This window comes from Clostridium sp. C105KSO13, from assembly GCF_001517425.1.
In the GTDB taxonomy this organism is placed as follows: Bacteria; Bacillota; Clostridia; order Lachnospirales; family Lachnospiraceae; genus Muricomes.
Genome location: NZ_FBWL01000160.1, coordinates 57,672 through 99,011 on the forward strand (window position 1 = coordinate 57,672; position 41,340 = coordinate 99,011).

The 41,340-nt window shown below is 42.7% G+C and carries 40 protein-coding genes (1 of these 40 cut by a window edge); 9 read left to right on the forward strand and 31 right to left on the reverse strand.

The window, feature by feature from the left end; all coding sequences use genetic code 11:
- The 3 genes from BN3456_RS06780 to BN3456_RS06790 form a co-directional block, all read right to left on the reverse strand.
- A protein-coding gene (locus BN3456_RS06780) for a ketopantoate reductase family protein (protein ID WP_089983382.1) crosses the window boundary here: on the reverse strand, positions 1 to 410 show its start. 508 nt of this gene lie to the left of the window's left edge; only the first 410 of its 918 coding nucleotides appear in the window; its start codon is at positions 408 to 410; the stop codon falls past the left edge of the window.
- Positions 411 to 439: 29 nt separating this feature from the next.
- Positions 440 to 1,258 carry an aldo/keto reductase gene (locus BN3456_RS06785; RefSeq protein WP_089983383.1) on the reverse strand — a complete coding sequence of 273 codons (819 nt, stop codon included), beginning with the start codon at positions 1,256 to 1,258 and terminating at the stop codon, positions 440 to 442.
- An 87-nt stretch (positions 1,259 to 1,345) separates the two neighbouring features.
- Positions 1,346 to 2,230 (reverse strand): AraC family transcriptional regulator, encoded by an 885-nt coding sequence (locus BN3456_RS06790; protein ID WP_089983384.1) that lies wholly within the window; start codon positions 2,228 to 2,230, stop codon positions 1,346 to 1,348.
- A 281-nt stretch (positions 2,231 to 2,511) separates the two neighbouring features.
- Between BN3456_RS06790 and BN3456_RS06795 the strand changes: the two genes are divergently transcribed.
- Entirely contained in the window at positions 2,512 to 2,763 is a 252-nt protein-coding gene (locus BN3456_RS06795) for a hypothetical protein (protein WP_089983385.1), read from the forward strand.
- An 18-nt stretch (positions 2,764 to 2,781) separates the two neighbouring features.
- Positions 2,782 to 3,849 carry a M24 family metallopeptidase gene (locus BN3456_RS06800; protein WP_089983386.1) on the forward strand — a complete coding sequence of 356 codons (1,068 nt, stop codon included), beginning with the start codon at positions 2,782 to 2,784 and terminating at the stop codon, positions 3,847 to 3,849.
- Between the two features lie 38 nt (positions 3,850 to 3,887).
- Here BN3456_RS06800 and BN3456_RS06805 read toward each other — a convergent pair whose 3' ends face one another.
- The 14 genes from BN3456_RS06805 to BN3456_RS06870 all read right to left on the reverse strand — a co-directional run bounded on the left by BN3456_RS06805 (position 3,888) and on the right by BN3456_RS06870 (position 14,881).
- Positions 3,888 to 5,252 (reverse strand): TIGR04283 family arsenosugar biosynthesis glycosyltransferase, encoded by a 1,365-nt coding sequence (locus BN3456_RS06805; protein ID WP_089983387.1) that lies wholly within the window; start codon positions 5,250 to 5,252, stop codon positions 3,888 to 3,890.
- Positions 5,253 to 5,273: 21 nt separating this feature from the next.
- Complete coding sequence (gene arsS / locus BN3456_RS06810) at positions 5,274 to 6,251, reverse strand: arsenosugar biosynthesis radical SAM (seleno)protein ArsS (protein ID WP_089983388.1); 978 nt, start codon at positions 6,249 to 6,251, stop codon at positions 5,274 to 5,276.
- 2 nt (positions 6,252 to 6,253) lie between these two features.
- Positions 6,254 to 6,586 (reverse strand): arsenosugar biosynthesis-associated peroxidase-like protein, encoded by a 333-nt coding sequence (locus tag BN3456_RS06815; protein WP_089983389.1) that lies wholly within the window; start codon positions 6,584 to 6,586, stop codon positions 6,254 to 6,256.
- 31 nt (positions 6,587 to 6,617) lie between these two features.
- On the reverse strand, positions 6,618 to 7,604 hold the full coding sequence (locus tag BN3456_RS06820; RefSeq protein WP_089983390.1) for a (Fe-S)-binding protein: 987 nt from the start codon (positions 7,602 to 7,604) through the stop codon (positions 6,618 to 6,620).
- Between the two features lies 1 nt (position 7,605).
- Positions 7,606 to 8,295: a TVP38/TMEM64 family protein gene (locus tag BN3456_RS06825; protein ID WP_089983391.1), complete on the reverse strand. Its 690-nt coding sequence runs from the start codon at positions 8,293 to 8,295 to the stop codon at positions 7,606 to 7,608.
- Positions 8,276 to 8,734, reverse strand: a complete 459-nt coding sequence (locus BN3456_RS06830) for a hypothetical protein (RefSeq protein WP_089983392.1) — start codon at positions 8,732 to 8,734, stop codon at positions 8,276 to 8,278. Before BN3456_RS06830 ends, BN3456_RS06825 begins: the two co-directional genes overlap by 20 nt.
- A gap of 26 nt (positions 8,735 to 8,760) precedes the next feature.
- Complete coding sequence (locus BN3456_RS06835) at positions 8,761 to 9,843, reverse strand: sulfurtransferase (protein ID WP_089983393.1); 1,083 nt, start codon at positions 9,841 to 9,843, stop codon at positions 8,761 to 8,763.
- Positions 9,840 to 10,106 (reverse strand): hypothetical protein, encoded by a 267-nt coding sequence (locus BN3456_RS06840; RefSeq protein WP_089983394.1) that lies wholly within the window; start codon positions 10,104 to 10,106, stop codon positions 9,840 to 9,842. Before BN3456_RS06840 ends, BN3456_RS06835 begins: the two co-directional genes overlap by 4 nt.
- Positions 10,107 to 10,118: 12 nt before the next feature.
- Positions 10,119 to 10,298, reverse strand: a complete 180-nt coding sequence (locus BN3456_RS06845; RefSeq protein WP_089983395.1) for a hypothetical protein — start codon at positions 10,296 to 10,298, stop codon at positions 10,119 to 10,121.
- 146 nt (positions 10,299 to 10,444) lie between these two features.
- The gene (locus BN3456_RS06850) at positions 10,445 to 11,161 is read right to left on the reverse strand and encodes a TVP38/TMEM64 family protein (protein ID WP_089983396.1); all 717 of its coding nucleotides are present in this window, start codon (positions 11,159 to 11,161) and stop codon (positions 10,445 to 10,447) included.
- A 115-nt stretch (positions 11,162 to 11,276) separates the two neighbouring features.
- A complete protein-coding gene (locus BN3456_RS06855) occupies positions 11,277 to 11,480 on the reverse strand; it encodes a sulfurtransferase TusA family protein (RefSeq protein WP_089983397.1) in 204 nt (67 codons plus the stop codon).
- Entirely contained in the window at positions 11,477 to 12,577 is a 1,101-nt protein-coding gene (gene yedE / locus BN3456_RS06860) for a YedE family putative selenium transporter (RefSeq protein WP_089983398.1), read from the reverse strand. Before yedE ends, BN3456_RS06855 begins: the two co-directional genes overlap by 4 nt.
- A 179-nt stretch (positions 12,578 to 12,756) precedes the next feature.
- The gene (locus tag BN3456_RS06865) at positions 12,757 to 13,359 is read right to left on the reverse strand and encodes a C39 family peptidase (protein ID WP_089983399.1); all 603 of its coding nucleotides are present in this window, start codon (positions 13,357 to 13,359) and stop codon (positions 12,757 to 12,759) included.
- The gene (locus BN3456_RS06870; protein WP_089983400.1) at positions 13,352 to 14,881 is read right to left on the reverse strand and encodes a Na+/H+ antiporter NhaC family protein; all 1,530 of its coding nucleotides are present in this window, start codon (positions 14,879 to 14,881) and stop codon (positions 13,352 to 13,354) included. Before BN3456_RS06870 ends, BN3456_RS06865 begins: the two co-directional genes overlap by 8 nt.
- A 310-nt stretch (positions 14,882 to 15,191) precedes the next feature.
- On the opposite strand from BN3456_RS06870, the gene BN3456_RS06875 reads away from it, so the two are divergent.
- From BN3456_RS06875 to BN3456_RS06890, 4 genes are read left to right on the forward strand one after another with little or no spacing between them, the layout of a single operon-like run.
- Positions 15,192 to 15,872, forward strand: a complete 681-nt coding sequence (locus BN3456_RS06875; RefSeq protein WP_089983401.1) for an amino acid ABC transporter permease — start codon at positions 15,192 to 15,194, stop codon at positions 15,870 to 15,872.
- Positions 15,832 to 16,509, forward strand: coding sequence for an amino acid ABC transporter permease (locus BN3456_RS06880; RefSeq protein ID WP_089983402.1), 678 nt, complete (start codon positions 15,832 to 15,834; stop codon positions 16,507 to 16,509). Before BN3456_RS06875 ends, BN3456_RS06880 begins: the two co-directional genes overlap by 41 nt.
- A 4-nt stretch (positions 16,510 to 16,513) precedes the next feature.
- On the forward strand, positions 16,514 to 17,275 hold the full coding sequence (locus tag BN3456_RS06885) for an amino acid ABC transporter ATP-binding protein (RefSeq protein ID WP_089983403.1): 762 nt from the start codon (positions 16,514 to 16,516) through the stop codon (positions 17,273 to 17,275).
- 35 nt (positions 17,276 to 17,310) lie between these two features.
- Entirely contained in the window at positions 17,311 to 18,228 is a 918-nt protein-coding gene (locus BN3456_RS06890) for a cysteine ABC transporter substrate-binding protein (RefSeq protein ID WP_089983404.1), read from the forward strand.
- 106 nt (positions 18,229 to 18,334) lie between these two features.
- On the opposite strand, the gene BN3456_RS06895 is transcribed toward BN3456_RS06890, so the two are convergent.
- The 11 genes from BN3456_RS06895 to BN3456_RS06950 form a co-directional block, all read right to left on the reverse strand.
- Positions 18,335 to 18,955: a manganese catalase family protein gene (locus tag BN3456_RS06895; protein WP_089983405.1), complete on the reverse strand. Its 621-nt coding sequence runs from the start codon at positions 18,953 to 18,955 to the stop codon at positions 18,335 to 18,337.
- Positions 18,955 to 19,410: a spore coat protein CotJB gene (locus BN3456_RS16260; protein WP_242862824.1), complete on the reverse strand. Its 456-nt coding sequence runs from the start codon at positions 19,408 to 19,410 to the stop codon at positions 18,955 to 18,957. The genes BN3456_RS06895 and BN3456_RS16260 overlap by 1 nt, the downstream gene beginning before the upstream one ends.
- A gap of 274 nt (positions 19,411 to 19,684) precedes the next feature.
- Positions 19,685 to 22,372 carry an ABC transporter permease gene (locus BN3456_RS06910; protein WP_242862825.1) on the reverse strand — a complete coding sequence of 896 codons (2,688 nt, stop codon included), beginning with the start codon at positions 22,370 to 22,372 and terminating at the stop codon, positions 19,685 to 19,687.
- Positions 22,369 to 23,049 carry an ABC transporter ATP-binding protein gene (locus BN3456_RS06915; protein WP_089983406.1) on the reverse strand — a complete coding sequence of 227 codons (681 nt, stop codon included), beginning with the start codon at positions 23,047 to 23,049 and terminating at the stop codon, positions 22,369 to 22,371. Before BN3456_RS06915 ends, BN3456_RS06910 begins: the two co-directional genes overlap by 4 nt.
- Before the next feature lie 193 nt (positions 23,050 to 23,242).
- A complete protein-coding gene (locus BN3456_RS06920) occupies positions 23,243 to 24,214 on the reverse strand; it encodes a sensor histidine kinase (RefSeq protein WP_089983407.1) in 972 nt (323 codons plus the stop codon).
- The gene (locus tag BN3456_RS06925) at positions 24,207 to 24,905 is read right to left on the reverse strand and encodes a response regulator transcription factor (protein ID WP_089983408.1); all 699 of its coding nucleotides are present in this window, start codon (positions 24,903 to 24,905) and stop codon (positions 24,207 to 24,209) included. The genes BN3456_RS06920 and BN3456_RS06925 overlap by 8 nt, the downstream gene beginning before the upstream one ends.
- A 157-nt stretch (positions 24,906 to 25,062) precedes the next feature.
- Positions 25,063 to 27,618 (reverse strand): ABC transporter permease, encoded by a 2,556-nt coding sequence (locus BN3456_RS06930; RefSeq protein ID WP_089983409.1) that lies wholly within the window; start codon positions 27,616 to 27,618, stop codon positions 25,063 to 25,065.
- Positions 27,615 to 28,298 (reverse strand): ABC transporter ATP-binding protein, encoded by a 684-nt coding sequence (locus tag BN3456_RS06935; RefSeq protein WP_089983410.1) that lies wholly within the window; start codon positions 28,296 to 28,298, stop codon positions 27,615 to 27,617. Before BN3456_RS06935 ends, BN3456_RS06930 begins: the two co-directional genes overlap by 4 nt.
- A 152-nt stretch (positions 28,299 to 28,450) precedes the next feature.
- Entirely contained in the window at positions 28,451 to 29,443 is a 993-nt protein-coding gene (locus BN3456_RS06940) for a sensor histidine kinase (RefSeq protein WP_089983411.1), read from the reverse strand.
- Positions 29,433 to 30,113 carry a response regulator transcription factor gene (locus BN3456_RS06945; protein ID WP_089983412.1) on the reverse strand — a complete coding sequence of 227 codons (681 nt, stop codon included), beginning with the start codon at positions 30,111 to 30,113 and terminating at the stop codon, positions 29,433 to 29,435. Before BN3456_RS06945 ends, BN3456_RS06940 begins: the two co-directional genes overlap by 11 nt.
- A gap of 70 nt (positions 30,114 to 30,183) precedes the next feature.
- Positions 30,184 to 31,491 carry an MATE family efflux transporter gene (locus tag BN3456_RS06950; protein WP_089983413.1) on the reverse strand — a complete coding sequence of 436 codons (1,308 nt, stop codon included), beginning with the start codon at positions 31,489 to 31,491 and terminating at the stop codon, positions 30,184 to 30,186.
- Positions 31,492 to 31,820: 329 nt separating this feature from the next.
- Between BN3456_RS06950 and BN3456_RS06955 the strand changes: the two genes are divergently transcribed.
- The 3 genes from BN3456_RS06955 to BN3456_RS06965 are packed head-to-tail and all read left to right on the forward strand — an operon-like array spanning position 31,821 to position 35,545.
- A complete protein-coding gene (locus BN3456_RS06955) occupies positions 31,821 to 32,450 on the forward strand; it encodes a TrkA C-terminal domain-containing protein (RefSeq protein WP_089983414.1) in 630 nt (209 codons plus the stop codon).
- A gap of 30 nt (positions 32,451 to 32,480) precedes the next feature.
- The gene (locus BN3456_RS06960) at positions 32,481 to 34,349 is read left to right on the forward strand and encodes a glycine betaine ABC transporter substrate-binding protein (RefSeq protein WP_207644090.1); all 1,869 of its coding nucleotides are present in this window, start codon (positions 32,481 to 32,483) and stop codon (positions 34,347 to 34,349) included.
- Positions 34,350 to 34,363: 14 nt separating this feature from the next.
- Entirely contained in the window at positions 34,364 to 35,545 is a 1,182-nt protein-coding gene (locus BN3456_RS06965) for a quaternary amine ABC transporter ATP-binding protein (RefSeq protein WP_089983416.1), read from the forward strand.
- A gap of 73 nt (positions 35,546 to 35,618) precedes the next feature.
- Here the strand turns inward: BN3456_RS06965 and BN3456_RS06970 are convergent, their stop codons facing one another.
- The 3 genes from BN3456_RS06970 to BN3456_RS06980 are packed head-to-tail and all read right to left on the reverse strand — an operon-like array spanning position 35,619 to position 39,672.
- Positions 35,619 to 37,451 carry an ABC transporter ATP-binding protein gene (locus BN3456_RS06970; RefSeq protein ID WP_089983417.1) on the reverse strand — a complete coding sequence of 611 codons (1,833 nt, stop codon included), beginning with the start codon at positions 37,449 to 37,451 and terminating at the stop codon, positions 35,619 to 35,621.
- A 1-nt stretch (position 37,452) separates the two neighbouring features.
- Positions 37,453 to 39,219, reverse strand: a complete 1,767-nt coding sequence (locus BN3456_RS06975) for an ABC transporter ATP-binding protein (RefSeq protein WP_089983418.1) — start codon at positions 39,217 to 39,219, stop codon at positions 37,453 to 37,455.
- Between the two features lie 45 nt (positions 39,220 to 39,264).
- Positions 39,265 to 39,672, reverse strand: a complete 408-nt coding sequence (locus BN3456_RS06980) for a Fic family protein (protein WP_089983419.1) — start codon at positions 39,670 to 39,672, stop codon at positions 39,265 to 39,267.
- Between the last annotated feature and the right edge of the window lie 1,668 nt (positions 39,673 to 41,340).

Below are 41,340 nucleotides of genomic sequence, written 5' to 3' on the forward strand. Positions count from 1 at the left end.
AAATCAGCCTTATTTCCCCGCATAACGATAGACATTCTCATATAAGAATATAGAACACGCTCCCACCCGTAAACCGCTGCTACTCTCTTTTCACTCTCTACACCGTTCATTACACACAGTATCTGTGTATTCTCTCCCACAAACAGCCGAATATCCTCAATTGCCGGGTCCAATGCCATGTCTTTTACTGCCATAATAATCAGATCCACCGGTGTGCCATTTTGAGGTGTACATATTGGGAAACGGTAATTCACACCGTTTACAGTTACCCCTTGTGTTTCAAGTCTCTTTTTTCGTTCACCCTGCGCGATTACACAAAAATTCCCTTTTCCTAAGTGCTCACCCATTCTCGGTGCAAAGAAAACTCCCATTGCTCCCAGTCCAATCAAAGCTACGCTCTTTATCTCCAACCAGACCACCTCCGTTTCCTTAATCGATGTTAAAAGTTAAAATTATCTGGGTCCGGGCCTACGCGTAGATTCTTATTCAGCTGATTGATTACCTTCATGTCCTCATCTGCCAGTTCAAAGTCAAAAACATCAAGATTCGAAACAATCCTATCCTTATGGGTAGACTTCGGAATTACGATGACGCCTCTCTGAATATCCCAGCGCAGCACAATCTGTGCAGGTGTTTTCCCGTATTTTTCCGCAAGTTTGTTTAAGGTCTCGTCCTGCAGCACATTGCCACCTGTCCCTCCAAGTGGACTCCAAACTTCCACTTCAATTCCCATAGATTGATTCAAATCGATTAACTCCTGATTATTCATATACGGATGAGATTCTATCTGATCCACAACCGGTTTCACATGGGCAATTTCATGAATCTTCTGCAGGTGACTCTTATGGAAATTGCTCAGACCGATGGCCTTGATTTTCCCTTCCTGATACAGTTCCTCCATAGCCAGCCATGCTTCTTCAAACTTTTCTACCGGCCAGTGTATCAGGTACAAGTCTATATAATCCGTTTTCAGCGCTTTCAGGCTCTCTTCAAAAACTTCTTTTGTCCTCTCTGCACGTATATCATCATTCCACAACTTTGTGGTGAGAAATATTTCTTCTCTGGGAACTTTACTCTCCAGTATTCCCTGACCTACGTCCGCTTCATTTCCATATGCCTTTGCAGTATCAATGTGCCGATAACCTGCCTCCAGCGCCCATTTTACAGCATTCACTGTATCTTCGCCTTTGGGGGTCTGAAAAACTCCAAGTCCTAACTGCGGGATTTCGATGCCATTATTAAGTTTAATATTTTTCATAGACTTTCACCGTATCCTTTCCTTGCTCATGTGTTTTCGATAACAGTTATTGCTAACTGACTCAATTGTATCATTACTTGCTTTGCTTTACAATTCTTCTCGTGAATTTTTTCTATACGAACCCGGCGTTCTTCCGCACATATTTTTAAAGACTTTTCCAAAATAAGCCCCATCCGTAAAACCTGTCTGAAATGCAACATCCATAACCGGTATATCTGTATCCCGGAGCAACTTCTTTGCTGCCTCGATTCTGTACTCCTGTAAATACTCATAAGGTGTTTTGTGTATACAGCTTTGGAAACAACGAAGACATTCCCGTCTGCTCACAGAGGCTGATAAAGCGATGTCCTCCAAGGATATCTTTTCTTTATAATTTTGCTGGATAAAAGCCATCATCGTCTGAATTCGCTCCTGATTCACTCTCTTCACCGGAAGCCCTTTATTTCCCTCATTTTTCATCTGCTGCATCACAAGAATCCACATTTCCGACAAAAGGTTCCTTGTCTGAAATTCTGTATTCTCTTTCCTCTGCAGGTCGGACAACTGTGTTAATTTCCTCAGCATTTCCTCCTGTTCTGTATTTCCTCGACGAAATCCCATAATTTCCAACTTCTTATTATGCAAAACCGGGTTCAGGTATTTTGTTTCAAAAACACTCTTAAAATGCCCTCCCAGAAGTACAGCATGAAACAAATGCGATTCCATGTATCCAGGTCTTTCTCCTTTCACGCTTTCCATAGTCGACAATACATTTGTATTTATAAAAAAGCCTTCTCCTATACGAAAAACATAGCTGTCGTTTGGCGTAACCACCCTCACAGTACCCTTCACCACATAGTCAAACTCCAGTTCCTCATGCCAATGCCAGGGCACTTTCGTGTCCCTTAAATCAGCAATATGAAAAACATACGGATAATCCGCAAATAACCCCTCAATCTCTTCATTTTGATTTCCCTTAACTCTAATCTTCATGTCTCCTCCTCTGATTAACCTGTAAAGATTCCGAGAGACCGGCTCAATTCCACTTCGCTCTTTCCGAACAATTTTACCACATATTTATATAAAAGTCCCCTATTAGTCCATATAGTTATGCTATTTGTCCGTTATATCTATACCATATTCAAATTATTTTCACTATAATCATATTAAGATAAAGGAGTCAAAAGGTGTTTTGACGCCTGATACGTATGGATTGTTACGCACTACACGTTCTCACAATTATAAAACAATTTCAAAGTAAAGGAGACTTGTTTATGTATTTCGAAACGTATGAGAGACTGAAACAGTATGCTGCATTGTATCCTGACCGTATAGAGTCTCTTACACAAAAAACTCTGGATAAAATGGAATTCGAAAACGAAGCTTTCACTGTTGAAAAAGCAACTGCAAATAGTTTGACTTGCCTTTCAATTAGGAATATACTGAAAGCTAAAGGGACGCTGGCGAAGCCTCGCTCCCCAAGAATCTACAGTGCTAAACTGGAGACAAAAATATTTAAAAAATAGAAACGGAGATGTCTGATTATGAACGAGAAAAAATTACTCACCTACATGAAAGAACACAGCATTGATGCATTTTACGTGGCAAAAAAGGAAAATGTCCGCTTTATCAGCGGTTATACCGGAGACGACAGTTCACTGCTGATTACGGAAAATGCATACTTTTTTCTGACAGACCCCAGATACACAGAGCAGGCCGGCTTAGAATGTCCTGAATATGTCATTAAAAACTGGCGTACCCCAGGCAAGACAAAGGGTGATATGGTAGGTACACTGGTCACCGAAAAGAAGTTATCTAAAGTTGCTTTCGAATCCGATTTCTTAAGCTACGCAGATTTCTTAACCTTCCAGGAAAAGGTTCCTGCAACCCTTGTCCCCTGTTCAGGCGTTATTGAGGAGATGCGTCAAGTAAAAACAGAAGAAGAAATCCAGTATATGAGAGATGCCTGCGAAATTTCCTGCCGGGCACTGGACAGACTGCTGCCTCTCATTAAACCGGGAATTACAGAAAAAGAACTTGCGGCAACCCTTTCTCTTTACATGGTACAGGAAGGGGCAGACACGATGCCCTACGGGAATATTCTGATATCAGGTGCAAAGACCTCTCTTCTCCACGGCATCCCTTCTGAGAAGGCTATCGAATATGGTGATTTTGTGCTGATGGATTTCGGCTGTCAGGTAAACGGATATATGTCAGACATGACACGTACCGTTGTGGTTGGCAAAGCTACCGAAAAGCAAAAAGAAGTCTATTCTCTTTGTAAACAAATGACGGAAGAATCCACAGAAATCACAAAGGCGGGGATTACCGGAAAAGAAATTTATCTGAAATCTCTGGAAGCCATTCAGGATACTCCTTACATGGGATATCAGTACAACAATATCGGCCATGGGATTGGGCTTTTTGTTCATGAGGGACCCTTTGATTCCATAACAGATACCACTCCAATTCCTGCTGGAAACGTTCGGACAATCGAACCTGGTATCTACATACCACAGTGGGGGGGCATAAGAATTGAAGACCAGCTCCTGGTGAAAGAAGACGGATATGAAAACATGGTACGCTTTACACACGATTTAATTGAATTATAGAAAAACACGAGACGGCGTTTTTATTTCGCCGTCTCTTCTTACCTGATATCTCTGTATTCTTCCGCTATTTTCTCTACAGACTCCCCTTTGCGGTACCTTCTCCTGAGGCTATACATTTTCCCCATGAGTCTCAATTTGGGGATTGTCCCCTTTGGATATCTCCGGTCAGAGGTGTAAATACGATTTGTTGTCATACCGATTTTTTCTCTTCTTTTCTTTAAATCCAGTGAAAACTGGTAATCTTCCATAAGCGGTATTTCTGGAAACATCTCCATTTCTAAAAAGAGTTTTCGTTCTATAAACATGCCCTGATCTCCAAATATAATGCCGCGCACTTTCATGCGGTAATTGGAAATTATTCTGCATGTTAACATGAAGAAATTGGGGGATGCAAAAGCGACTCCAAAACCGCCCACCCGGTACTTTTTCGTCACATACCGAATCTGCTCCAGTGTATTTGGCGGCAGGCAGCTGTCGCAGTGCAGGAAAAACAGAATGTCGCCATGACTTGCTTTTGCCCCCGCATTCATCTGACAGCCTCTTCCCTTTTTCGTTCTTATGATTTTAAACTCTTTTTTTATCTTTTCCAGGGTTTTATCTGTGCTTCCACCATCCGCAAAAATAATTTCACACTTGTCTTTTATTGGTTCCAGCTGTTTTTGAATATGTGTAATTGTTTTTTCTTCATTGTATGTAGGGATGATAATGGATATCTTCCGGTGACTTAATATAAATTTTCTGGTATTTTCACTGTATGTTTCTCCTTGCCGGTTCAGAAATCTTTTACGACAGCTCACACTGTTTCTGTATCTCTCAGTGAACTCCTGCAAATCCCCCGGTCGGTCCAGATCCGATAGCTGAGGGACATAATCAATAGAAATGTTTTTATCTTTAAGGGCCTCCACTGTATTCTCAAATACTGTTTCATGCCCATAAGTCTGATTCTCAAAGGCCGCTGTATACAGTTGTTTCATCCCTATCAGGTAATATCCTCCGTCCGACGTAGCACCCAGCACAACGTCCCTGGTTCTCAGCTTCTCAAAAGCATTTTCCAGATAAGATGCTCTCAGTTCGGGGATATCTGTCCCAATTAAAATACATGCCCTGTAACCTTCACGAAAAACCGCCTCAAGGGCATTTTTCATTCTCTCCCCCAGGCAGCCTCCTTTTTGTTCTCTGTATTTCACCGTTCTTCCAAAAATGGGAAACAGAATATTCTGTTTCCCTTCCGGTGTGAAAAACACATATAAGTCTCTGCCGGTCTTTTGGCATTCTCTTTCTATATCCTTCAAAAAACATATATGCAGCTGTGCACATTCCTTCTCTGATAAATATGGCATCATTCTGGTTTTTGTGTGCCCCGGAACGGGTATCCTTGTAAATATAAGTATTGCTTCTTTCATGGTATTGCTTCCCCCGTTGTTTTAATTTTCCGTGGCCCCGCCGCAGCTGGATCCCTGTCCGGCAGTACAGGCATAGCAGTGTCTGCCGAAACACACTTGTCTCGGGGTATAATTATTATGTATTATATCAAATATATTATCTCCTGTCGAGATTGGAATGCCGGCTGCCTGGTTAAAGTCACAGTCATAGAGTGCTCCATCATAGCCCACCGACAGCTGAAAACGGCACATCATACCTGGCAGCGTCGACGGATTAAAGGAATCATACAGCTTATACATATAACCATTGAGGTTCCCACTATTTATCAGAAAAGTACCAAACCTTCCGGTTGGATTATTCGTGATTGTAAATAACTGGTTAAATGTAATTCCATATTTATCACCAAGCTTTTTCTTATACTCTTGCTCCATGGCACCCTGCTCAGGCGGGAAAAATGCGCCTGCCGGATTGTATACCATGTTCAGCACCAGATGGGGATCTTTTCCGTACCCCAGTTTATTCAGCTCCTTGATCACCTTAATCGCTTTGTCAAATGTGCCGCTGCCCCGCACTTTGTCCATTCTTCCAGCTTCATAGTAGGGCAGGGAACATACCAGTTCTACTTCATTTTCTGCATATAGCTGCAGCAGATGGCTGTACTTTTTCTCCAGCAAGATAACTAAATTAGTGCGCACAATGACATGCCCGGTTATTTTACAGGCTTCTTTTAAAAACCATTCAAAATCAGGGTTCATCTCCGGAGCACCCCCGGTAATATCAATGGTTGAAAATCCCTGCTTTTCATATACTGCAAGGCAGGCTTCCATGACTTTCTTTGACATTACCTCTGTCCGCCCGGGTCCAGCTTCTACATGACAGTGCTTACAGGCAAGATTACACATCTTTCCCAGATTAACCTGCAGAACTTCCATTTTGTCAGCCGTATTTTTCACTTCATCATCAGATATCATTTCAGGAAAATCCGGGATATCTGTTAATTTCTCCAGTTGTTTCAACATTTTTATAACTCCAGTTTCTTAACAATATTTTTCATCTGTACTCCATGGACCAGTGTCGCGCCGCCTCTTATGGCAGCCGCCACATGAACCGCCTCTGTCATCTGCTCCTCGCTGACGCCCTTATTCAAACAGTCATTCGTATAGGAATCAATGCAGTACGGACACTGCACAGCATGGGCCACAGCCAGAGCAATAAGAGACTTTTCCCTTGCTGTCAGAGCCCCTTCCTCAAAAACGGCACCATAATAGCCAAAAAACTTTTCCGCCAATTCAGGTGCTTTCTCGCCTATTGTTCCAAATTTTCCCAGGTCCTCTGGGTTGTAATAAGTATCCATGTTTTTTCTCCTTTCGCATCCCCACTATGTTCTATTTGAATTTTATTTTTGCACGGTTTAGGAGTGACTTTTTTGTGTCAGCCTCCTCCTTGCTTCCTGTAATATCTGCAACCAGGTGGTGAACATTTCTGCACCCTGCTCTTGTCATATTTCCTCCGCAGGTTCCACAGTAAGTGTATATATTTTTATATCCTTTCTCTTTTATGCTACGGGGCAGTTCCCTTGCCAGTTCAGGCTCCCTTACTCCGGCACAGCCTCCCATGCCACAGCACTGTACATCCTCAATATAGTGCACCTTTTCCGGCAAAAAGTGGGCCATATGCTGTATCCATTCCCCTGCTGCTCTGTCAGGGCAGGGCTGAAAAATATGTATTTCCTCTTTCTCCAGGCTTTTTCCCATACCCAGTTCCTGGAACTTCTCATAAATACTGACCACCTTCACTTCCAATTTGTCTCTCAGGAAATAGTAGCAATTGGGACAGATCATAATAGCCTCGGTTACGCCTGCCTCCAGAAATCTGGAATTTATCCTTTTTATAGTTGCTTCAGCCTCCGGGCTTTTTCCAATCTCCTCTATGGGCTTCCCACAGCAGTCAAAGACAAGTCCTGTCTCCTGTTTTTCATTCAGCATTTCATAGACTAACTGTGTTGTTTTTGGATAAAAAGAAGAGAAATTACATCCCGGAAACAGCACTGTACCTTTCTGAACATGGCGATAATTTTGAAATATATATTTTTCTTTTTCTTTGATGAGAAGTTCATATCCTTTCTCATCCATTTTGCCTCGGTTCTTTCTTACCCTTTCTTTACGAATGTCTAGAATAATCTCTCTTCCATCAATCTTCTCCGGGCATACTCTGCTGCATTTTCCGCATAAGAAGCAGTGATATGCCAGTTCCTTCAACTTTTTTGTATTTCCGATATCAATATGATATTTTTTTAAAAAAACACAGTTTTCGGTACACCTGCCACAGTGAATACACTTAGATGCGTCCAACGTCATATTCTGATCATCCATTTTACTTTTCCCCTTCATCCGACGTAACATATTTCCTCTGGAAGAACTTTCCTGATCCAATGACCACTATTGCGAGCAACGCTGCCATACCTATGTACAGCCAGCGGTTTTCCTTATCGACCAATCCGGCCGTTCCTAAAGTGTACATGGCAGTCCCGGGAATCATGAAAAGGAACGAGAACAAAAAGTACGTACCAAAGCTGAAGTCTGTTATGCCATAAGCAAAATTTTGCAAATTAAAGGGAAACAGCGGAACCAATCTTGTAATCATAAGTACAAATATTTCATTTTTGCCGGTTTCATCGAACAGCAGCTTTTTCAAATATTTGTTTTTCTTTGCCACCGGCCTGATGCTGTCCTGCAGAAAAAACCTTCCTGCCAGAAATGCAAGGCCGGCACCAATTGTTGTTGCAAGGGAACAGCACACTGTACCGAGCCAGGGTCCAAACAAAACTCCGGCGAGAATGGCAAATGTTACGCCCGGAAGGGCCAGCACCACACATCCAACTATTGTGATTACTGTGTAAATCCCCGCCGCAAGCCAGATATTGTCCTTCACCAGCGTCTCCAAAAACGTTAGATTCTGCGGATTACTCAAATAGTAAGACCATCCGTAAATATGATTTAGAACTAAAATAAGTATAACTATTCCGGCAAAAATTACTACTTTTTTATTTAACACTTTTTTCATTTCGTCTCCTGATCAGGACTGTTCCCGCTTTTACAATCTGCAAGACTGCAGCAATACCATATAACGCACTCACAAAATAATAGGAACGCTGGGTTTCTTTGGAGCAGGCAAGAGTAAAACAGACATAAAGTAGCGTCAGCAGTATCATGATTCCAACCATGATGTACTCCCGCCTATCTGTCCTCTGACTTTTTTTCAGAAATATTACACGCAAAAACAGTATGACCACTGCTACTGTTAAAATACTCAGAGCGATAATCACGATATAAGACAATGTCACCATAGGATATTTTTCTTCCCATGCATAATTTTTATAAATTACAAACCGTGCCATTCCCATTTTCTTTCTTGTAAAATAGTCTACAATATAGGAACCTGCTAAAAACAGCACTTCCAATATTGTGACTGCAATATACAGTCTCTTACCTGCTTTTATCATAATATCTTAACCTCGTACTTTGTTACCTATTTTTTAGCTTTATCGTTTGACAACTCTTCTACTGTTGTGTATTCAACATCATCATTTGCCGGATCACCTATCTGAACCGGGTTGGAATCGTCTTTCTGCCATACAAACCATCCGCCGTCATACATGCTCATATTTGTATAGCCTTCCTGATACATAATCAGAAACGGAATGGCAGCTCTCCAGCCTGTCCCACAGTAGAATGCAAGATCATCATCCAGAGATGCGTCGGACTCAAAAAGGTAACTTTTCAGGACATCTGTTCCCACTGTATTGCCATCCTTGTCCAAGTAAGAGCCGTCATCGGTATCATGTCCCCAGATAGCTCCCTTTGGCTCCCCAGCCTTTTCTATATAGCTGTATCCGCTGGTTTTTCCCAAAAATTCATCTTTACTGCGTATACTTACCAGCCTGAATTTGTCATCACTTTCCTGTTTCTCTTTCACCTGGTCTATGGTAAGAATGTATTCCGGATGAGCTGGTACCTCTATGCCAAAGGCTTCTTTTGCAGCTTTCGGCTCATTGCTTCCTTCCTCCGTATCATAGCCCGCTTTTGTCCAGGCTTCCATGCCGCCGTCCAGACATTTCACATTCTCCACACCGGCCCACAATGCTGTGAATGCTACCCGGTCATCTGCTGAATTTACTCCGGTATCTCCGTAGCATATAACTGTCGTGTCTTTTGTAATGCCGAAATCGGTTAAAACTTTTTCGATTTCTCCTCCTGAACGTATATTCCAATTCTGATCTTCTTCAATATTATCGGTATTCATATGATATGCTCCCGGAATATGTGCCTCTCCATAAACAGGTGAATCCTTCTTTGTGCCCCAGGAGCATTCCAGAATTACATAATTGTCAGACTCATCCTGATTCCCGTCAATCACACTCTGTACCCATTCAGGGGTTACGTAAACTTGCTTTATATCCACAGCTTCCGCCTCCACTTTCGAGGTCTCCTCTGTGGCAGACTTTGTGTTCTGGTTTTTTGTATCCTCCTTCTCTGTTTTTGAGCTGCAGCCTAATACCGTAGAAGCTGCCAGCATAGCGCAAAAAAGTATGGATAGAACTTTCTTTTTCATAGTGATGTTCCTCTCTGTTTTCTTTTTTCTCTTATATCTTTCAATGCAATAAGAAGCATTCCTTCACGCAGTATACTTGCCGGTACCACCTGCAAACGCTTCCCTCCGTACAAGGTATAGCTGTACACCATGCAGAAGATTATGTTTACAATTGAGAAGATTGTTCCGATTTCTCGCTTTTTGATCGCGAGATAAAATAATGATGTCAGAGCAATTACCATGGCCCACATGGAGCAGTTATAAAACGCCTTAAAACATTTCATTTTATTCTTCGCTTATTCTGCCGGGCGGACAGTTATAGTAACTGTAGTTCCATCATTCGGAAGAATTTCCTCCTTTGCAATAAACTGTGTTCCGCCTTTAGCCGTAGTCCCCACCGGTAGAGTGTGGACAGCAATTCCGGCCGCACAGCTGTCCAGACAGAGGAAACATCCGGCCTGTGTAGACTCTGCCACGTCTCTATTGCCTGCAAACACAACATGCCAGTCAAAATCCTTGTCTGCTTTTATAACATCTTTGAAGGGAAGATGCTAAGGAATACAATAATTTTCTTCATCTTCTTTTTCCCTCCTGATTAAGATGTTTTGTTTTATATAATAAATCAGCTTTGCTGGTTTATATCGTGATTCTTCGTCTTTTGACGCTCCGTATAAATCCGGCGCAGCAGCACCACAAGTGCTGATAATGCAAAGAGAATAAATAAAGCTGTCGCAAATAACTTTGCTCCGCCAGTAAGCATTCCCCCCACATAAGAATATACAATCGTTGCCGGCAGCTGCCCGATTCCTGTTGCAATAAAAAAGCTGCCAAAAGCCATGGACGTCAGGCCCGACGCATAGCTTACCACATCAAAAGATATAAAAGGCAACAATCGGCAGATTAAGATGGTATTTTTCCCATACTTTTTAAAAAATGTATCGATCTGTTCCAGTCCACCCTTACTTGTGAGCTTGATTACGGCATCCCGGCCAAGAATCCTTGCGATAAAAAAGCACAAGGCCGCACCTGCCATGGCACTAGTCCATGAAAGTATTGCTCCCTTCCACCAGCCAAAAAGATTTGCATTTGCAAATGTAATCAAAAATGCCGGCAGTGGAGCTGCCACTGACTGTAGTATCATAAGCAAAAACGATATGATTGCCGCATAAGCCCCATAAGAGGCTACAAATTCGCTGACCACGGTAAAATCACCTGTAGCAAACATAGATACAATGTTATTTAATTGTTTTTTAACCGAAGGGACCGTAAAGTAGACCAGTACCGCCATAACAATTATCCCAAGAATTAACAGTTTCCCATATGTCTTTTTCTTCTCCATAACACACCTCACAAAGGGGTCTGACCCTTTTGCGGACCATTTTCTTAATTGTTTCAAACAATTAAGAATTCGGCAGTCAAAAGGGTCAGACCCCCTTTTTTACATTTCTCTTTAATCAAGAAATGGTAATTTCAAATCCGTCTTCTGTTTCACTGGACACCGCTGTCTTGCCGCGACTTTTTGCAAATTTTTCAACATTTGTTTTCTGATGGGGTTCGGTAACAAGCACTTTAATGGGTTCTTTTGTATTCTTCAGCGCTTCACCCGTGAGCATCAAAGGCTCCGGGCAGGAAAGCCCTCTGGCATCTACTTCTTTCATGATTTAGCACCTTCTCTCTTATTTGTAAATGCAATGACAAAACATATAATAATGCAGATTATCAACGCTATCTTTCCATTGGTCGTCACAGCGCCTGCAACTACCTTCTGTGTTTCTGGATTTAATGCGGTCCCGCTGGAAGCAAGTCCAAAATTGTGGCTGACTGCTGCTCCCGCAAACATTCCCAGCACTGTTACAGCAGAATCAGAAGAACCCTGTCCCGCTAAAATCAGCTGACGCAGAGGGCATCCGCCTAATAGCACTGCTGCAAATCCAACTGCATACATTCCCAGAATATTCCACCAATGTTGTGAGTGAGCAATAATTCCCGGTGTATTGAATCCAAACACAAATCTTCCGCTTGCAATGTTAAAAATCAGCATTACAACAAAGAGACCGCCAATCACTGCCATCAGGTCAAAATTTCTCATCAGCATTACGTCACGGACGGCACCTGCGAAGCACATCCTGGACTTCTGAGCCAGTGCTCCAAAAATCAGTCCTCCCATTAGTGACATAATTAACGGAGCGTGCATACTTCCCGGGCCATTCTCACTTGCTTTCAGAAGAGATGTAAACAGGGCGAGCAGTAAAATGCCAATCATCAATGCCGGAAGTACAACGCCGTTGGTTTTGTGTGTGACATAGGCGCGCCCCAGACTGAAGCCCTTTTTCAACGCAATGACTCCTGTCCCTACGCCGAGGACAAATCCGATTAAAGCCACCCAGGCGTTTAAATCTCCCGCGGACATGCGGATCACCATACGCAGCGGACAGCCTAGGAATACTAAACTCCCGATCACAAGCACCATCCCAAGTACAAATCGTATCATTGGCGCAGAGCCTGCTGTTGAACTATACTCCTTCGTTGCCACGGAAATAATAAATGCTCCCAGTACCAGTCCGATAATCTCCGGACGTGCATACTGTACTGCTTCTGCCTGGTGCAGTCCCAGAGCCCCTGCAGTATCACGGACAAAGCAGGCAATACAAAATGCCATGTTTGCAGGATTTCCAAAAATAGCCAGACATACGGCTACCAGACCGCACAGCACACCTGCAAGTGCCAGTTTCTTCTTTGAATCAAATAAATTCATGAAAGTTTCCCCCACTTCATAATATTTATGTAATTTTGACAGAAGGGCAGAAAAATCTAGAAATCGACTATGCAAGCTCGTCCCCCCCCTGAGCAATTACATTCTCTCTTCTTATTATAATAGTTCTTCTGTTTCCAGTCCAATAGTACGTTGCAATAAAAGAAAGTGACCTATAGAAATTATCTATCTGTCACTCCCACTGCCATCTGATGCTGTGCTCTGTGCCTGTCCTCCACAAGTTCTTTTGAATATCTAATGACCCCATTGTTCTCATGTGGATCATTGAAATAGTATCCTTCCTCATCATATCCCACAAGCAGCATACAGTGTTCATTGGAAATCCACGTAAAAACCTCTCCGCTGTCTGACAGTACCCATTTAGGTCCTACAATCGGCTCCCGCATATTGATGCATGCCCAGAATACAACCGGCATTCCCTTATCAATATATTTTGTCAAAAGCTGCTCTTCAGGTGTATTTGTCTCATCCACAAATTTATAATGTTCCCCCGCTGCCCTCTCCAGTGCTTTTTGTATCACCAGGGCATAGCATCCGAAGGAGTCTTCCTCATAGGGGCTGCCGCAGAAATACTCGTTGGGGTCCGGGCCGAAGAGCCGGCCGTCACGTGTTTCCATTTCCCGGCACTCCAGGTAGTTCGTAATAAATTCATCTACAGTCAGCTCATAGCCTAAATATTTGAGCAGCATTACAGCTGACACACTCTCACAGCCTGTAGGGTACTTCACGCTTTGGTCAATGTAGGGTACATCTATTTTAATCATCCGATTCCACCTTCTTTGTTTTTCCTTCTCCGTATTTTCTCATAAACGTTAGAACAACTAGCAGAATCGCCAGACTCAGCCCCAGCGCAATCCACCATATCTGTACCAATCCTGCTATAATATATCCCAAAATACATATGAAGGCAACTATAGCCGCATACTGCATCTGTGTTGTCACATGGTTGATATGATTACTCTGTGCTCCCGCTGAAGACATAACCGTGGTATCGGAAATCGGTGAAATGTGGTCGCCGCACACAGCCCCTGCCAGTACGGCAGCTACTGATATAATCATCATTTCCAGATTGTTCCCGCCCGGAAACATTGCTGTGGCAATCGGCACCAGAATAGCAAATGTTCCCCAGCTTGTTCCTGTAGAAAAAGAGAGAAATACTGCAATCACATACATAATTGCCGGAATAATCACACTTGCAGAAGTATCACTTTTCACCAGGTTTCCTACAAAGTCACCAATTTGCAGTGCATCTCCCATTCCCTTTAAAGTCCAGGCAAATACCAAAATCGTCACCGCCGGAATCATCATTTTAAATCCATCCACGAGACTGTCCATATAAGATTTGAAAGTAATAATCCTTCGGGGTACATATAAGACCAACATAAAAAATACCGTAAGCAGTGTAGCAAATATCAGGCTTGTTTCCGCATCGCAATTTGCAAATGCAGTAATAATATCTGTCGCCCCACCGAGAAATCCTGTATAGATCATGGCACCGATTGCAGAGAAAATCAGTACCAGAACCGGTAGAATCAAATCTGTAACCCGTCCTCTGGATGAAATTTCTTCCTTTTTGACCTGTTCAAACTCTTCTGCCCCGGAAGTAAATAAGTCCCCCTTTGCCGCATTTTCTTCATGTTTCTTCATAAGACCAAAATCAAAGCCCGTGATGCTGATATAAAGTACCATAACTATCGTCAGGATTGCATACAAATTGTAAGGTATCATTCTCAGAAACAGTTGAAATCCGCTTATTCCGGCATCTGCCGGAACATAGGAATTGACGGCTGCCGCCCAGCTTGATACAGGTGCGATAATGCAGACAGGTGCCGCTGTGGCATCAATAATGTAAGCTAACTTTGCGCGGGATACCTTAAAGCGGTCTGTCACCGGACGCATTACGGAGCCTACTGTTAGGCAGTTAAAATAGTCATCTACAAAAATCAAGATTCCCAGACCTGTTGTTGCCAGGAGTGCACTTCTTTTAGATTTAATCTTTTTCCCGGCCCAATCCCCGTATGCCGCAGAGCCTCCTGATTTTGACAACAGTACAATAATCATTCCCAGCAGAACATCAAATATCAAGATGTTCAAATTTATGCTGTTTTTCATAATATCAAAAAACGCTACAAATGAATCCCAGGGGCGAAAGCCTGCATACAGCAGCGCCCCGGCTGCAACTCCAATGAAAAGTGAACTGTATACCTCTTTTGTTACAAGAGCCAGAATAATGGCCAAAAGCGGCGGCACAAGAGCCCACCATGTTCCGATAAACATTGTCTCCATAAAATTTCCTCTCGTCTTCTGTATACTATTCATTTATAATAATGTATTTTGCAGTGATATACAAGGGGGTCAGACCCTTTTGCTGGCCGAATTCTTAATTGTTTCAAACAATTAAGAATTCGGCGGTCAAAAGGGTCTGACCCCTTTTTTCACAAAAAAGTATTGACAAATGGAATCATCCTGAATATACTATCCTTATAAAACATATATGACTAGTATGCTTCGCTCTTTATTGCACAGACTCCCGACGTTTTATTTTTATCAAGCGCTACACAACAGGGTGCAGAATAACTAGAAGGAGACACAAAACATGGATATGGAGTTTATTCGTAATTACTTTCCACTATATGTGGAAGCTGCAAAGATGACAATAACGATTGCACTAATCGGAATTATTTTGTCGCTGCTTATAGGGCTCCTCTGCAGTATGATTAAAAAATTGGAAATACCGATTCTTAAAACAATTGTAAATATCTATATCGAGCTTTCCAGGAATACGCCGCTTTTGATTCAGCTTTTCTTTTTATATTTCGGGCTGCCGAAGCTGGGGATTGTACTTAGTTCCGAGACCTGTGCTATAGTCGGCCTGACATTTTTAGGAGGCAGTTATATGGCGGAGGCTTTCCGCACCGGAATCGACAGTGTGTCAGACATTCAGCTGGAATCAGGACTCAGCCTTGGGTTCACCCGGTGGCAGACATTTTTACATATTGTGCTGCCCCAGGCGATTGCCACTTCCATTCCTGTGTTGTGTGCAAATGTTATATTTCTGATTAAAGAAACATCTGTGTTCAGTGCCGTGGCGCTGGCGGACTTGATGTTCGTAGCGAAGGATTTGATAGGAATTTATTACAAAACAGACGAGGCGCTTCTGATGCTGGTATTATCCTATCTTGTTCTGTTGCTTCCGGTATCATTGATCTGTACATGGATAGAAAGGAGGGTCCGCTATGCAGGATTCGGGAATACTGGTACTGTTTCAGGGAACTAACTTTCTACGGCTGTGGGAAGGCTTATGGGTTTCACTGAGAATTGCTGTTATATCCATGGGGCTGTCTCTGGCGCTTGGAATTCTTATGGGAATGATTATGACAAGCAAAAATAAAATCGTCCGGTTCTTATGCCGTGTATACTTGGAAATTGTGCGGATCATGCCGCAGCTGGTGCTTTTGTTTCTTGTCTATTTCGGGGCCGCCAAACATCTAGGTATAAATCTCTCGGGAGATGTTGCGGCAATCATCGTGTTTACTTTCTGGGGCACAGCAGAGCTGGGGGATTTAGTGCGCAGTGCCCTGATATCGATTCCTGCTCATCAATATGAAAGCGGGTATGGGCTTGGACTGACAAAGCTACAGGTAAATCTTTATATTATCATTCCTCAGACCGTGCGCCGTCTGCTCCCCTCCCTGATTAACCTGCTGACCAGAATGATCAAGACAACATCACTGGTGGTTTTAATCGGTGTTATAGAAGTAGTAAAGGTAGGAAAGCAGATTATAGATGCATCCAGATATACAACTCCAGGTGCGGCTTTGTGGGTATACGGTGCCATCTTTATCATGTATTTTCTGATATGTTATCCATTTTCCAGGATGTCAGCCGTTTTAGAAAAAAAGATAAAGGATTGAGAATATGAAAAACGAAGAAGAAATCTTAAAAGTAGAACATTTAGTAAAATCTTATGATAAGCATCAGCCCGTCTTGAGGGATTTTTCATTTGCCCTTAATAAAGGGGAAGTGGTTGTAATCGTCGGTCCCTCCGGCTGTGGGAAAAGTACGTTCCTGCGATGTATAAATATGCTGGAACCTATCGATGCAGGCAAGATCTTGTTCAAAAGCCGGCCCATCAGCAGGGAAAAGAAAAATGCCCATGAAATCAGGCAGAAAATCGGCATGGTTTTCCAAAGTTACGACTTGTTCCCCCACAAGACCATCATGGGAAATATACTTCTGGCCCCGCTTAAAGTGCAGAAAAGGGATAAAAAGGATGCCGCACAGGAAGCAGAACAGCTCCTGGACCGTGTCGGGCTTCTGGACAAGAAAGATGCATATCCAAGACAATTATCCGGCGGACAGAAGCAGCGTGTAGCAATTGTAAGAGCATTAATGATGCATCCCGAAATACTTTTGCTGGATGAAATCACTGCTGCCCTGGACCCGGAGATGGTAAGAGAAGTTCTCCAGGTAGTTCTGGAACTGGCAAAGGACGGCATGACAATGCTTATTGTAACCCATGAAATGGAATTTGCACGGGCTGTTGCAGACAGAGTGCTTTTTCTGGATCAGGGAGAAATCATAGAAGAAGGAAAGCCGACAGACTTCTTTGACAAACCCAGGACAGAACGTGCAAAACAATTCCTAAACACCTTCCATTATGAAGCTATAGATGCATAAAACAAATCATTTTTAAATTTAAGAGGAGAATCATTATGAAGAAATCAATACTAGGCACATTACTGGCAGTTACCCTTACAGTAGGACTTCTTGTAGGATGCGGCAGCAACGGAAATGACATGGCAGGTTCAAGTTCCGAAACAACAGGAACCTCAGCCGGCGAAACTTCTGACTATGGAGCCACAGCCAAGGCCCGCTCCCTGGATGAGATTAAAAAAGACGGAACTATAAAAATAGGGGTATTCAGTGATAAGAACCCCTTTGGATATGTGGACGAAAACGGGGATATTCAGGGTTACGATGTCTTATTTGCTAAAAGGATTGCTAAAGATCTGCTTGGAAGCGAGGATGCCGTAGAATTTGTTTATCTGGATGCTGCCAGCCGTGTGGAATATCTAAAATCTGCAAAGGTAGATATCACAATGGCCAACTTCACCGTAACAGATGAGAGAAAAGAACAGGTTGACTTTGCACTGCCCTATATGAAAGTTGCTTTAGGCGTCGTATCACCAGAGAACTCTCTGATAACAGATGTAGATCAGCTGAAAGGCAAAACATTGATCGTAGTAAAAGGAACTACAGCCGAAACTTATTTTTCCGAAACTTACCCGGACATCAAGCTTCTGAAATTTGATGAGTATCAGGAAGCTTATGATGCATTGCTGGATGGCAGAGGCGACGCATTTTCCACAGACAACACGGAAGTACTTGCCTGGGCACTGCAGAATAAAGGTTTTAAGGTTGGTATAGAATCCATCGGAAACATAGATACTATTGCAGCAGCAGTTCAAAAAGGAAATACTGAATTGCTGGACTGGATTAATGATGAGATTAAATCACTTGCAGACGAACAATTCTTCCACAAGGACTTTGAAGAAACGCTGGAGCCTGTATATGGGGACAGCATTGCTCCTGATGAGATTGTAGTGGAAGGCGGAGTTGTCCAAGAATAAAGGGTGTCTGACCCTTTATGAAAATTGATTTATTTTACAAAGGACAGAACCCTGATAGTTCTGTCCTTTCTTGATTTTTAGTACATATTAGAATGCCTTTTAAGCTTTACATCGTTTTTCTGAACCCGGAAGGCATATCAAATTCCGGATTGTAGTAATAGAAGTTCTTAGAATCCAGTGTACTCTTTATTTTTTCCAGGGCTTCTCCAAATCTCTGGAAGTGAACAATCTCTCTTGTTCTAAGGAATTTCAAAGGTTCTCTGACTTCCGGATCTGGTATCATCCTCAGCAGATTATCATACACTGTTCTTGCCTTCTGCTCTGCCGCCAGGTCTTCCATTAAATCTGTAATAGCATCTCCCTTTGACTGGAATTCCATTGCGGAAAATGGCAGTCCGGCTGCCGCCTGGGGCCACAATGCTTTAGTATGATCCACATAGTAAGCATCAAATCCTGCTGTTTTTGCTTCCTCAATTGTCAGATCTCTGGTCAGCTGGTATACCATGGCACAAATCATTTCCATGTGTGCCAATTCTTCCGTACCTATATCCGTCAATAGCCCTCCAACCTCTTTTACTGGCATGGTATACCGTTGGGACAGGTATCTCATGGAAGCGCTGAGCTCTCCGTCCGGGCCTCCATACTGGCTGATAATCAGCTGAGCCGTCTTTGGGCAGGTTTTTGTGATTTTTACCGGGAATTGAAGTCTTTTTTCATAATTCCACATTAGATGCACGCTCCTTCCCACGGAGCCGGTCCGTTTGCCCATAAGTTTTCTTCCCCGGCTTTGCTGCACTTGGCAATACAGTCACAGGTAAGGGGGTAATATTTCTCAGCAAACTCGTCCAATAAAGTTACTCTTTCTTTTCCTTTATCTGACAATACCTTTAATGCCTCTTTATCATCGCCATGGGTATCTAGATATAATGTCAAATCATTTACAAAGAAAGAAACCTGATTGATTTTATTCATCAACTGTTCCCTCTCCATCTGTTTGGGATCCAATGACGTAGACGCCTTCCCCATAGTAACCGGACTGTCCACCAGAGTATCCGTAACATAAAAAGGCTTATTCAAATCGGGAAATACGGTTCCATTTGTCAAAGCCGTATCTTCTTCATACAACTGTCCCCATTGCTGACAAGGGACAGTTGCGATTGCCAATGCTTCATTTGCCTCCATATTCATTCTCCACCTTTCTAAATAATTGTCAAAACTTTAACTGAGCGAGCCGGCAAGCTCAATTCCACGCCGCTTCATCACATTCAAGCTAAACGCCGAATAATTTTTAAACATTTTGACAATAATAGTATTTGTATAAATGAAAAAATTACTTAGGTAAATATTTTACAAAAATTGCAAAAAGGAATCCAAAAGGGTCAGTCCCTTTTGAACGCCGAATTCTCAATTGTTTGAAACAATTAAGAAAATGGAGCGCAAAAGGGACTGACCCCTTTTATGTTTCCGTGTCTCTCAGCCGCTCTACGATTGTGTGTTTGGCAGCCGAATGGTATGTCAGCAGTGGAATTACAAGTCCAAGTATGGCAAATACAGGTACTATCAGCAAAATTGGAAGCTCTGTCTGGCGGAAGGTGAAGAACCAGAACATATTTGTGAGCATACTGCCGATTAGTGGGCTTAATATCAGGCTGAAAATCAGTGATACAAGAATTGCTGCCAATGTATATATAAGGCCTTCTATCATCAGCATCTGCTTCAGCTGACGACCGGTCATTCCGATGGACTGCAATACTGCAAATTCCCGCTTTCTTGTAATAATCCCGGTCAAAATTGCATTAAAGAAATTCAGAATTCCCACAAGAGCTACAATCCCGCTCAGTACGCCTCCCATAATTGAGAACATATTCTGGAATCCGTCAAACTCCTTCACATAGCTCATTTTTGATTCATAATCATATGAAGTTTGTACTTTATTTGTATAATGCTCCAGGAATTTTGACATTCCGGCTGTAGATGTTTGACTGTCCATATTGAATAAATAAGTCATAACATCACTGGTGCCGCTGTCCCGCCGAAATGCATCTGCACCCATCACATACTCCTGTCTCCCATAGTAGCGGTAACTTTCTGTATTTGGAACGGTCACGGTAGCAGCCACTCTATATTCTTCTTCATGATATTTTGCCGCCCGTATATTATAGTTTCCGGAATAATTGTCTGTTTCTTTCTCCGATAAAATCTTTCCAGTATCCGTATCATAGTATTCATACTCATCCACATATCGGATTTTGACTATGTCACCTGTTTTTGCCCAGTGCGAATCCTTTTCCACCTTGCCATAGTCATCCGCCATATATACCGCTGCGATGGAATGGCTGTCCGAATCGCTGAGACTGGAAAGATCTCCGTCAATCACTCCAAGGCAGCCAAGTGGCAGGGATTCCATTCCATAAAACTGCGCTCCTTCATAAATTCTGCCGTCCTCTGATTTGTCGGCCCACTGCACTCTTTTGTCCACTGTCTTCTTATTTTCTCCCCATCTCCGATAGATCTTCCGATATTCTGTTTCCGTCATCAGCTGCTCAACAGAGGAAGTCTGACCATAAATACGGCCGGATTCTTTCATACCTTTTCGACTGTTGATATCCAAAATCACATCCTCCGTGATGGCCTGGCCTGAATCTCTAAATCCGGCATTGGTCGTATTAAAATAATCGGCACTTCCTACAACAAAATCTGTAACTACTTTACTCTGGAGATATTTGTCCATATCAAATCCATTGGTGAACATAACTGCAATATTCAGCAGCACGACTGCCAGAGACAGAGAAACTATGACCAGCACAGTCTTTTTTCGATTTCTTCCAAGATTTGCCCAGGCCATGGAAAACAGAGAGGGTTTTTCCCGGCCTTTTTTTCGAACCTTTCTCCTCTTTTCTCTGCCGCCTTCTGCATAGCGGACTGCTTCAATGGGAGATACCCGGGCCGCAATTTTTCCTGGCCGTCTGCAGGATAAGAGTACCGTAATCACCGCAAATATAATTGCTCCTAAAAATATAAGCGGATTATAGCTGACAAGTGCTACCTTATATGAGAGCTGCTCCATAATGACCGGGGTAAGCTTTGTCCCTATCAGAAATCCCAGTAATAGACCAACCGGAATCCCCAACCCGGCTAAGGCCAACGCCTGGAAACGGATCATCCGGCTGATCTGCCTCCCAGTCGTCCCAATGGTTTTCAAAAGGCCATAAAACTGAATATCATTGGCAACCGATATTTGAAATACATTATAGATAATCAGATACCCAGTAAAAATAATCAACACTAGCAGAGCCACAATTGCAAAAACAGTTACTGGATCTGCCTTTTGGGAAAACTGCGCTCCTGTGTATCCCCAGTTTACACCAATGTCAATGAAATTATCCTTGCTTCCATCATCACACTGATACCCATTATCTTTGAGTACCTGTCTCATATTTTCTTCGATATGCCTTGCATTCTTAAAGAACACATCCAGCGTCCATTTTCCGGTCTGATTGCTTTTATCCTGGGGCTGATAATTAGAAAGCTCTTTTTTGGCGCAGCTCAAGGGAACTAACACATGGCTCGCAGTTGCAGCCTCATCGTATTCCCACCACCCAGAAAGTTCGAAAGCCTTGGTAACAGGTGTCTCTTCTCCTGTTCCGCTTCCCAGATTGTATGTCATTGTAAATTTGGTACCGACCTCAGGTTTTACACCAAGCAGTTCAAGCACTCTTGTATCGGTTGCCGCCTGATTTGTTCCCTCTTTTGGCAGCTTTCCTTCCTTCGGTTCGCAGAAATAATGAGGGACTTCCCCCGGTTCTATATAGCTTACCTCCACATGGGCTTTCTGGAAAGGCTCCCCTTCTGTCATACCAAGAAACAATCGTCCCCCGGATTCCTTAATGAGAGGATCCTGCCTCAGCTTTTCCATCTGTTCCTCGCTTATATCCTTAAAGCTGCCATGTCCGTCCCCGCCGACCATTCGGAAATTTTCCTGCTGAAAAGAGTAATTGATGGAAGCCGCAATAGTAAATAATGCAGTAAACATAATCGTAGTCAGCACAATTGCCAGAATTGCAATCAGATTTCTTGTCTTCGATGCCTTCAGACTGCGTGCCGACAGATTTCGGATACATTTGCGGTTAGAAACCTTTATCATAGCGATTCCTCCCTTTTCACGATCCTTCCATCTTCAATCCTGACAATCCGCTCAGCAAGCTGTGCTATCTCTTCATTGTGCGTAATCATCACAATGGTCTGCGCAAATCTCCGGCTCATAATCTTCATCAGCCCCAGCACATCCTGAGATGTACTGCTGTCCAGATTCCCTGTCGGCTCATCGGCAAGGATAATAGCTGGTTTAGATGCCAGAGCCCTTGCAATTGCCACACGCTGCTGCTGTCCTCCTGAAAGCTGATTGGGAAAACTATGTAGTTTTTCCTTCAGACCCAATGATTTTATCACCTGCTGCATATATTGCTTATCCACAGTCCCCCCGTCTAATTGTATCGGCAAAACAATATTTTCATATACAGACAAAACGGGAACCAGATTATAAGCCTGAAACACAAAGCCGATTTTTCTCCGGCGGAAAATCGTCAGTTCCTCATCCTTCAAAGAAAAAATATCCTTTTCATCCACCATGACTCTTCCCGATGTGGGGCGGTCCAAACCTCCCAGCATGTGAAGCAGCGTAGATTTTCCGGAACCCGAGGTACCTACAACAGCAACAAATTCCCCATTCTCAACAGAAAAATTCACACCATCCAGTGCATGAATCTCACTCTCCCCCTTTCCATATATTTTGCTCAGATCATTTGTTTCCAAAATCGTCATGTACCAAACACTCCCTTCATTAAAGGGGACTGTTCCTTTTGCGCTCCATTTTCTCAATTATTTCAATCAATTAAGACTTCAGCGATCAAAAGGGACAGTCCCCTTTTCAAGACTATATATAGCCTAGCACATTATTCTTTCCACAATCTTTCCCATCTCAAAAAGATTCTAACAGTTCTGAAAGATTTAAAAACTATTTTAAATCATCTGTACCGGAATATTTGCCATCCGAACTTCGGTCTCCGCCTGCTGCGGAGGCTGAACCCGAACGTGGAAAATAGGCAGAGAAAACTGAACCTTTGCCGGGCTTTGACACCAGTTTCAGGTATCCTCCTTCTTCTGCCAAAATCTCTCTGGTCAGATATAGCCCAATCCCGACCCCTTCCCGGGTAGCTGTTTTTGCAGACCGGTAGAACCGGGAAAATACTTTTGCCTGCTCTTCTTCCGGGATACCGATCCCAGTGTCCGCAACATCAACACATACAAACAGTTCATAGGGTTTCACACTAACAGTAATCTCTCCGCTGTCTGTATATTTTACTGCATTGTCCAACAGGTTGCATAGCGCCTCCACAGACCATTTGTAATCAAAGACTGCGTCCGCATACACATAATTTTCCACCAATTCCAATCCCTTTTCCGATACCTTCGCTCGATACTGACCCACGGCCTGCCTCACTGACTCAGAGATATCGCCCTCTTCCAGCTTTAGCACGATGATTCCAGTTTCCAATCTGGAAAGCTTCACTAAAGCTGCAATCAAAAACTCCAGCTTTTCCACCTGCCGGTGTAGAGAAGCCACATACTTTGCATCTTCCTGCTTCAACTCCCTCTCCTGAAGCATTTCTGTATAGAGAAGAATGTTGGTAATAGGAGTTTTGGTCTGATGAGAAATGTCCGAAATTAGTGTTTTAATCTTATTCTTTTCCCCGGCAATATTCCGGACCGACAATTCGGAAGCTGTAAGATACTGCGCCAGACGGTTTTCCAGTGCAGACCGCCTTGTCTCGTTAAATGCGCTTTCCGTAAATGTCCCGTTCATTGCCTGTTCCAGCATCTCCCCGAGACCTTCCATGACCCGCATCTGTCTATATCGTGCATAAAGCACTGTCCCCACAGCAGCCAGTATACTGACAACAGTTAGTACAATCAATACTTTATTCATATTCCTTTACCCAAGTGTATCCTACACCATAGATTGTTTTAATACTGTCCTGTGCACCTAACTTATCCCGCAGACGTTTTACGGTAACAGAAAGTGCATTTTCATCCACAAATTCTGCCTCTCCTGTCCAGATCCTGTCCAGTAATTCAGAGCGGCTCATAATAATCCCCTGATTCTCTGTCAAAAGAAACAGTAACTTCTGTTCGGTTTTACTGAGTTCCACACTTTTCCCTTGTACAGAAAATTCCATGCGCAGAAAATCAAAGTGATACTTTCCGGATTGAAAAACTCTTACCTCCCTATTGTTCTGCTGCTTCTTATGAAGCTGTTTCCGCAGCTGTGTGTTCACCCTCGCCCTCAGTACCGCCAGACTGAAGGGCTTTGTAATATAATCATCCGCCCCCAGCTCCAGGCCGTTGACAATATCTGTTTCCAGATCATTCGCAGTCAGGAGAATTACAGGGATAACCGATTCCTTTCGTATCTGAGCAAGCAGATCCAGCCCGCTTCCCTCGGGCAGGTTAACATCCAGGAGAACCAGATCCCATGTGCTCTTTTTCAACCTCAGCTTCGCTTCTTTTAGAGTGGCACAACTGTCAGTCTCCACGTTTTCTGCGACAAGTGCCCTCTTTAGTCCCTCAGCCAAAGAAGCATCATCTTCCACAATCAATATTTTACTTTTCTCTTTCATTGATATAAGTCTCCTCCTGCGCCTCCTAGTATGCTTTTATAGTAACACCGTTTCTCCAACACTTCAAACAATAAAGAGAGATCAGCCCTTTTCGAACGCCGAATTCTCAATTGTTTCAAACAATTAAGAAAACGGACCTCAAAAGGGACTGACCCCTTTATAAAATTTCCTCTTTTAATGTCTCCACGATTGTGTCGTGTTTTAATTTAGATACGGAGTACTGCATCGACATTAATATAATTAGGAATACGACAATGATGACTGCCAGATACAGCCCCCAGTTCACTTCGAAAGGTTGTGCCTCTCCCGTCGCACGGTTAAGTCCATAGCTTAACAGCAAGCTGAGCGGTATCCCAAAAATCAATGCTTTCAAACCGTAAAACAGGCTTTCCAGGCGAATCATTTTCCGGAATCCTTGCGGGGTCATCCCAACAGACTTGAGCATGGCAAATTCTTTTTTTCTCAATGCAATTCCAGTGGAAACTGTATTGATGATATTGGCAATGGTAATCAATGTGATCAGTGCCACAAATCCGTATACAAACACTTCTATCACAAACCCAACTGTATTCATTGTCTGGAACATCTTTACCACATCTGAACAATAGGTATGCGTATACCCCTGTTCGTCCAAAAGTGCCAATACCTTCTCAGTTACTTCTGCATGTCTCTTTGTCTCAATTCCGAATAAGTATCTTAAATCACTGGAGTCCACACCCTGATAAGCAGTCTTAAAATAATAGCTTTGGGGCACATATACAGCAATTGCTCCAGGATCTGACAATTTGCAGACATAATTTTCTTTATCATAATTGATAAGTCCTGCAATTTCCACCTTGCTGTTTTCTGGTGTTTCTTTTTGATAGACCTGCTCTCCAAGCACCTTTTCTGTAAAGATTTTCTTACCTCCCTCTTTATGGGAAATATTATTCATCAGCAGGCCCTTTATAGTTCCGCTGTAAAAGTCACGGTAACCCAGCCCATTTTCCTCGCAGAGAGCATTAAATGCTTCGTCATCTATACTGTTTACATATAGCTTTACTTTCTGTCGGAACAGATCCTTATATGCATCTGTCAGGTTCTTCTTGTCCGTGATGCCTGGCTCCATATTATACAGTGACTTCTCTCCATATTCAAAATACGTGCTGTTTACACAATAAAAATCGTCGATATCGGAAATATTCTCCAACTCTTTTGCCAGCTTATCCTTCTCGTCGTAAGTAACCATGACCTGCACCTGATAAGGAAGGTTTACGCTCATATCAGCCGCCTGCATAAACAACTGACAAAAATAATTTACGCATAGAAACAGTACAACGGACAGAGTTATGGAAAATGTGATCACTCTTGTCTTTCTGGAATTTCGTTTCAGACTCTTATGTGCCAGCTCTCCCTCGTAGCCAAATATTTTCCTAATGTAGCAGGGAGATTTGAGTTTACGGGTCTTCAATTTCCATTCACTTTGCTGCCGGATTGCATCAATAGGCGTAATTGCCGAAGCTTTTCTCGCCGGAATGAACGAAGAGATGAATATCGTCAAAGTGCTTACTATAACAATCCCTATTATGCACCAGATGGGAACTACCGTACCCATGGACATTTCTGAGTCAGTTACACCCTGCATCATACCGGAATCTATGATTTTCCTGCCGACTATTTGGAAAGTCACCGAGATTCCTGCTATGCCGGCAATAATCCCGACTATAATACCAACCAAGCCGAGAAGAAATCCTTCAAAATAGACGGAATTTCTCTTTTGCCTTTTCGTCGCGCCCACACTGGCCAGCATCCCGAGATAGCGCACTCTCTCAGAAAGTGACATTCCAAAGGCATTGTATATCAAAACCACCGATGCCAGCACAATAATCACCAGCATGACAGCGGTCATGGGAATAATCACTGTGATAACCTTGCTGTTCTCGTCAATTGCAAGTTTTGTCTCCAGATAGTCCGTGTTAATTTCAACCGTCTGAATCTGATATTTTTTAACCATAGACTTAATAGTATCTAATGATTTATGATTCACTTCTTTCAGTAGAATTGCTGCATTTACATTTTCTTGCTTTTCTTCGTCACTCATGCCCCTTAATATCTGCGCCATGCGTGTTGGAGTGTTTGTGTGCAAGATGGCAGTAATTTTGTATTCTTTTGTACCTGCCTGGGTGAATTTCTCATCTGATAAATAGTTGCCATAATATAACTGCTTCTCCCCGTCCTGTTCAAGAAAACGGCTGCCCACATCCAGAGTAACCTGGTCTCCTACCTTCCATTTCAGATGGTTCTTTTCTATAAATTCCTCTTCCACCGCTATCTCGTGTTGGTTCTCAGGAAGCTCTCCATCATACCTGCTTGTAACCATCTGCCTTAAGTACTGTAAGTCACCTGCAAGTATCTGCCCGCTGCCGACCCTGTAGGAGCTGCTTCCCTCCAGATAGAAACCGTTCTCCTGAAGCAATGTCGTAATACCGACATCTTTTATCCGGCTGTCCTGCTCAATTGCCTTAAGCTGTTCCTGCGTGATATCCTGAAAAAGAGCATGACTGTTTCCCCCGGATAAAATAGTAATTCTTCCCATAAAATCCAGAAACGATGCAATAGAAACAAAAACGGCCGTAATCATTGCAACTGAAACTGTAATCCCCAGTATCGTTACTATCGTCCTGCCTTTATTTGTCTTCAGATGCCGCAGGGTCAGTTTGTTTACAATATTCATGACCGATTCACCTCATCTCTGACGATGTGCCCGTCTTCGATGGCGATCATACGGTCTGCCGACAGCGCAATCTGCTCATCGTGTGTAATGATAATTACCGTTTGATTAAATTCATGATTGAACTGACGGAGCATTGCAATGATTCCCTTACTGTTTTCGCTATCCAGATTTCCGGTAGGCTCATCTGCCAGAAGCAGCGCGGGGTTGTTGACCAGTGCTCTTCCGATTGAAACTCTCTGCTGCTGACCTCCGGAGAGTTGATTGGGAAGATGCTTCAGTCTGTCGGTAAGTCGAAGTTTCCCAATCAGCTTCTCAATCTGCCTTTTATCGGGCTTCTTTCCATCCAAAAGCAGAGGCAGTGTTAGATTTTCCTCTACCGTAAGTATAGGAATCAGATTATAGAACTGATAAATCAAACCAATCTGTCTGCGCCGAAAAATGGCAAGAGCAGTCTCATCCAGGGAAGAAAGCTCCGTCTTATCTATCACGACTTTCCCCAAGGTCGCCTGGTCCACACCCCCAAGTATGTGAAGCAGCGTAGATTTTCCCGAACCGGAGGGTCCGACGATTGCGACAAATTCCCCGTGATCTACAGAAAAAGAAACATCATCCAGCGCCTTCACCATGGTGTCCCCTTTACCATAAACCTTAGAAAGATTTTCAACCTCTAATATTTTCATTTCAAATTCTCCCTTCTAATATATGGTATCATCTTATCAGACTAACCTTACACCTCAGTGAATCGAAAGTGACAATTCTGTCACTTGTCCGCCCGGCCCCAAATCATGCTTTTTCATGCAAACATGAAACACATGGCCTTTTAACCCTGGTATCATATGATTACTTTATAAAAATAGATTTCAAATTCCGTCCCTTTCCCTTCCCGGCTCTTGACACTGATTTTCCCATTCTCCTTATCTAATATAGCTTTCGCCAGAGCAAGTCCGATTCCGACACTCTCGGCAGATGCATTTTCCCCATGGTAAAACCGCTCAAAAATATGGGGAAGATCCTTCTGTGAAATTCCGCTCCCATTGTCCCGGATTATAACCGAGTTATAGATGCCTGCTGTCTTTATTTCTATCTGCAGCCTGCCGCCCTGTTCCATATGCTCTATGCAGTTCTTCAAAATATTAGAAACAGCTTCTTCCGTCCATTTCCTGTCTCCAGTTATTACTGCATCTTCTCCACTCATGTTCCAGGAAATATTGCCCAGATCCATTAAAATCAAAAATGGCTGAACACAGTCCCAGATTATGTCTTTTAATGGAATTTGCTCCTGTTTAAACACAACGGTCCCTGTGTCAAGTTTTGATATTTTCAGAAGATTAGAAATCAGCCATTTCATTTTGCTCAGCTGTGTATCAATAATAGAAAGGAATTCTTTTCTTTTTCCTAAATCCTCCTCTTCCTCCAAGAGCTCTGTCATAACCATCATAGATGTCAGTGGTGTTTTTAACTGGTGGGAAATATCGGCAAGAGAATCTGCCAGATAAGTTTTATCCTTTTTCAGCATCTCATTCTGGGAACGCAAAAGGACGGTTACCTTATAAAGATTGTTTTTCAGTATAGACAGCTCTCCTTCACTGTTATCTGCAAGAGCCAGATCGTATTCCCCAGAACATATGAGGGAGAGGTATGCGTTCAATTCCTGCAGCTTCTGATATCGCTTATACGTTTCATACAGATAAATTGCAGTCACTGCCGTTCCAAGAAATAAGACAGCCGCCCAACAGACAGAATTTAAGAACAGGCAGAAAATGGTGCATAGCACTGTCAGCCCCATCCCTGCAGCGGCAATTCTTCGGGTTCCTTTATGATTCATGTTCTACGATATACCCCTTTCCTCTAACTGTTTTTATATAGACCGGATTCATCGGATCCTCCTCGATCTTGTTTCTAAGCCTTTTCACATACACCGTCAGCGTATTATCATTTACAAAGTTTCCGTCCACGTCCCAGATGTTCTCCAGCAGATTATTGCGTGAAAGGACGATACCTTTATTATTCAGCAAAATAAGAAGCAGACGGTATTCCATAGCTGTCAGCTCTACCTCTTCTTTTCTTTTGTATACTTTTGCCGTGTTGGTATTCACTTCCAGCTCTTTATAACGGATAATCCCGTCCACTGTCTCTTTACTGTATCTTCGCAGAACACTCTTCATCCGCGCAAGCAGTTCTTTCACCCGAAATGGCTTCGTAATATAATCGTCAGCTCCAAGGTCCAGCCCCATAACCACATTGACCTCATCGTCCAGAACGGTCAGAAAGATGACCGGGTAATCTCCCATGGATTTAACTTTCTTGCACACATCATACCCGCTGCCATCCGGAAGGGACAAGTCCAGAATGTAGAATGAAAACGCATTTTCAGAGATTTGCTGCATGGCATCCTTCACAGTTCGTGCCACTGTAACCTGATAGCCCTCATTTTCCAGAGAATATTTTAATCCAATAGCTATTGCATCATCATCTTCCAGTAAAAATATACGCATAACATATCCCACCCTTTCAAGCTTCACTCGAGATAATACAAGTATAGCAATTTTAAGTGGAAAAATAAAGTTATTGATTTTTATGAAGGGCAAATAATATAGTCCCTACAATTGCCACCAGCAATTCTGTGCCCGGGAATGCAAACCACACGCCCCTCATTTTTGCCACTGAAGATAAGATGAAAGCCATAGGAATAATTAGAATAACACCACGCAGTATGGAAATAATACTTGCCGGCAGTGGATAATCCGTGGACGTATAGTACATGGAGATAATTATATTGAATCCGGCAAACGGGCAGGCAATAAAATACAATCTAAGACCTTCCACCGCAATATTTTGCAGCACTGCATTTTGTTCACTATTAAATATGCCGGCAACATGTTCTGCTCCCAAAAATATTCCCGTATAGATAGCCACAGATACAATCAACATTGTAATCATTGCGTATCGCAAAATTGCCCTAACATTGCTGGGATTTCTTCTACCATAGTTTGCACTCACAATCGGCTGAATTCCCTGGGCAATCCCTGTATAAATCGAAATGATGACGAGTGACAGATTGGCAATGATCCCGTATGCTGCCACACCCACATTACCCTGAAGTCTCAGGATAATGAAATTGAATACAATCATGACAATACCGGAGGATACCTCCGTAACCAGAGATGGCATTCCGCTGGAAAACACGCTCACAGCAAGATTTCTCCTCAGTCTGCACTTTGTGAAATGAAATTGGTTTCTCTTTTTAATAAAATGCGGTGATAATATCAACATACTGATAACGGGGGCAAGCCCGGTGGCAAATACTGCACCAAAAATCCCCATTCCAAATGGGAAGATGAAAACATAATCTAATACAATGTTGGATAAACTTCCACCTATCATCGCTGCCATAGACAGTTGTGGGGCCCCGTCATTTCGAACAAAGCAAAGAAGAACATTGTTCAGGAGAAAAGCCGGGGCAAATAACAATATGACCTGCAAATAGGTCTTTGTCATTCTAAATACACTCTCATCCGCTCCCAAAAGTGTCACAATGCCGTTAGAAAGAAAAATTCCGGCTAATACAAAAATAACAGCAAAGACGGCTGCAATATATACTACATTAGTGAAAATACTGTTTGCCTCATAACCCTTTCCCTGACTTTTCCAGATAGAATATCTGGTGCCTCCTCCCATACCAATCATTAATCCGCTTCCATGAATAAAACTATATATGGGAATAGCAAGATTTAATGCCGTAAGTCCATTTGTGCCCAGACCTTTGGCCACAAAAAAAGTATCCGCCAGTATGTAACAGGATAACCCAAGCATTCCCAATACATTTAAAGAGGAATATTTGACAAAATCTCGAAAACAACTCTCTTTCTTCATATAAATTACTTTTCCTTTCATTCTACGCCGCACAACATATACAAAAGCAGAATAAAAGCGCTGATCTCGTATCTTCTATGGCCTAACGATACGAACTTCAACGCTTATAATCTACCCGGCGGCAGTTGATAACTATGTTCTATTAATTATTGTTCCATAACACCAATATTACCATACAGACGCAATGTGGAACGGACTTAGTATATCATATCTTTTATCTTTTTTCAAAGTTATTATCTTTCAGCATCCAGACTTTCTTCTTGACTTCTGACAACCCATGCTCTAGAATTAAGTTGTCACCAGTACAATAAAGGAGTGGACCACAGCATATGAAATATTCTAAAAATACACCTGTCTACAGCCGGGTTGCCTATGACATTGCTTCTCAGATTACAAATGGAAAGTTGAAAGAAGGACAGCGTTTCTCCGGGCGTTCATTAATGGGCTCCCAGTACGGTGTATCTTCTGAGACAATCCGAAGAGCTATGAACCTTTTAGCAAATATGAACGTCATTGAGGTACAGCAAAATGTAGGGGCAACAGTTATCTCACGGGAGAATGCCATAGATTATGTCGAACATTATAAATCTGACAATGACAGACGGGCTTTAAAGGCAAAGCTTAAAGATCTGACACAACAGAGAGATCAGCTTAATAATGAGATTAACAGTACATTTGAAAAAATTATGGATTTGGAAGAACGTTTTCAGAACAGCGATCAGCTGAAAACATATGAATTCCCCATACAGGACAAGAGCAAAGCATCCGGCAGGACCCTCGGTGAGCTTCAGTTTCGCCAGAATACAGGAGGCACAGTCATCGCCATCAGGAAAGGGGAAGAGCTTATACTCTCTCCCGACTCCCAGACTGTACTTCAGGAAGGGGATGTACTTGTCATTGCATGTAATGTCGCCAACTTAACCCATGTTTCGGAACTTGTCAGTTATTTTTCAGGGTAATCTTATAATACACAGGGAGGGATGTTCAAAATGAAAAAACTTTTATCACTTTTGTCAGTAGTGCTCATCGGTACTCTGTCATTTACTCAGCCGGCTCTTGCCGCAGACACTAAAGAGAAACAGGAAATTGTTTTTGCAGATGTAGGATGGGACTCCATCAAGCTGAACAATGCAATTGCCGGTCTGATTGCCGAAGAAATATTCGGCTATACGTGGACCGAAATTCCCAGTTCCACGCCAATCGCCCACGAGGCACTTATGAACAGCGAACTTGATGTGCATATGGAGGAATGGACTGACAATATTCCTTCCTACCAGCCTGATCTGGATGCGGGAAAGTTTAAAGAACTCGGGATAAACTTTAACGATAATTACCAGGGATTCTATATTCCCAAATATGTAGCAGAAGAATACCCGGATTTGAAAACTGTCAAAGATCTCGGAAAACATCCGGAGCTGTTCCCAGATCCGGAAGCCGCACAAAAAGGGGTAATATACGGAGGTATCCCCGGATGGAGTGTCACGGAAATCATGGAGAAAAAGATAGCTGTCTACGGTCTGGATAATCAGTATAATTACGTAACCCCAGGAAGTCAGGCAGCAATGGATGCTACGATTACTTCAGCCTGGGATAAAAAAGAACCTTTTGTAGCTTATTATTGGGAGCCAACGTGGCTGATGGGCAAATATGACCTTGTGCTTCTGGAGGATTCTCCTTATAATGAAGAAACTTTTGCGGACGGCATCGGGGCCTGCCCGGCAGTTACCGTAACCGTTGCGGTAAATAACGACTTTGCGGTTTCTAACCCTGAATACTGTGAGTTTCTCTCTAAATACCACACAAGTTCCAAATTAATCAGTGAAGGGCTTGCTTATATGCAGGACAACAATGCCGACCATAGTGCAGCCGGAAAATGGCTCCTGTCACAGCATCCTGAACTGCTTGAAGAATGGCTTACCCCTGAGCAGGCAGAGACATTAAATGCAAGTCTTGAGGGCGGGACACACAGTACAGACAAATTCAGCTGGCTGTCAAGTTTTCCTTTGATTGCTAAGCCAAATACAAATGCTATTGATAATGCTGTGCGGAAATTCGCCGTTTCTGCCGCATCTGTGCTTGATAAAATCCAGTCGGTGCTGGGCGGACTGGTGAATGGATTCAAATGGCTGCTTGCGCATATTCCGTGGTTTCTTTTGCTTCTCGCCATATTCTTTCTCGGCTGGCATGTACGCAAAAAATTCAGAAGCGGGATACTGTATGCTATACTCGTCTTTCTGGTGGGTGTTGTAGGATACTGGGATGATATGATTCTCACCCTTTCTATTGTGTTGGCAAGTGTGGTGATGTCACTGCTTCTTGGTCTTCCTATAGGTATATTAATCTCTAATTCGCCAAAAGCCAACCGCATTATACGCCCGGTTCTGGATACTATGCAGACAATGCCTGTATTCGTTTACCTAATTCCTGCTCTGCTCCTGTTTGGCATGGGAAATGCTTCCGCAGTGATTGCTACTGTTATCTACGCGATTGTCCCGGTAATCCGTCTGACCAGTCTTGGAATCAGACAGGTTGACAAAGAAGTGGTAGAAGCTGCGCTTTCCTTCGGTTCTACCCGCTGGCAGACTTTATTCAAGGTGCAGATCCCGCAGGCAATGCCTACAATCATGACGGGTGTAAACCAGACACTTATGATGGCTATGTCCATGGTAGTGACCTGCTCTATGATAGGTGCAAGAGGTCTTGGTATGGAGGTTCTGGAAGCCGTGAACCGTATTGAAATCGGCCGGGGCCTGATTGCAGGGGGCTGTGTTGTTATAATGGCAATCATACTCGACCGCCTGACACAGGGATGGTTTGGAAAAAGTGAGACACAGACAGAATCAAACACGGAGAAATAAATGGAGGGATGGACATGGAAGGCAAAAAAAATGTGATTGAAGTACAGAATATAAGTAAGTTGTACGGTCTAAATAAATCGGAAGCATCCAAAATGATGAGAGAAGGCAGTGAAAAAAAAGCTGTACAGAAGAAAACCGGTGTCTCCGTCGCTCTATGGGATATCAACATGAAAATCCCCCAGGGTCAGATTTTTGTAATCATCGGTTTGTCCGGTTCCGGAAAATCTACATTGGTCCGCTGTTTTAACAGACTCAACAAGCCCACTTCAGGCACTATATTATTTGAAGGAAAAGACCTGGCCACACTTTCGAAAAAGGAACTCCTGGAGTTTCGCCGCAATAAAATCTCCATGGTATTTCAGTCCTTCGGTCTGATGAACCACCGTGATGTACTCGGAAATGTCGCTTATGGGTTGGAAATCAAGGGTGTTCCAAAGGAGGAGCGAGAGAAAAAGGCAATGGAAGTCATCTCCATGGTAGGACTAAACGGCTGGGAACATCAGTCCTGTGACAGTCTCTCCGGAGGCATGCGTCAGCGAGTCGGAATCGCCCGAGCTCTTGCAAACGATCCCGATGTGCTCCTTATGGATGAGCCATTTTCTGCCCTTGATCCTCTGGTACGGCAGGATATGCAGTTTGAACTGCTGCAGATTCAACGAAAGCTCAGGAAGACAGTTGTCTTTATTACTCACGATATTGACGAGGCTTTTAACCTGGGAGACGTTGTGGCAATTATGAAGGATGGAAAAGTAATACAGACAGACACACCCGAACAAATGAGTGAACATCCAGCAAATGAATATGTGGAGGCATTCATCAATAATGCAGACAAATCCCGTGTTCTCTCCGTATATAACATTATGATCACCCCGAAAACACTGGTCCGGGTAAACGATGGTATAGAACAGGCAATCCGTGTAATGAATAAAAATGAACTCTCCACTGTATATATTGTGGATGATAACCTGCATCTGGTAGGCATTCTGACTATCAGTGATGCTGTGCATGCAAGAAAGAATCACCTGCAAATTACCGATGTTGTCCAGAAAGACATACCGGTTGTAGATCCGGATACACTTGTAGCAGATATCATGACACTGGCTGCAGAAGCTCCATATCCGATTGCTGCGGTAGGAAAAGATGGGCAGTTAAAAGGAATTGTGACAAAGGCCAAGGTACTTTCATCACTTGCATAGTTACTTCAATTTGTAACTGTTCAGAACCAGGCAGAAATATTTAAAATCAAGCCTGGTTCTGGATATATTGCATTTATTTCGGCAAAAGAACCTGCATCGCAGCTTCTTCTTCAAACTGTTTGGAATACAGGTCGTAATAGTGCCCCTTTTCCCGCAGCAGCTCTTTGTGGGTTCCCCGTTCAATAATCTTCCCATCCTTCACAACCAGAATTAAATCTGCTTTACGGATGGTGGACAGCCTGTGAGCAATGACAAAAGATGTCCTTCCTTTCAACAGATGATCTATGGCACCCTGAATCAGCTGTTCAGTCTGGGTATCAATCGAAGAGGTGGCCTCATCAAGTACGAAAATGCTTGGATCGGCAAGAATAGCTCTTGCAAAGGAAATCAGCTGTTTTTCTCCCGTAGAAAGCCTTCCCCCGCTCTCCCCAACATCACTTTGATAGCCCTTCTCCAGTTTCTTTACCACCACATCTGCCGAAACCTGTCTTGCTGCTTCTTCTATTTCCTCATTGGTAGCATCCAGCCTCCCATAGCGAATATTATCATAGACTGTTCCCGAAAAAAGATGAGGCGTCTGAAGTACATAGCCGATCTGGCTGTGAAGCCAAAGCTGAGAGCGTTCCTTATAATCTTTCCCATCTATCAGAATACGTCCTTTTGTAGGCTCAAAAAATCTTCCCACCAGATTCACAAGGGTTGATTTCCCTGCCCCTGTCTCTCCCACAATAGCCACATTGGTACCTGCAGGAATTTCCAGCTGGAAATGCTCCAGGACGTATTCTTTTCCGTCAGGATACATAAAGGATACATCTTCAAAAGTAATATCTCCCCTAATCTTCTCCCAATTTTCCTTCCTGGGAAAGAACATATCTCCGTACTTTTCTTCCACCTCTTTTGTGTCTGTCACATTTGGCTCCTGCTCCAGCAAATCCACGACGCGCTCTATATTAGCCTGACAGGATACCAGATCTGCCAGCAATCGTGCAAGCTGCTGAATAGGTTCAAAAATGACCACCGCATAGGAGATAAATGCTGAAAGGGTTCCCAACTTTATCAGATTTTCCTGTACCATATAGCCTCCCCTTGACAGCACAATAGCTGCGGCAGCCGTACTGAAGAATAAAATAGAGGGAATGTAGACTGCATTTAATTTTGCCGAACGGGTGGCTGCCCGGTGCATATCCCTTGTAATATGACAGAACTTCTCTTGATTGTCCTCTTCTATTACCATACTCTTTGAAGTTCTTACCCCGGTAATCCCTTCATTATAGGCGCTTGTAATCTGAGAATTTATTTTACGGACTTTCCGGTTCCAGTACAAAATTTTATTCTGGAAATACACAGTCAAAAGTGCAATGCACGGCACGATACCAAGAATGATCAAGGCCAGTTTTGCATTTAGCGTAAACATGATAAAAAATACACCAACTACATAAATTAAAGCCCAAAACATATCAATCAGACCCCATGCAGTCATACCGGCGATCCGCAGGGTATCACTCATAACCCTTGCATGAATATAACCCACCGGCGTGGTATTATAATAGGAGAACGACAATATCTGTAAATGCTCAAACTGTGCCTGTTTTAAGTCTTTTCCCACATACATTTCAATTGTGGTAGCTGCGCGCACAGAAATGTATACTGCGACGGTCTGCCCTACAATCAGCGCCACATATAGTCCGGCAAATGTACCGATTCCGGTCAGCGCCCCCGGAACAATAAATCTGTCAATGGCAAAGCTCTGAAAAAGTGGAACCAGCAGATCAACTCCTGCCAAAAGTACATTCATCGTTATTGTAATAATAAACTGCTTGCGATATCTTTGAAAGAAAGGGAGCATCTTCCCCCACACTTTTATGCTGAATGGTTTTTTATATTCTTGTTCTTCATATGCTGCCATACTATCCCTCCACCTGCAACCTGTCATCCTGACTCATCTGAATGTCGTATATACGTCTGTAAATTCCCTGCTTTTCAATCAGCTCCCTGTGGGTTCCCAGCTCTTCTATATGTCCTTGATGGAGAACCATAATCCGGTCTGCATTCATTACTGTTGTTATTCGATGGGAGATTAGAATGACCGTTGCGTCTTTCCTATTCTGAAGCAGGGCCTTTCGTATTCTTGAATCAGTTTCAGAATCCACTGCCGACAAAGAATCATCAAGCACCATAACAGGTGTCTTCTGAAGGAGCATTCTGGCAATGGCAATTCTCTGCCGCTGTCCTCCTGACAAAGTAACTCCTCGTTCGCCTACCAAAGTATCATATCCATCCACAAAATTCATAATGGTTTCATCCACACAGGCAATTTTCGCTGCTTCTCGAATCTCTTCCAGCGTAGCCTCAGGCACAGAGGCGGCTATATTCTCCCGTATAGTACGGGAATAGAGGAAAGGCTCCTGAAGCACCACCCCAACATTTTTTCTAAGCCATTCTAACGGGACTTCTTTTATATTTCGTCCCCCGAACATGATTTTCCCATCCTCATCCTTAAGGTCATAAAGCCGGTTTAGAAGCTGTATAATAGTGGATTTTCCACTCCCTGTCCCTCCCAGTATTCCAAATACACTTCCCTGTGGAATGATAAAGTCCAGGTCTTTCAAAACTGGTTTTTCTGTGTCGTATGTAAAATTTACATGAGAAAAATATATCTCATAGTTCTCAGTTTTATGGCACCCCTCCTTACTGTGAATTTCTTCCTCCGCATGTAAAATATACTCCACGCGATCAAAGGAGACTCCAGCCTTGCTCATATCCGAAAGAATCCTTCCAAGCCCACGGACCGGCCATACCAACGTGGTATTATAAGATGCAAACGCAATAAACTCACCCACTGTAATGCTGCCGTTTACCGCTTCAATCGCACCTGCTACAATCACCGTCACAACCTGCAAACCCGTAATAAGGTCACCTATCCCCCAGTAAAGGCCTGAAAGGGTTCCAAGACGAATCCAAAGCTTTGCAAAACCTTCGTTCTTCTCTCTGAACCGCTCCATCTCAAACTTTTCTCTGCCAAAGGCACGGACAACCCGCACTCCGGTTGCATTTTCCTGCACAGCTGTAGACAGTTCTCCCTCCGCTTCGTCCGCGAAAGTAAATCGCCTGGCTATGAGGCGGTAAAATATGGTGGAATATAAGGCAACAATGGGAACAAATAAAAGTGTCAGCAGCGACAACTTTGTATTCATAGCCATCATCATTCCAAAAGAAACACCTACAATAAAAACTGTCCGAAACACTTCTAAAAGCTGGGTAATCATAAAGTTGCGTATTACCTCCACATCAGATGTGCAGCGCTGTATAATATCCCCTGTCTGATGCCTGTCGTGCCACTTCATCGGCAGTCGCTGTACGTGGAAAAATAAAGCATCCCTCAGGTTTTTTGCAAAATTTTCCCCCGCCTTTGCCGTATAAGTTCTGGTCAAAAAAAGGGCACCCCCGGAAAGGATTGCGACTCCGATTAATAAAAGAGACATGATCCAGAGGTGGCCTGCCAGATATTTATATTTCTCCCCTCCAAGAACCGAATCTATAGTAAATCGGAAAATCTGTGGAGTCAGGGCGTTTAAAATCGTAGTTAATAAAGACGCCAGTACAGCTGCGGCTAGAAAACGTTTTGACCCTGCAAAAAATTGAAGGATCAAATTCATCCTTTTATGTTTCTTCATGGTAAAGTCCTCTCTCATTCCTTTCGAAGATTTCTATTTTCAACATTATAGTATCTCTCTTGTGCATTTAGTTTTCTGTCTAGACTGTTCTCTTCTGCGAACCAAACATTGCACACGCTGAATCGCTTCTAATTCTGCTTTACAAACCTGATGAACCATTAAAGATAAATCCCCCTTCTTTTCATAACATTGAAAAGCCTGACGATATTTTCCAGTTGGATTAATCGCAATTGGAAGTAGGTTCTGATTGATGAGCTCCTGATTCATAAGCATCCGTCCCACTCGGCCGTTTCCATCCTGAAATGGATGTATCTGCTCAAACTCAATATGCTGTTCTGCAAGCTGCTGCATGATTTCAGCCAGACTGTTTCCTTTACTCGTATTCTCCCACTTTTCAAAGAATCGCTGCATGAACTCCAATACCCGCTCCGGCTCTGGTGGGTAATACACCACCTCCGCAAGACTTCCAATATAAACATCACTCTTACTTCATCGTATTCAATGAGTGAGATTGTTTCATCCAATGATAATGTATTTCCTTCTATTGCATTACTGCTCCAACAAAAACGCAATGAAAAGTCTTTCGTAAACGGAGATAGGATAATGTCTGATGTTCTATCTTTTTGTATGCTGTCCAACCCTGTTTCTATCTCTTTGAATAAGGATTCGTTATTTACTAATTCCATGTTCTCACCTCTTCAAAAAACTCTATATGGATTTTGATTTCTTGTTTTCCATTCTACCATAGTTTCTATATTCCGTGAACACTCATTATTTATTATTTTCCCCGGTCACAGGCTGACAATAATATCCACCGCCAATCGTGTTACTTCGTTATCTTCAAGATATTTTTGAATTTCTCAGCTCATTATCCGGAATAAAAGAAAAAGACCCTCAAAACTTTACAAACTAAAGAAAATGTCGTGTTTGCAGGGCTTTCAGCGCCTTATATTATTATTTGGATTTTAATTGAAAAGTTCGCTTAGTTTCCCATCTGTTTTGCGAACTTTGGAAACCAGCTATGCAGCGCCACCTTGTTTCCCTAGTAAACATATGTATTTTCCAGCTCTATCCACTTTCTTATTTTGGCTATACCCCAACAATTTGATTTGGGGATAGTATCATGCTGTCTGCTTTTTAATCTTCCTCATCAGCTCAAGTTTTTTTTGAGGTAACGAGAAATCTATTTGGGAATGATTTTTCTTCGCCCAAGTTTAAACGTTGTTATCCCAGAATACTCGTTTAGCAAGAAGTTCCACTTTTTTCTGGATCATCTTCAGGTTGCGATAAACAGTATCCTTTGCAAAACCAGATGGTTTCATGCTCAGCGTCATATGTATTCTTTCCGCAGCAATTTGGTTACCGAGGTGATATTACCGATAAACAAATTATATGGCTAGAAGAGAACTATAAACAAATGAATAGTTTTCAGGAGAGTTATGTTAGACAACTTTTGCGTTATGCTTATACAAAGTAGCCATTTATCTGATTTGGCTATTTTTTTATCTAACAAGAGCGTAGGTAAAACATCAATATAAAAATTCCTCTATTAATAAGCTCTGATAAAGGTAACTATCGATAATTGAAACTATTCTGATTACTCTCAGAAAGGTATAATCGGTCCTACGCTATCTTTTTTGCGAATAATTAAGGAATATTTTACAAATGATAGAACTATTACTCATAAAAAATGGAGGAGATTCCTATGTTAAATACACGTCAAATACCTAAGGAAGAAGGAATAGACCATAGTTTAGGCCTAATGCGAGAGGGTTATATGTACATTTTAAATAGACGACGTAGTTTTAATTCCGATGTTTTTGAGACCAGATTACTTGGAAAGTGGACCTATGTCAATACATTGGACACAAAAAGTTGAACTTTTTTTATGCAACCTGAATAGCTTCATCCTCCATTTGCTGAGATAATCTCTCGGAATCTCTAAGCCAGTAAATCCAAGGCTTTCAGATCCCTTTTTTATTAAAATCCCCCACTTTTTGTCAAAAAACACTTGACAGTTTACTCGAAAAATGCGGCGCTTCGCGCCTATTGATCAATAAGTACCGTTCGCTTGCGGGCGGCACACATTTTTCGATTGGAGGCGATTTTTTGTTACCTGTT

Bases quoted from the DNA above. Each gene is read 5' to 3' on its own strand.
- BN3456_RS06835 (WP_089983393.1), bottom strand. From the start codon at position 9,843: ATGAAAAAGAAAGTTCTATCCATACTTTTTTGCGCTATGCTGGCAGCT.
- BN3456_RS06785 (WP_089983383.1), bottom strand. From the start codon at position 1,258: ATGAAAAATATTAAACTTAATAATGGCATCGAAATCCCGCAGTTAGGA.
- BN3456_RS06920 (WP_089983407.1), bottom strand. From the start codon at position 24,214: ATGAATAAAGTATTGATTGTACTAACTGTTGTCAGTATACTGGCTGCT.
- BN3456_RS06955 (WP_089983414.1), top strand. From the start codon at position 31,821: ATGAAATATTCTAAAAATACACCTGTCTACAGCCGGGTTGCCTATGAC.
- BN3456_RS06795 (WP_089983385.1), top strand. From the start codon at position 2,512: ATGTATTTCGAAACGTATGAGAGACTGAAACAGTATGCTGCATTGTAT.
- BN3456_RS06960 (WP_207644090.1), top strand. From the start codon at position 32,481: ATGAAAAAACTTTTATCACTTTTGTCAGTAGTGCTCATCGGTACTCTG.
- BN3456_RS06855 (WP_089983397.1), bottom strand. From the start codon at position 11,480: ATGAAAGAAGTAGATGCCAGAGGGCTTTCCTGCCCGGAGCCTTTGATG.
- BN3456_RS06885 (WP_089983403.1), top strand. From the start codon at position 16,514: ATGAAAAACGAAGAAGAAATCTTAAAAGTAGAACATTTAGTAAAATCT.
- BN3456_RS06865 (WP_089983399.1), bottom strand. From the start codon at position 13,359: ATGATTAAAATAGATGTACCCTACATTGACCAAAGCGTGAAGTACCCT.
- BN3456_RS06975 (WP_089983418.1), bottom strand. From the start codon at position 39,219: ATGAAGAAACATAAAAGGATGAATTTGATCCTTCAATTTTTTGCAGGG.
- BN3456_RS06820 (WP_089983390.1), bottom strand. From the start codon at position 7,604: ATGGATGATCAGAATATGACGTTGGACGCATCTAAGTGTATTCACTGT.
- BN3456_RS06875 (WP_089983401.1), top strand. From the start codon at position 15,192: ATGGATATGGAGTTTATTCGTAATTACTTTCCACTATATGTGGAAGCT.
- BN3456_RS06800 (WP_089983386.1), top strand. From the start codon at position 2,782: ATGAACGAGAAAAAATTACTCACCTACATGAAAGAACACAGCATTGAT.
- BN3456_RS06930 (WP_089983409.1), bottom strand. From the start codon at position 27,618: ATGAATATTGTAAACAAACTGACCCTGCGGCATCTGAAGACAAATAAA.
- BN3456_RS06870 (WP_089983400.1), bottom strand. From the start codon at position 14,881: ATGGAGACAATGTTTATCGGAACATGGTGGGCTCTTGTGCCGCCGCTT.
- BN3456_RS06965 (WP_089983416.1), top strand. From the start codon at position 34,364: ATGGAAGGCAAAAAAAATGTGATTGAAGTACAGAATATAAGTAAGTTG.
- BN3456_RS06935 (WP_089983410.1), bottom strand. From the start codon at position 28,298: ATGAAAATATTAGAGGTTGAAAATCTTTCTAAGGTTTATGGTAAAGGG.
- BN3456_RS06950 (WP_089983413.1), bottom strand. From the start codon at position 31,491: ATGAAGAAAGAGAGTTGTTTTCGAGATTTTGTCAAATATTCCTCTTTA.
- BN3456_RS06895 (WP_089983405.1), bottom strand. From the start codon at position 18,955: ATGTGGAATTATGAAAAAAGACTTCAATTCCCGGTAAAAATCACAAAA.
- BN3456_RS06825 (WP_089983391.1), bottom strand. From the start codon at position 8,295: ATGAAAAAAGTGTTAAATAAAAAAGTAGTAATTTTTGCCGGAATAGTT.
- BN3456_RS06815 (WP_089983389.1), bottom strand. From the start codon at position 6,586: ATGGATACTTATTACAACCCAGAGGACCTGGGAAAATTTGGAACAATA.
- arsS (WP_089983388.1), bottom strand. From the start codon at position 6,251: ATGTTGAAACAACTGGAGAAATTAACAGATATCCCGGATTTTCCTGAA.
- BN3456_RS06890 (WP_089983404.1), top strand. From the start codon at position 17,311: ATGAAGAAATCAATACTAGGCACATTACTGGCAGTTACCCTTACAGTA.
- BN3456_RS06945 (WP_089983412.1), bottom strand. From the start codon at position 30,113: ATGCGTATATTTTTACTGGAAGATGATGATGCAATAGCTATTGGATTA.
- BN3456_RS06805 (WP_089983387.1), bottom strand. From the start codon at position 5,252: ATGAAAGAAGCAATACTTATATTTACAAGGATACCCGTTCCGGGGCAC.
- BN3456_RS16260 (WP_242862824.1), bottom strand. From the start codon at position 19,410: ATGGAGGCAAATGAAGCATTGGCAATCGCAACTGTCCCTTGTCAGCAA.
- BN3456_RS06850 (WP_089983396.1), bottom strand. From the start codon at position 11,161: ATGGAGAAGAAAAAGACATATGGGAAACTGTTAATTCTTGGGATAATT.
- BN3456_RS06790 (WP_089983384.1), bottom strand. From the start codon at position 2,230: ATGAAGATTAGAGTTAAGGGAAATCAAAATGAAGAGATTGAGGGGTTA.
- BN3456_RS06910 (WP_242862825.1), bottom strand. From the start codon at position 22,372: ATGATAAAGGTTTCTAACCGCAAATGTATCCGAAATCTGTCGGCACGC.
- BN3456_RS06940 (WP_089983411.1), bottom strand. From the start codon at position 29,443: ATGAATCATAAAGGAACCCGAAGAATTGCCGCTGCAGGGATGGGGCTG.
- BN3456_RS06915 (WP_089983406.1), bottom strand. From the start codon at position 23,049: ATGACGATTTTGGAAACAAATGATCTGAGCAAAATATATGGAAAGGGG.
- BN3456_RS06830 (WP_089983392.1), bottom strand. From the start codon at position 8,734: ATGATAAAAGCAGGTAAGAGACTGTATATTGCAGTCACAATATTGGAA.
- BN3456_RS06840 (WP_089983394.1), bottom strand. From the start codon at position 10,106: ATGAAATGTTTTAAGGCGTTTTATAACTGCTCCATGTGGGCCATGGTA.
- BN3456_RS06970 (WP_089983417.1), bottom strand. From the start codon at position 37,451: ATGGCAGCATATGAAGAACAAGAATATAAAAAACCATTCAGCATAAAA.
- BN3456_RS06880 (WP_089983402.1), top strand. From the start codon at position 15,832: ATGCAGGATTCGGGAATACTGGTACTGTTTCAGGGAACTAACTTTCTA.
- BN3456_RS06925 (WP_089983408.1), bottom strand. From the start codon at position 24,905: ATGAAAGAGAAAAGTAAAATATTGATTGTGGAAGATGATGCTTCTTTG.
- yedE (WP_089983398.1), bottom strand. From the start codon at position 12,577: ATGAATTTATTTGATTCAAAGAAGAAACTGGCACTTGCAGGTGTGCTG.